General features: G+C 40.4%; 60 protein-coding genes (2 of these 60 running past the window's edge). 10 read left to right on the forward strand and 50 right to left on the reverse strand.

Features of this window, described 5'->3' with window-relative positions; all coding sequences use genetic code 11:
• Together GN303_RS06670 and GN303_RS06675 are read left to right on the forward strand one after the other, a co-directional pair.
• Positions 1-229, forward strand: the 3' end of a protein-coding gene (locus GN303_RS06670) for an efflux RND transporter permease subunit (RefSeq protein WP_110438378.1). 3,041 nt of this gene lie to the left of the window's left edge; only the last 229 of its 3,270 coding nucleotides appear in the window; its start codon lies beyond the left edge, outside the window; the stop codon is at positions 227-229.
• A complete protein-coding gene (locus GN303_RS06675) occupies positions 207-1,754 on the forward strand; it encodes an efflux transporter outer membrane subunit (RefSeq protein ID WP_110438379.1) in 1,548 nt (515 codons plus the stop codon). The genes GN303_RS06670 and GN303_RS06675 overlap by 23 nt, the downstream gene beginning before the upstream one ends.
• Before the next feature lie 344 nt (positions 1,755-2,098).
• On the opposite strand, the gene GN303_RS06680 is transcribed toward GN303_RS06675, so the two are convergent.
• The 43 genes from GN303_RS06680 to GN303_RS06890 form a co-directional block, all read right to left on the reverse strand.
• On the reverse strand, positions 2,099-2,278 hold the full coding sequence (locus GN303_RS06680) for a DUF1328 domain-containing protein (protein WP_110438380.1): 180 nt from the start codon (positions 2,276-2,278) through the stop codon (positions 2,099-2,101).
• A 163-nt stretch (positions 2,279-2,441) separates the two neighbouring features.
• A complete protein-coding gene (gene rplQ, locus GN303_RS06685) occupies positions 2,442-2,867 on the reverse strand; it encodes a 50S ribosomal protein L17 (RefSeq protein ID WP_110438381.1) in 426 nt (141 codons plus the stop codon).
• A 29-nt stretch (positions 2,868-2,896) separates the two neighbouring features.
• A complete protein-coding gene (locus GN303_RS06690; RefSeq protein WP_110438382.1) occupies positions 2,897-3,916 on the reverse strand; it encodes a DNA-directed RNA polymerase subunit alpha in 1,020 nt (339 codons plus the stop codon).
• Between the two features lie 121 nt (positions 3,917-4,037).
• Entirely contained in the window at positions 4,038-4,430 is a 393-nt protein-coding gene (rpsK, locus tag GN303_RS06695) for a 30S ribosomal protein S11 (protein WP_110438383.1), read from the reverse strand.
• A gap of 52 nt (positions 4,431-4,482) precedes the next feature.
• Complete coding sequence (gene rpsM, locus GN303_RS06700) at positions 4,483-4,860, reverse strand: 30S ribosomal protein S13 (RefSeq protein ID WP_110438384.1); 378 nt, start codon at positions 4,858-4,860, stop codon at positions 4,483-4,485.
• 194 nt (positions 4,861-5,054) lie between these two features.
• Positions 5,055-5,711: an adenylate kinase gene (locus GN303_RS06705; RefSeq protein ID WP_110438385.1), complete on the reverse strand. Its 657-nt coding sequence runs from the start codon at positions 5,709-5,711 to the stop codon at positions 5,055-5,057.
• A complete protein-coding gene (secY, locus tag GN303_RS06710; protein WP_110438386.1) occupies positions 5,708-7,057 on the reverse strand; it encodes a preprotein translocase subunit SecY in 1,350 nt (449 codons plus the stop codon). Before secY ends, GN303_RS06705 begins: the two co-directional genes overlap by 4 nt.
• Before the next feature lie 134 nt (positions 7,058-7,191).
• Positions 7,192-7,680 carry a 50S ribosomal protein L15 gene (gene rplO / locus GN303_RS06715; protein WP_110438387.1) on the reverse strand — a complete coding sequence of 163 codons (489 nt, stop codon included), beginning with the start codon at positions 7,678-7,680 and terminating at the stop codon, positions 7,192-7,194.
• Positions 7,681-7,863, reverse strand: coding sequence for a 50S ribosomal protein L30 (gene rpmD, locus GN303_RS06720; protein WP_110438388.1), 183 nt, complete (start codon positions 7,861-7,863; stop codon positions 7,681-7,683).
• The gene (gene rpsE / locus GN303_RS06725; RefSeq protein ID WP_110438389.1) at positions 7,856-8,434 is read right to left on the reverse strand and encodes a 30S ribosomal protein S5; all 579 of its coding nucleotides are present in this window, start codon (positions 8,432-8,434) and stop codon (positions 7,856-7,858) included. Before rpsE ends, rpmD begins: the two co-directional genes overlap by 8 nt.
• Positions 8,435-8,446: 12 nt before the next feature.
• Positions 8,447-8,809 (reverse strand): 50S ribosomal protein L18, encoded by a 363-nt coding sequence (gene rplR, locus GN303_RS06730; protein ID WP_110438390.1) that lies wholly within the window; start codon positions 8,807-8,809, stop codon positions 8,447-8,449.
• Positions 8,809-9,342: a 50S ribosomal protein L6 gene (gene rplF / locus GN303_RS06735; RefSeq protein WP_110438391.1), complete on the reverse strand. Its 534-nt coding sequence runs from the start codon at positions 9,340-9,342 to the stop codon at positions 8,809-8,811. The genes rplR and rplF overlap by 1 nt, the downstream gene beginning before the upstream one ends.
• Before the next feature lie 12 nt (positions 9,343-9,354).
• A complete protein-coding gene (gene rpsH / locus GN303_RS06740; RefSeq protein ID WP_110438392.1) occupies positions 9,355-9,753 on the reverse strand; it encodes a 30S ribosomal protein S8 in 399 nt (132 codons plus the stop codon).
• Between the two features lie 11 nt (positions 9,754-9,764).
• Positions 9,765-10,070, reverse strand: a complete 306-nt coding sequence (gene rpsN, locus GN303_RS06745; RefSeq protein ID WP_110438393.1) for a 30S ribosomal protein S14 — start codon at positions 10,068-10,070, stop codon at positions 9,765-9,767.
• A gap of 101 nt (positions 10,071-10,171) precedes the next feature.
• Positions 10,172-10,741: a 50S ribosomal protein L5 gene (gene rplE / locus GN303_RS06750; RefSeq protein WP_110438394.1), complete on the reverse strand. Its 570-nt coding sequence runs from the start codon at positions 10,739-10,741 to the stop codon at positions 10,172-10,174.
• Positions 10,742-10,752: 11 nt separating this feature from the next.
• Positions 10,753-11,073: a 50S ribosomal protein L24 gene (gene rplX / locus GN303_RS06755; RefSeq protein ID WP_110438395.1), complete on the reverse strand. Its 321-nt coding sequence runs from the start codon at positions 11,071-11,073 to the stop codon at positions 10,753-10,755.
• Positions 11,073-11,441, reverse strand: a complete 369-nt coding sequence (gene rplN, locus GN303_RS06760) for a 50S ribosomal protein L14 (RefSeq protein ID WP_110438396.1) — start codon at positions 11,439-11,441, stop codon at positions 11,073-11,075. Before rplN ends, rplX begins: the two co-directional genes overlap by 1 nt.
• 13 nt (positions 11,442-11,454) lie before the next feature.
• Entirely contained in the window at positions 11,455-11,733 is a 279-nt protein-coding gene (gene rpsQ / locus GN303_RS06765; protein ID WP_110438397.1) for a 30S ribosomal protein S17, read from the reverse strand.
• A 14-nt stretch (positions 11,734-11,747) separates the two neighbouring features.
• Entirely contained in the window at positions 11,748-11,984 is a 237-nt protein-coding gene (gene rpmC / locus GN303_RS06770) for a 50S ribosomal protein L29 (protein WP_110438398.1), read from the reverse strand.
• Between the two features lies 1 nt (position 11,985).
• Positions 11,986-12,402 carry a 50S ribosomal protein L16 gene (gene rplP / locus GN303_RS06775; RefSeq protein ID WP_110438399.1) on the reverse strand — a complete coding sequence of 139 codons (417 nt, stop codon included), beginning with the start codon at positions 12,400-12,402 and terminating at the stop codon, positions 11,986-11,988.
• Positions 12,403-12,464: 62 nt separating this feature from the next.
• Positions 12,465-13,142 (reverse strand): 30S ribosomal protein S3, encoded by a 678-nt coding sequence (gene rpsC, locus GN303_RS06780; protein WP_110438400.1) that lies wholly within the window; start codon positions 13,140-13,142, stop codon positions 12,465-12,467.
• Position 13,143: 1 nt separating this feature from the next.
• A complete protein-coding gene (gene rplV, locus GN303_RS06785) occupies positions 13,144-13,545 on the reverse strand; it encodes a 50S ribosomal protein L22 (RefSeq protein WP_110438401.1) in 402 nt (133 codons plus the stop codon).
• Between the two features lie 3 nt (positions 13,546-13,548).
• The gene (gene rpsS / locus GN303_RS06790) at positions 13,549-13,827 is read right to left on the reverse strand and encodes a 30S ribosomal protein S19 (protein WP_110438402.1); all 279 of its coding nucleotides are present in this window, start codon (positions 13,825-13,827) and stop codon (positions 13,549-13,551) included.
• 15 nt (positions 13,828-13,842) lie between these two features.
• Positions 13,843-14,673 carry a 50S ribosomal protein L2 gene (gene rplB, locus GN303_RS06795; protein ID WP_110438403.1) on the reverse strand — a complete coding sequence of 277 codons (831 nt, stop codon included), beginning with the start codon at positions 14,671-14,673 and terminating at the stop codon, positions 13,843-13,845.
• 17 nt (positions 14,674-14,690) lie between these two features.
• On the reverse strand, positions 14,691-14,987 hold the full coding sequence (locus GN303_RS06800) for a 50S ribosomal protein L23 (protein ID WP_197037492.1): 297 nt from the start codon (positions 14,985-14,987) through the stop codon (positions 14,691-14,693).
• 35 nt (positions 14,988-15,022) lie between these two features.
• A complete protein-coding gene (gene rplD / locus GN303_RS06805) occupies positions 15,023-15,637 on the reverse strand; it encodes a 50S ribosomal protein L4 (protein ID WP_110438405.1) in 615 nt (204 codons plus the stop codon).
• Between the two features lie 5 nt (positions 15,638-15,642).
• The gene (rplC, locus tag GN303_RS06810; protein WP_110438406.1) at positions 15,643-16,332 is read right to left on the reverse strand and encodes a 50S ribosomal protein L3; all 690 of its coding nucleotides are present in this window, start codon (positions 16,330-16,332) and stop codon (positions 15,643-15,645) included.
• Between the two features lie 10 nt (positions 16,333-16,342).
• A complete protein-coding gene (gene rpsJ / locus GN303_RS06815; protein ID WP_110438407.1) occupies positions 16,343-16,651 on the reverse strand; it encodes a 30S ribosomal protein S10 in 309 nt (102 codons plus the stop codon).
• Positions 16,652-16,747: 96 nt separating this feature from the next.
• A complete protein-coding gene (gene tuf / locus GN303_RS06820; protein ID WP_110438408.1) occupies positions 16,748-17,938 on the reverse strand; it encodes an elongation factor Tu in 1,191 nt (396 codons plus the stop codon).
• Between the two features lie 67 nt (positions 17,939-18,005).
• Positions 18,006-18,482 (reverse strand): 30S ribosomal protein S7, encoded by a 477-nt coding sequence (gene rpsG / locus GN303_RS06825; RefSeq protein WP_110438409.1) that lies wholly within the window; start codon positions 18,480-18,482, stop codon positions 18,006-18,008.
• 15 nt (positions 18,483-18,497) lie between these two features.
• Entirely contained in the window at positions 18,498-18,869 is a 372-nt protein-coding gene (gene rpsL, locus GN303_RS06830; RefSeq protein WP_003621118.1) for a 30S ribosomal protein S12, read from the reverse strand.
• Positions 18,870-19,238: 369 nt separating this feature from the next.
• On the reverse strand, positions 19,239-23,489 hold the full coding sequence (gene rpoC, locus GN303_RS06835) for a DNA-directed RNA polymerase subunit beta' (RefSeq protein ID WP_110438410.1): 4,251 nt from the start codon (positions 23,487-23,489) through the stop codon (positions 19,239-19,241).
• Positions 23,490-23,571: 82 nt separating this feature from the next.
• Positions 23,572-27,744, reverse strand: coding sequence for a DNA-directed RNA polymerase subunit beta (gene rpoB, locus GN303_RS06840; protein ID WP_110438411.1), 4,173 nt, complete (start codon positions 27,742-27,744; stop codon positions 23,572-23,574).
• A gap of 256 nt (positions 27,745-28,000) precedes the next feature.
• Positions 28,001-28,375, reverse strand: coding sequence for a 50S ribosomal protein L7/L12 (gene rplL, locus GN303_RS06845; RefSeq protein WP_110438412.1), 375 nt, complete (start codon positions 28,373-28,375; stop codon positions 28,001-28,003).
• A gap of 85 nt (positions 28,376-28,460) precedes the next feature.
• Complete coding sequence (rplJ, locus tag GN303_RS06850) at positions 28,461-28,985, reverse strand: 50S ribosomal protein L10 (RefSeq protein WP_110438413.1); 525 nt, start codon at positions 28,983-28,985, stop codon at positions 28,461-28,463.
• Positions 28,986-29,258: 273 nt separating this feature from the next.
• Positions 29,259-29,954, reverse strand: coding sequence for a 50S ribosomal protein L1 (gene rplA / locus GN303_RS06855; RefSeq protein WP_110438414.1), 696 nt, complete (start codon positions 29,952-29,954; stop codon positions 29,259-29,261).
• 3 nt (positions 29,955-29,957) lie between these two features.
• Positions 29,958-30,392, reverse strand: coding sequence for a 50S ribosomal protein L11 (gene rplK, locus GN303_RS06860; protein WP_110438415.1), 435 nt, complete (start codon positions 30,390-30,392; stop codon positions 29,958-29,960).
• A 229-nt stretch (positions 30,393-30,621) separates the two neighbouring features.
• Positions 30,622-32,217: a CDP-glycerol glycerophosphotransferase family protein gene (locus GN303_RS06865; RefSeq protein WP_110438416.1), complete on the reverse strand. Its 1,596-nt coding sequence runs from the start codon at positions 32,215-32,217 to the stop codon at positions 30,622-30,624.
• A gap of 96 nt (positions 32,218-32,313) precedes the next feature.
• Positions 32,314-33,852, reverse strand: coding sequence for an efflux transporter outer membrane subunit (locus tag GN303_RS06870; protein ID WP_231504013.1), 1,539 nt, complete (start codon positions 33,850-33,852; stop codon positions 32,314-32,316).
• Complete coding sequence (locus tag GN303_RS06875; protein WP_110438418.1) at positions 33,809-35,053, reverse strand: efflux RND transporter periplasmic adaptor subunit; 1,245 nt, start codon at positions 35,051-35,053, stop codon at positions 33,809-33,811. Before GN303_RS06875 ends, GN303_RS06870 begins: the two co-directional genes overlap by 44 nt.
• A 3-nt stretch (positions 35,054-35,056) precedes the next feature.
• Positions 35,057-38,206, reverse strand: coding sequence for an efflux RND transporter permease subunit (locus GN303_RS06880; RefSeq protein WP_110438419.1), 3,150 nt, complete (start codon positions 38,204-38,206; stop codon positions 35,057-35,059).
• A 123-nt stretch (positions 38,207-38,329) separates the two neighbouring features.
• Positions 38,330-39,547, reverse strand: a complete 1,218-nt coding sequence (locus tag GN303_RS06885) for a DNA recombination protein RmuC (protein ID WP_110438420.1) — start codon at positions 39,545-39,547, stop codon at positions 38,330-38,332.
• Between the two features lie 37 nt (positions 39,548-39,584).
• Positions 39,585-42,899 carry an AsmA-like C-terminal region-containing protein gene (locus GN303_RS06890; protein ID WP_158523858.1) on the reverse strand — a complete coding sequence of 1,105 codons (3,315 nt, stop codon included), beginning with the start codon at positions 42,897-42,899 and terminating at the stop codon, positions 39,585-39,587.
• Between the two features lie 54 nt (positions 42,900-42,953).
• Here GN303_RS06890 and GN303_RS06895 point away from each other — a divergent pair, with 54 nt between their 5' ends.
• Complete coding sequence (locus tag GN303_RS06895) at positions 42,954-45,959, forward strand: bifunctional [glutamine synthetase] adenylyltransferase/[glutamine synthetase]-adenylyl-L-tyrosine phosphorylase (RefSeq protein WP_110438422.1); 3,006 nt, start codon at positions 42,954-42,956, stop codon at positions 45,957-45,959.
• A gap of 66 nt (positions 45,960-46,025) precedes the next feature.
• Positions 46,026-46,499 (forward strand): thioredoxin-dependent thiol peroxidase, encoded by a 474-nt coding sequence (gene bcp, locus GN303_RS06900; RefSeq protein ID WP_110438423.1) that lies wholly within the window; start codon positions 46,026-46,028, stop codon positions 46,497-46,499.
• Positions 46,500-46,512: 13 nt separating this feature from the next.
• On the opposite strand, the gene GN303_RS06905 is transcribed toward bcp, so the two are convergent.
• Positions 46,513-47,736 (reverse strand): DUF4412 domain-containing protein, encoded by a 1,224-nt coding sequence (locus GN303_RS06905; RefSeq protein ID WP_110438424.1) that lies wholly within the window; start codon positions 47,734-47,736, stop codon positions 46,513-46,515.
• Positions 47,737-47,936: 200 nt separating this feature from the next.
• Positions 47,937-48,773, reverse strand: a complete 837-nt coding sequence (locus tag GN303_RS06910; protein ID WP_110438425.1) for an EcsC family protein — start codon at positions 48,771-48,773, stop codon at positions 47,937-47,939.
• Positions 48,774-48,965: 192 nt separating this feature from the next.
• Between GN303_RS06910 and GN303_RS06915 the strand changes: the two genes are divergently transcribed.
• Positions 48,966-49,409: a hypothetical protein gene (locus tag GN303_RS06915; RefSeq protein WP_146206652.1), complete on the forward strand. Its 444-nt coding sequence runs from the start codon at positions 48,966-48,968 to the stop codon at positions 49,407-49,409.
• Positions 49,410-49,413: 4 nt separating this feature from the next.
• Here the strand turns inward: GN303_RS06915 and rnhA are convergent, their stop codons facing one another.
• Genes rnhA through ispH form a run of 3 tightly spaced genes read right to left on the reverse strand, consistent with a single transcriptional unit; the run spans position 49,414 to position 51,838 of the window.
• Complete coding sequence (rnhA, locus tag GN303_RS06920) at positions 49,414-49,884, reverse strand: ribonuclease HI (RefSeq protein ID WP_110438427.1); 471 nt, start codon at positions 49,882-49,884, stop codon at positions 49,414-49,416.
• Positions 49,874-50,830 carry a homoserine kinase gene (locus GN303_RS06925; RefSeq protein ID WP_110438428.1) on the reverse strand — a complete coding sequence of 319 codons (957 nt, stop codon included), beginning with the start codon at positions 50,828-50,830 and terminating at the stop codon, positions 49,874-49,876. The genes rnhA and GN303_RS06925 overlap by 11 nt, the downstream gene beginning before the upstream one ends.
• A 24-nt stretch (positions 50,831-50,854) precedes the next feature.
• Entirely contained in the window at positions 50,855-51,838 is a 984-nt protein-coding gene (ispH, locus tag GN303_RS06930; RefSeq protein WP_110438429.1) for a 4-hydroxy-3-methylbut-2-enyl diphosphate reductase, read from the reverse strand.
• Between the two features lie 187 nt (positions 51,839-52,025).
• Between ispH and GN303_RS06935 the strand changes: the two genes are divergently transcribed.
• The gene (locus GN303_RS06935; RefSeq protein WP_110438430.1) at positions 52,026-52,643 is read left to right on the forward strand and encodes a hypothetical protein; all 618 of its coding nucleotides are present in this window, start codon (positions 52,026-52,028) and stop codon (positions 52,641-52,643) included.
• Positions 52,644-52,704: 61 nt separating this feature from the next.
• Here the strand turns inward: GN303_RS06935 and GN303_RS06940 are convergent, their stop codons facing one another.
• The gene (locus GN303_RS06940; RefSeq protein ID WP_110438431.1) at positions 52,705-54,216 is read right to left on the reverse strand and encodes an acetyl-CoA hydrolase/transferase family protein; all 1,512 of its coding nucleotides are present in this window, start codon (positions 54,214-54,216) and stop codon (positions 52,705-52,707) included.
• Between the two features lie 152 nt (positions 54,217-54,368).
• Between GN303_RS06940 and GN303_RS06945 the strand changes: the two genes are divergently transcribed.
• The 3 genes from GN303_RS06945 to gltA all read left to right on the forward strand — a co-directional run bounded on the left by GN303_RS06945 (position 54,369) and on the right by gltA (position 56,986).
• A complete protein-coding gene (locus GN303_RS06945) occupies positions 54,369-55,082 on the forward strand; it encodes a metallophosphoesterase (protein WP_197037448.1) in 714 nt (237 codons plus the stop codon).
• Between the two features lie 49 nt (positions 55,083-55,131).
• Complete coding sequence (locus GN303_RS06950) at positions 55,132-55,461, forward strand: chorismate mutase (RefSeq protein WP_110438433.1); 330 nt, start codon at positions 55,132-55,134, stop codon at positions 55,459-55,461.
• A gap of 229 nt (positions 55,462-55,690) precedes the next feature.
• Positions 55,691-56,986, forward strand: a complete 1,296-nt coding sequence (gene gltA, locus GN303_RS06955; protein ID WP_110438621.1) for a citrate synthase — start codon at positions 55,691-55,693, stop codon at positions 56,984-56,986.
• Positions 56,987-57,055: 69 nt separating this feature from the next.
• Here gltA and GN303_RS06960 read toward each other — a convergent pair whose 3' ends face one another.
• Positions 57,056-57,298, reverse strand: coding sequence for a hypothetical protein (locus tag GN303_RS06960; protein ID WP_110438434.1), 243 nt, complete (start codon positions 57,296-57,298; stop codon positions 57,056-57,058).
• Positions 57,299-57,503: 205 nt separating this feature from the next.
• Here GN303_RS06960 and GN303_RS06965 point away from each other — a divergent pair, with 205 nt between their 5' ends.
• Positions 57,504-57,671, forward strand: the 5' end (the start) of a protein-coding gene (locus GN303_RS06965; protein WP_110438435.1) for an orotate phosphoribosyltransferase. It continues 597 nt past the right edge of the window; 168 of the gene's 765 nt are visible here — the first part of the coding sequence; it begins with the start codon at positions 57,504-57,506; its stop codon lies beyond the right edge, outside the window.

The raw sequence follows: 57,671 nt of genomic DNA on the forward strand, positions 1-57,671 counted from the left end.
TCTCATGACTACCGTTGCAGCTGCATTTGGTGCAGTTCCTCTTATTCTTTCCAATGGATATGGTTGCGAGATCAGACGTCCACTTGGAATCGCGATTGTAGGGGGTTTAGTGGTCAGTCAGGCTCTGACCTTGTATACAACCCCAGTAATTTATATCTATATGGATCGATTACGACATAACCGTCTGTTAAAGAGACTATTTTTTCATGGGGGACAACAACGTGCATAATAGGGGCATCAACCTGTTCTCCTTACGATATGTGGGGATCACTTTCTTTTTTTTTCTAAGCGGCTGTATGGTTGGACCAAATTATCATCGCCCCGCTCCAGTCATTTCACATCGGTTCAAGGAATTGAAACCAGTTAACGGATGGCAGACAGCCAATCCCAGTGCCGCCGCCTTTCCTAAAGGTGAATGGTGGACTATCTATAATGATCCTGTTCTTAATCAGCTGGAAGAACAGGTTGATATTTCCAATCAGAATTTAAAACAGGCAGAAGCAAATTATCGTTATGCGCGTGCTTTGATTGACCAAACTAAGGCAGCTTTATACCCAACATTAAATCTTGGCACGAATTTTGACCGTCAAGGTAACGGAGGTGGTGCAAGAAGCATCGGTAATGGGGGCGGAAATATTAATTATTCATCCGGAATGACAAGAAATACTTATGCATTACAAACCTCTGCAAGCTGGGATCTCGATCTTTGGGGAAAAATACGACGTAACACGGAAAGCCAAGTAGCAGCTGCACAAGCCAGTGCCGCAGATCTTGCCAATGCAAGACTATCTTATCAAAGCCAGTTGGCCCAGACCTATTTTAACTTGAGATATCAAGATTCATTAATAGATTTATTGCAAAAAACCGTTAAAGCCTATGAGCAATCCTTAAAAGTAACCCAGGATCAACATAATGCCGGTGTTATTGAACCCACGGCATTATTACAGGCACAGACACAGCTTGAGCAAACAAAGGCACAATTGACTGCTGCAGGTATTTCTCGATCCCAATACGAACATGCTATTGCCACTCTAATTGGAAAGCCCCCAGCAAATTTATCAATTCCTCACGGTATTTTAAATGACAACATACCTCAAATTCCAGTAGGTGTTCCATCCATTTTATTACAAAGAAGGCCTGATATAGCTTCAGCCGAACGCCATATGCAAGAAAAAAATGCCCAGATAGGAGCTGCTATTGCAGCATTTTTCCCCGATGTAACCTTATCAGCCAATTTATCCTATAGTGGTAATCCGGTGGGCAGCCTTGTTCAAGTTGCCAACCGCATCTGGTCTTTGGGAGCATCCGCTTCAGAAAACTTGTTTGATGGCGGGGTAAGAAGTTCAATGGTCAAACAGGCAGAGGCACAATATGATGCTTCTGTGGCTCAATATAGGCAAACCATTCTTACAGCCTTGCAATCCGTTGAGGATCAACTATCTAACCTTAATATCCTGAACGATCAAAAAATCCAGCAACAAGCAGCGGTTGAATACGCTGACAAAACCCTTAAAGTAGCCCTGGCACAATATATGAGCGGCACTCACGATTATACCACTGTTGTAACTCAACAAGTCGCTTTATTAAATAATCAACAAACAGCTCTTGGAATACAGCAACAGCAAATGGTGGATAGCGTCTTGTTGATCGAAAACCTTGGAGGTGGCTGGAAGGATGATCGATTGCCAAGCAAATCCTCTTTAACCTCCAATATACCTTTTATACCTTCTGTATTACAGCAAAACAAAAACTAGCTCTATTATACAAAAAATGAAATTATTTTAATAAATAATAATTTGTTAGTGATTTCATTTTTTCAGAAACAAGGTTTTTTAATTTTGAACAATATCCAAAATCTTAAAATATTTGATTTAAAATCAAACGTAAAATATATTAAACTATCATAAAAAAAATTCACAAAATAAAATTGGTTTCTTATAAAAAGCCAATATTTAATACATTTTTAAATCAATGATATTTTAAGCTTAATACTGCGAACTCATTCCCTGTCTTTGTTTCATGTCCCTAAAAAATGACAAACAAATCAATTATTTTAACATATCACTAAAATTAATTTACAACTCAACATCTCAAGAAATTAATTATTAAGTAATTTTCTTCCAACCAAAAACGCAAGAATAAAAAATAAAAAAGCGAATAACAGTGCAATAAAAAATATAATCTTAGCAATACCTGCTGCTATAATTGCCACACTTGTAAAACCAAGAAGCCAAGCCAATAAAGCAATTAAAAGACAAATAAATGCAATTTTAAGCATATCCCGGCTCTCCTTTTCAATCTATCCCAAGATTCTTCCAAAAGCCTAACGCGTTAACATATATTTTTTTTACAACTTAATTATAATCCCAATTTTGTTCATTACAAACAAAAAAAGAGATAGAAACCTATCTCTTTTTAAAAATCAAAAGGGTATTTTAATATTATGCAGCTAACTCGTTTGAATCTTCATCAGTGGGCTTTGGTCCACTGTCAAGCCCTTTTGCATTTACATCACGTTCAATAAATTCGATAACTGCCATATCAGCAGCATCACCATAACGGACACCAGCTTTCAACACACGCAAATATCCACCTTGACGCGATTTGTAACGATCAGCAATAACAGAAAATAATTTAACAACAATAGTCTCGTCACGCAACATGGCATAAGCCTGTCTACGTGCATGCAAATCACCACGTTTTCCCAATGTCACAAGTTTCTCGACAACTGGACGTAATTCCTTAGCTTTTGGCAAAGTCGTTGTAATCTGTTCATGCTTAATTAATGCAACGGCCATATTTCTGAACATTGCAAGGCGATGCGATGAAGTCACACCCAATTTACGGCCGGATATACCGTGACGCATAATTTCAATCCTCTTCTATCATACTATGCTTAAAACAGCTCATCCAGCCGTTTAGCTAACTCTTCAATATTTTCTGGTGGCCAAGCAGGCACATTCATTCCCAATGACAATCCCATTGAAGAAAGAACTTCCTTGATTTCATTCAATGACTTGCGACCAAAATTAGGAGTGCGTAACATTTCTTGCTCTGTCCGCTGCACCAGATCGCCAATATACACAATGTTATCATTCTTGAGACAGTTGGCGCTACGAACTGACAATTCAAGCTCATCAACTTTGCGTAATAAATTACGATTGAATGGAAGCTCTTCCTTAGGCTCTTCCGTCACGACTGGTTTAGGCTCATCAAAATTGATAAAAAGCTGGAACTGATCTTGCAAAATACGCGCAGCCAAAGCTACGGCATTTTCAGGCGTTACAGAACCATCTGTTTCTAAAGTCAATAACAGCTTGTCATAATCTGTTACCTGCCCAACACGGGTTGGCTCAACTTTATAGGAAACGCGACGAACAGGGGAATATATCGCGTCAATTGGAATCATCCCAATTGGAGCATCCTCTTGACGGTTAGTAGAGGCAGGTACATAACCTTTACCCATTTCAACGGTAAATTCCATACCCAACTTTATTCCATCATCAAGTGTGCAAATCACAAGGTCAGGGTTCATGATTTCAATATCATGATCTGTCTGAATTTGTCCGGCTGTAACTTGGCCTGGACCTACCGCGGACAAAATCATCCGTTTTGGACCATCACTATGCATACGTATGGCCAGTTGCTTAACATTCAGGACAATATCCGTGACATCTTCCCGCACACCATTAACTGATGAAAATTCGTGAAGAACGCCATCAATACGAACAGCTGTAACAGCAGCCCCTTGAAGAGAAGATAAAAGTACTCGCCGAAGCGCATTACCGAGCGTCATGCCGAAGCCACGTTCAAGCGGCTCCGCCACCACGGTCGCCACATTTTGTGACGCCGAGCCCGGTTCGACTTCCAGCTTCTCCGGCTTAATAAGAGATTGCCAGTTTTTCTGGAGGACCAAGGTGGTGGCCTTTCAATTCAAATTATTACCAAAAAAGTAACAAAATCTTAACTTCAAAGTCAGCTTTTGTTACTTGGATATTATTTCCATTCATTATTGATTGAAAATAATATACGAACGATTAAACGCGACGACGTTTACGTGGACGACATCCGTTATGTGGCACTGGTGTGGTATCCCGGATTGAAGTAACCGTAAAACCTACCGCCTGTAAAGCACGCAGTGCGCTTTCACGTCCAGATCCCGGGCCAGACACTTCAATTTCAAGAGTTTCCATACCATGTTCACGAGCTTTACGTCCTGCATCCTCAGCAGCAACCTGTGCTGCATAAGGTGTAGATTTGCGTGAACCTTTAAATCCCTGAGCACCCGCTGAAGACCATGAAATTGCATTTCCTTGAACATCAGAGATAGTGATCATCGTATTATTAAACGTAGACAAAACATGCGCTACGCCAGAAGTAATGTTTTTGCGTTCTTTTTTTCTAAGACGCGGTGTGGCGGGTTTCGCCATGGCTTTTATTATCCTGTCCGTTTAGTTATAAAAAATTAAAACAAACCAAGGGTTAACGTGTTACTTTTTTCTTACCAGCAATAGCAACCGCCTTACCCTTACGTGTACGAGCATTTGTGTGAGTTCTCTGACCTCTTACAGGCAAACCACGACGATGACGCAATCCACGGTAACATCCCAAGTCCATCAAACGCTTGATATTCATTGAGATTTCACGACGAAGATCACCCTCAACCTGATACTCGCTATCAATTAACTCACGAATTTTCAGAACCTCATCGTCTGAAAGTTCGTTCACCCTACGTTCGTCAGGAATTGACAATTTATTACAAATTTCCTGCGCTTTTGTCGGCCCAATGCCGTATATATAACGCAGACCAATGGTTACCCGCTTATTCGTCGGGATGTTTACGCCGGCAATACGCGCCACGCCCAATACTCCTTAATTAGCCTTAATAATTTAGGTCTATTCTTAACAGCTAGCCACTAAAAAAGCAACAGTTACGAGATCAATAACTGTTTCATTAATAACTAACATGTTTGAAATACTTTTAAAAGCATCAATATAACTTTCATACTAACAGAGTCAATATAGTATGATAATTTTTTCACAAAAATATAAACTTACATTTTATTTTTTTTTAAAATTAAATCAATATCTTTTGTCACCTCATCCACATTTTTCATACCATCAATGGAATACAAACATTTTTTTTCTTCATAATATGGCAATAAGGGAGCGGTCTGTTCGCGATAGACTTTTAAACGTTCCAGAACGGTATCTTTATTATCATCATCTCTTGAGACAAATTCCGTTGAACCACATGCATCACAGACTCCGTCTTTTTTTGGTTTTTTAGAAAGTTTATTATAACTGGCACCACATTTTGCACAACTAAACCGGTTGGAAATTCGCTCTGCAAGTTTTTCTTCATCCACTTTTAATAATAATACAGCATCAAGTTTCAGATGTTCAGAGACAAACATTTTATCCAACGCTTTTGCTTGATCCACATTGCGAGGGAAACCATCAAGAATAAAACCGTTTTTACAATCATCCTTTTTAATTCTTTTTGCAATCATTTCAACCATCAGATCATCAGGAAACAATAACCCCTTATCCATAATATCCTTGGCTTTTTTCCCGATTTCTGACCCTGACCTCACCTCAGCCCTCAGCATATCTCCTGTGGAGATTTGCGCGATATGATATTTTTCTGACAAACGTTGAGCCTGCGTCCCTTTACCCGCCCCTGGTGGGCCCAAAAATATTAGCTTCACCGTTTTTTTCCTTTTCCAAACCTGGATTTGCGTAATAGACCCTGATATTGATGCGCAACCAAATGGGATTGAACCTGCGTTACCGTATCTATTGTCACAGAAACTATGATTATCAAACTGGTTCCACCAAAATAGAAGGGAACATTGTAATGATTGATTAAAAATTGTGGCAATAAACAGACAACAACAAGATATAGCGCTCCAATTGTTGTTAACCGTGTCAGGATATTATCAAAATAGGTTGCTGTATTTGCACCTGGACGAATACCGGGAATAAATCCACCCTGTTTTCGTAAATTATCTGCCGTTTCTTTGGGATTAAAGGATACAGCTGCATAAAAATATGAGAAGAAAATAATCATGGCAGCATAAAAGACCATATATAAAATATGACCCTGACCGAATTCCTGTCCTAGATATGCCAACCATCCAGGTGTCGATTCATTTGATAGAAATCCAGCTATTGTTACAGGTATCAATAAAACTGAAGACGCAAAAATAGGCGGTATAACCCCAGCGGTATTAACTTTTAATGGCATATGTGTTGAATCACCACCATACATGCGTTGCCCAACCTGCCGTTTGGGATATTGTATGACAACTCTTCTTTGCGCCTGTTCCATAAACACGATAAAGGCGATTGTAACCGCTGCCAATACAAGAAATGCAACGACAAAAAATGGAGACAAAGCGCCAGTGTAACCCAGTTGAAATAAACTTGCCAAAGCCGTTGGTAAATTAGCGACAATACCGGCAAAAATAATCAATGATATTCCATTACCGACCCCGCGTGCCGTGATTTGTTCCCCCAACCACATCAAAAACATCGTTCCCCCAACCAGCGTGATGACGCAGGTTAACAAGAAAAGCATTCCCGGATTAGTAACGGCAGAACCTGCGGGACTTTTCATACTTTCCAACCCAATGGCAATTCCATAAGCCTGGAATAAAGCAATGAAAACCGTCAGGTAACGTGTATATTGATTAAGCTTTTTACGTCCTTGCTCCCCTTCCTTTTTCAAGGCTTCAAGAGATGGCATCGCAGAGGACATCAACTGAATGATAATAGATGCACTAATATAGGGCATGATGTTTAGGGCAAAAATGGTCATACGACCCAAGGCGCCACCACTGAACATGTCAAACATACCAAGAATACCACCCTGGTGTTTAGCCAGCAATTGTGACATTACCGTAGCATCCACTCCCGGAACTGGGATATAGGTTCCTAGACGGTAAATAATTAACGCACCCAATGTAAACCAAATACGCTTTTTTAATTCAGTTGCTTTAGAAAACGCACTGACATTAATATTCGCCGCTAGTTGTTCGGCCATAGAGGCCATAATTTTATCCTTTCAAAAAAAACAGCGTCACCGTAACGAAACGGGACGCTGTAATTTTACCTTAAAATTAGAATGTAACATAATGTTTTGATCTAAAAATTGATCAAACTTAAATTATATTACCTCTTCATTTCCTAGGCATCTGCAGAAACATCCCCAGATGACGATAAAAGCTTTAGAGAACCACCAGCTTTTTTAACCGCTTCAACAGCTGCCGCTGATGCTCTTGACACTTCCAAGTTGATGGCCTGATTTAGATTTCCATTGGCAAGCAAACAAACGCCAGAGTATTTTTTTCCCTTAAATAAACCGGCCTCACGCAATGCTTTTTCATCAATTAAAGATGATGCATTCAATTTGCCCTGCTCAATAGCGGATGAAAGGGTCCGAAGATTAATTTCTACATAATTTTTGCGAAAAATATTCTTAAACCCTCTTTTTGGCATACGACGGTAAAGTGGAAGCTGTCCACCTTCAAAGCCATTGATTGCCACACCTGAACGTGCCAACTGACCTTTCACGCCTTTACCTGATGTTTTTCCTTTACCAGAACCAATACCTCGTCCAAGACGTTTTTTACGGTATCTCGCTCCAGCATTATCACGAAGTTCATTTAGATTCATTTATCCCTCCACCTTAACGAGGTGGCGAATCTTATTGATCATTCCCTGGACAGCTGGTGTATTTTCCAACTCACGGGTTGCACCAACACGATTCAAACCAAGACCAGTCAATGTTTGCTTTTGATCTTTCTTACGACCAATTGCAGATGCTATCTGAGTTACTTTTACCGTATCACTAGCCATTTACAGCCTCCGCATTTTGAGACGCATGGCCAGAATCACGGCGACCAAGAATTTCAGACACCTTCTTTCCACGTCTTGCTGCAACAACTCTTGGACTCGCACATCTACGCAATGCATCAAAAGTTGCCTTTACCATATTATGTGGATTACGTGAACCTGTTGATTTCGCAACAACATCATTAATTCCAAGGCTTTCAAAAACCGCACGCATTGGACCGCCAGCAATGATACCAGTTCCCGAATCGGCAGATCTTAACACGACCTTACCGGCGCCATAAAAACCTTGCACATCATGATGCAATGTTCTGCCTTCTTTCATGGGAACACGTATCATTGATTTTTTAGCCTGCTCAGTTGCCTTGCGGATTGCTTCAGGCACCTCTCTGGCTTTACCGGCACCATATCCTACACGTCCACGCTGATCACCAACGACGACTAATGCAGCAAAGGCAAAGCGTCGACCACCTTTTACAACTTTAGCAACACGATTAATCGATACCAATTTGTCGATCAAATCTTCATTTTCACGTTCACGTCCACCGCGACCGCCTTCTTTCACTTCACGTGCCATTCGCGACTCCTTTTAGAACGAGAGCCCGCCCTCACGGGCAGCCTCAGCAAGCGCTTTTACACGCCCATGATAAATATAGGAGCCACGATCAAATACGACCTGTTCCAATCCTGCTGCCTTTGCACGCTCAGCAATCAACTTGCCTACAACACGAGCAGCATTAATATCAGCTCCAGTTTTAATTTGTTCTTTAGCCGCTGCATCCAAAGTTGAAGCAGCAACTAAAGTCTTACCAGCCATATCGTCAATAACTTGAGCATAAATATTTTTGCTTGAACGGAAAACCGAAAGACGTGGACGCCCGTTTCCTTTCTGACGAAGCTGATAACGCAACCGTCTGCGACGGCGCGTTTGTAATTCACGTTGCATACCCATTATTTTTTCTTGCCTTCTTTGCGACGTATAATCTCATCTTCATAACGAACACCTTTACCTTTATAAGGTTCAGGTTTTCTAAAATTACGTATATCAAGTGCGATTTGACCAACACGTTGTTTATCATTACCTTCAACAACAATTGCCGTTGGACGTGGCGTTGTAATTTTAATATCAGATGGAATTGGATAAACAACATCGTGTGAATAACCAAGATTCATAACAAGATTTGAACCTTGAACAGCGGCACGAAACCCAGTTCCCGTGATTTCCAGGGCCTTGGTATAACCTTCGGAAACACCTTTGACCATATTCGCAATTAATGCTCTGGTAGTGCCCCACATTGTTCTTGCGGCAACACCATCATCTTTTGGCTTAACAGTAACCTGATTATCTTCAATAACAGTTTCAATATGTTCAGATACAGGCAGAGACAATTCGCCTCTTTTACCTTTGACAACAATTTTACCGTCTTTCAGAGAAACTTGTACCCCTTGCGGAATCTGCACGGGATTTTTGCCTACACGTGACATTGATCCCTCCTCTTAGAATACACGACAGAGCACTTCACCACCAACATTGGCGGCACGTGCTTCAATATCAGATAAAACACCCTGAGGTGTTGACAAAATGGATACCCCAAGGCCACCATAGACACGTGGTAATTCTTTAATTTTAGAATAAACGCGACGACCTGGTTTAGATACTCTCTGAATTTCTTTTATAACAGGAGCACCTTCAGAATACTTCAATTCAATGCGAAGCTGACTTATTCCCTTGCGAAGCTCTTCTTTTTTATATCCGCGAATATAACCTTCACGCTTTAATGCTTCCAAAACATTAACTCTCAAATTAGAAGCGGGAACCACACAAAATGAATGACGAGCTGATTGTGCATTACGTATACGGGTGAGCATATCACCCAATGGATCAGATAATGACATCTATATATCCCTTACCAGCTTGATTTAACCATACCAGGGATTTGCCCGGTAGATGCCAATTCACGCAATGCGATACGGCAAAGTTCAAATTTACGGTAATTCCCACGAGAGCGACCAGTTAGTTTACAACGCAAACGCACTCTTACTCGTGAACCATTACGAGGAAGTTTAGCCAATTTTAAAGATGCATCAAAACGATCTTCAACTGGTAAACTTCTATCCATTACAATATTTTTTAACGCAATGCGTTTTGCTTTATCACGTGCGGACATACGTGCACGCTTCGCATTACGATAAATGGCTGAAGTTTTTGCCATGTTTAATTTTACCCTCCGGAACCTGTCGACTATATCGACCGTTTTCCAAAAAAAACAAATTTGCAAGGTAATGTATCACCTTGCAGCGAAAGAACAATTTCCTATCCAATAAATGGAAGGGAAAATGCTTTTAACAAAGCCTTGGCTTCGTTATTGGTCTTGGCTGTTGTTACAAACACAATATCCATACCACGTACTTCGTCTACTTTATCGTAAACGATTTCAGGAAATACAATCTGTTCTTTCAAACCCATTGCAAAATTTCCACGACCATCAAATCCTTTGTTTGCTGGCAACCCTCTAAAATCACGAACACGTGGCAAAGCGATTGTAACCAAACGATCCAGAAATTCATACATACGGTTTTTACGTAATGTAACTTTACATCCAATGGGTAAACCAGCACGAATTTTAAATCCAGCAATCGCTTTCTTAGTAAGTGTTTTAACGGCTTTTTGACCGGCAATCAAGGTCATTTCTTCCGTGGCAGCATCCAGTTTCTTTTGATCGCCTGCCGCTTCTCCAACACCCATGTTTAAAACAATTTTTTCAAGACGCGGAATCTGCATTTCGTTTTTGTAATTGAATTGTTCACGTAACTTTTGACGCAATTCATTTTTGTAAAGCGTGTAAAGGCGCGCTTCAGAGCGAACTTGACTATTTTCTGACATATCCACCTCTCTTAACCTTCGATCACTTCACCGGTGGCTTTGGCAACACGAACCTTACGACCGTCTTCCAAAACTCTAAATCCAACACGAGTAGGTTTCCCTGATTTTGGATCTACCAATTTAAGATTTGACAAGTGAATAGCCTTTTCACGCTCAATAATGCCACCAGCATCACCCATGCGGGTTGGTTTCTTATGATGTTTGGCAACCGCCACACCACGAACCACTGCCTTATTTTCAACAGGAGAAATTGACAGGACTTCACCCTGCACACCTTTCTGAGGCCCTGTAATAACGATTACTTGATCGCCTTTTTTAATACGTGCAGCCATTATAAAACCTCCGGAGCTAAGGAGATAATTTTCATGAATTGACGTGCACGCAACTCCCTTACTACCGGGCCGAAAATACGTGTGCCAATTGGTTCGTTTTGTTTATTTATCAATACAGCAGCATTTTTATCAAAACGTATTGAGGTTCCATCAGGACGACGAACAGGATAGCTTGTTCTGACAATCACAGCTTGATGGACATCACCTTTTTTTACTTTGCCACGAGGAATAGCCTCTTTGACAGAAACGACGATCACGTCGCCGACCGAAGCGGTTTTCCGCTTTGAACCGCCCAGTACCTTAATGCACTGCACCTCTCTTGCACCTGAATTATCAGCCACAGTTAGGTTGGTCTCGGGATGGATCATAGTTAAGCCTCCCTTAAGCTTCTATGCTGGATACTTGCTCAGCCGCACCAAGAGGTGCACCGTTGCGAGAAATCACAGTCCATGTTTTCCTTTTTGAAATCGGAGGAGATTCAATGATACGAACCATATCTCCAATTTGACACTCATTTAATTCATCATGCGCCGCATATTTTTTCGAACGACGAATGAATTTTTTATAAAGCGGGTGCATAACGCGACGAACAACCAAAACAGAAACTGTTTTGTCCATTTTATCGCTTGTCACCCGACCGGTTAGAACGCGCCTTGGCATCGCCCATTAACTCCTCAGGACTTGCCGGCAGATGCGGCAGCACCTGCGGCGTTTTTGTTAACTTCAGTCATAATGGTCTTAATCCGTGCAATATCTCGACGGATTACCCCAATTCGACCCACACCCTCATTTTGACCAGTCGCACGTTGGAAACGTAAATTAAATTGTTCACGTCGCAAATCAATTAACAACGTCTTTAATTCGTCTACCGTTTTAGCGCGCAGATCAGCTGGCTTATTTGCCTTTGCCATTCTAGGCCTCTCCTATACGGGTTACAAATTTCGTTTTAATTGGCAGCTTCGCAGCACCGAGCGTTAACGCCTCTTTTGCAATTTCGGGACTTACACCTTCAATCTCAAATAGAATACGACCTGGTTTGATACGAGCAACCCAATATTCAGGAGACCCTTTTCCAGATCCCATACGAACTTCTGCTGGTTTACTAGAGACAGGAAGGTCTGGAAAAACTCTAATCCACACACGTCCCATACGTTTCATCGCACGTGTAATCGCACGACGAGACGCTTCAATTTGACGGGCTGTAATACGTTCTGGCTGCAGTGCTTTCAAACCATAGGTTCCAAAATTAAGCTCTGTCCCACCTTTAGCCATTCCGTGAATACGGCCTTTATGAGCTTTGCGGAATTTAGTCCGCCGCGGAGATAGCATTATTTAAAATCCTCATGCGTTGTAATAGCTTTATTAATAACTATTATGCTCCAATTAATCAATTACCTTTGTGGTGCCTGATCAGCAGCACGGCGATCCTGGGCCAATGGATCATGGGCCATGATTTCGCCCTTAAAGATCCAAACCTTTACACCACATTTCCCATAGGTTGTATGAGCTGCGGCAACACCATAATCAATATCTGCTCTTAAAGTATGCAAGGGAACACGTCCTTCACGATACCATTCGACGCGTGCAATTTCAGCACCGCCAAGACGACCACTGCAATTGATACGAATTCCCTGTGCACCTAAACGCATTGCTGACTGCACTGCTCTTTTCATCGCACGACGAAACGCCACACGTCTTTCCAGCTGCTGGGCAATATTTTCAGCAACAAGTGTCGCATCAATTTCTGGTTTACGTATTTCAACAATATTCAATGCAACCTCTGCACCGGCCATTGATGTTAATTCTTTACGTAAGCTATCAATATCCTGACCTTTTTTACCAATAACGATTCCGGGGCGCGCCGCATAAATCGTTACACGAGGCTTTTTAGCTGGTCGTTCAATAACAACCCTGGAAACACCCGCACCTGCAAGTTTCTTGCGTAAATGGTCACGAAGTTTGAAATCTTCAAATAATAATTTGGTATAATCATTATCTGCATACCAACGACTATCCCAAGTACGATTGATACCCAAACGCAACCCAATTGGATTAACTTTTTGACCCATATTATGCTGCCTTTCCTTCAGAAGAATCGTTTTCGTCACGCTCAGCAACGACAATCTTCAAATGACTAAAGAATTTCTGAATTTGCGCTGAACGTCCACGACCCCTCGCATGAAAACGACGCATAACCATCGCTTTACCCACCTCTGCCTTGGATACAATCAAACGGTCTACATCAAGTTGATGATTGTTTTCCGCATTTGCAATCGCGCTTTCCAGAATTGTTTTAACTTCTTTAGCAATTCTTCTTTTAGAAAAGGTTAATTTTGCCAAAGCAGTGGATGCAGGTTGATTACGAATCAATCCAGCAACAAGATTTAGTTTTCGTGGACTTACACGAATATTACGTCCAATTGCCTGTGCTTCGGTTTCAGCGAGTGCACGATCATGTTTTGGTTTACTCATATCCTAGCCCCGCTTAACTTTTTTGTCTGCTGCATGACCATTGAATGTACGGGTTGGCGAAAATTCACCGAATTTATGACCCACCATATTTTCACTGACCTGCACTGGTAAAAATTTATGGCCGTTGTAAACACCAAAAACCAAACCAACAAACTGCGGCAAAATGGTGGAACGGCGTGACCAAATTTTGATCACATCGTTACGACCTGAAGCGCGTGCGGTTTCAGCTTTCTTAAGTAAATACCCGTCTACAAACGGGCCTTTCCAGACGGATCTTGCCATCTCTATTTGCCCCTTTTATTTGCCTGTCTTACGGCGACGGATAATCAAGCTGTCCGTACGCTTATTGACTCTTGTTTTATAACCTTTAGTTGGTTTACCCCATGGTGTCACAGGATGACGACCACCAGAAGTACGACCTTCACCACCACCATGAGGATGATCAACCGGGTTCATGACAACACCACGGTTGTGTGGACGACGGCCTAACCAACGGCTACGTCCCGCCTTACCAAAATGCTGATTCATGTTATCTGGATTGGATACGGCACCAACTGTTGCCATACATTCACCACGTACCAAACGCAATTCATTCGACTGCAGTTTGATTTGTGCATATCCAGCATCCTTACCAACCAACTGAGCGTAAGTTCCAGCTGAACGAACCAGTTTTCCGCCGGCTCCTTCTTTTAATTCAATATTGTGAATAATGGTTCCTACAGGGATAGCTGCTAAAGGCATTGCATTTCCAGGTTTAACATCTACACGCTGACCTGCGATTACAACATCTCCAGCTTTTAATCTTTGAGGTGCCAGAATATAAGATAACTCACCGTCTTCATATTTGATCAACGCGATAAAAGCAGTTCGATTGGGATCATATTCTAACCGTTCAACAGTTGCAGGCATATCATATTTACGTCTTTTAAAATCGACATAACGGTATGACTGTTTATGCCCACCCCCAATAAAACGAGAGGTAATTCGACCATTATTATTACGTCCACCCGTCTTGTTCTTACCTTCGGTAAGCGTCTTGACAGGTTTACCTTTCCAAAGCTCCTTACGGTCAATTAGAACCGTGCCACGAAGACTTGGAGTAACTGGTTTAAAGTGCTTAAGTGCCATTAATTCCTACCTCACACTTATGACAACTTGGTTGTCAAATCAATTGACTGACCTTCAGCAAGTTGAACAAAAGCTTTTTTAACATCAGAACGACGCCCTAACCGACCTCGAAATCTTTTTGTCTTACCTTTTAAAATCAGCGTATTAACACCCAACACTTTCACACCGAACAAAGTTTCAATCGCAACTTTGATTTGAAGCTTAGTAGCGTTTGATGCAACTTTAAACGCAATTTGATTTTTTTCTGACAAAAAAGTTGCCTTTTCAGTAATCAAGGGCGCGCGAATAATGTTAAACATCGCTTCACGAGACATTTTTTCCGCCTTTTGGCGAATTGAAAGTATATTCGTCATACTAGGCGCTCCTTTAACCCATCAACTGCTGCGCGCGTAATAGCCAAAATGTCATGATTTAAAATGTCATAAACATTTGCACCAATTGTTGGAAGAATATCTACTGAAGCGATATTTCTTACTGCACGTCCAAAATTCTCATCAATATTTGCATCAATAATTAAAGTTGAATTCCAGCCCAACACTTTTAATTTTGCAGCTAATTCAGATGTTTTTGCAGTATTATTGGCTTCGTCAATAACGACCAACTTACCTTCTGCCAATTTCTGTGATAAAGCAGAAATAAGACCAAGACGCCTTACTTTCTTTGGCAAATCATACCCATGATCACGCACTACTGGACCATGAACAATGCCACCGGTACGAAACTGCGGTCCACGTAACGAACCTTGACGCGCATTACCTGTACCTTTTTGCCGATAAGGTTTTTTTGTTGTTCCAGAAACTTCACCACGCCCCTTAATCTTATGATTGCCAGAACGACGTTTGGCAAGCTGCCAATGCACAACTCTTGCCATAATATCTTGACGGGGTTCAATTCCGAAAATTTCATCTGGAAGCGTAATATTGCCAGCACTTCCATTATCGAAGGTTTTGATTTCTACATCCATAGTGTTCAACCTTCCTCAGCAACCGTTGCCAATGCTGCCGGAAATGGTGCATCAGCATGACGAGGCTTTTTGATCGCATCACGCAAGAGAACAAACCCGTTTTTCGCACCAGGCACTGCACCTTTAATCATGATCAAATTTTTCTCTACATCTACAGCAGCAACCTCAAGATTCTGCGTCGTTACACGCTCACTACCTAAATGGCCTGCCATCTTCTTATTTTTAAATGTTTTACCAGGGTCTTGTCTATTCCCTGTGGAACCATGCGAACGATGACTAATTGAAACACCATGAGTTGCTTCCAACCCCTTGAAATTCCAACGTTTCATTCCACCTGCAAATCCCTTACCTTTACTGGTCCCAGTTACGTCCACCTTTTGTCCTACAACAAAATGAGCGGCAGTCAATCTTGCCCCCGCCTCAACAACAGCGTCTTCCGTAACACGAAATTCTACAAGTTTCTGTTTTGGTTCAACTTTTACCCGTGCAAAATGACCACGATTAGGCTTGCTAACATTTTTTACCTTAGCTTTACCATACCCCAATTGAAGGGCTGTGTATCCATCACGTTCATTTGTACGAGCATCAACTACTTGTACTTCATCCAAGTACAATACAGTGACTGGCACATGAGTGCCGTCCTCTTTAAATAGCCGGGTCATTCCCAACTTTTTTGCGATCAATCCTGTACGCATCGTCTGGACCTTATAGCTTAATCTCGACATCAACGCCAGCGGCGAGGTCAAGTTTCATGAGAGCGTCCACGGTCTGCGGGTTGGGCTCAACAATATCTAACAAACGCCGGTGCGTTCTGATTTCGAACTGCTCACGACTCTTCTTATCAATATGGGGTGAGCGGTTAACTGTAAACCGCTCAATGTGCGTTGGCAACGGGATTGGTCCCCTTACCTGTGCCCCCGTACGCTTCGCTGTATTTACGATTTCACGAGTGCTATTATCCAACACACGATAATCGTAAGCTTTAAGGCGAATACGGATGTTTTGGCTTTCCATTTATTTCTGCCTACAAAAACGAATCCTTTTCGGATCCAAGAACAACAAGATTCCCAGCTGCAAAAACAGCTGGGAATCCAAACTAATTAGCCGAGACTATTCGGTAATTTTGGAAACTACACCAGCCCCAACAGTACGTCCACCTTCGCGAATAGCGAATCGCAGACCTTCATCCATGGCAATAGGAGCAATCAATTCAACATCCATTGCCGCATTATCACCAGGCATCACCATTTCCACACCTTCTGGAAGATGTACAACACCAGTTACATCAGTTGTACGGAAATAGAATTGTGGACGGTAATTGGTGAAGAATGGAGTATGACGCCCACCTTCTTCTTTTGTAAGAATATAAGCTTCCGCCTTAAATTTGTTATGTGGCTTAATGGTTCCTGGTTTAGCCAGAACTTGACCACGTTCAACATCTTCACGTTTTGTTCCACGAAGAAGCGCACCGATATTGTCACCCGCTTCACCACGGTCAAGTAACTTGCGGAACATTTCAACACCGGTAACTGTTGTTTTGGTTGTTGGATGAATACCAACAATTTCAACTTCTTCACCAACAGTGATTTCACCACGCTCCACACGTCCGGTGACAACCGTACCACGTCCAGAAATAGAGAAAACATCCTCAATTGGCATCAAGAATGGACGATCAATTGGACGTTCTGGCTGCGGGATATATTCATCAACAGCATTCATCAGGTCAAGAATACGGTTTTTACCCAATTCTGGATCACCATCTTCAAGAGCAACCAAAGCTGATCCTTTAATAATAGGAATATCATCTCCAGGAAATTCATACGAAGAAAGTAATTCGCGAATTTCCATTTCAACAAGCTCAAGAAGTTCAGGGTCATCAACTTGATCACATTTATTCATGAATACGACCAATGCTGGAACACCAACCTGACGAGCCAAAAGAATGTGTTCACGAGTCTGTGGCATAGGACCATCAGCAGCTGAAACAACCAGGATAGCACCATCCATCTGTGCCGCACCTGTGATCATATTTTTAACATAGTCAGCGTGACCAGGACAGTCAACATGAGCATAGTGACGTTTATCTGTTTCATACTCAACATGCGCCGTTGAAATAGTAATACCACGGGCACGTTCTTCAGGCGCCTTATCAATCATATCATAGGCAGTAAAATCCGCACCGCCTTTTTCTGCCAAAACTTTTGTTATAGCAGCTGTTAATGTTGTTTTACCATGATCAACGTGACCAATAGTTCCAATGTTACAGTGCGGTTTATTCCGCTCAAATTTAGCCTTTGCCATTGTCTCTCTCCGTTAACTCGGTTTTTACCAAGAAATTCGGTTAAAAAAATTAAGTTCAAACTTATACTTACCAGCGATAATGACTGAATGCCTTATTTGCTTCAGCCATACGGTGAGTATCCTCGCGCTTTTTAACAGCCGCTCCACGATTATTGATAGCGTCATGCAATTCGTTTGACAATCTTTCTTGCATAGTATTTTCGCCACGTTTACGGGAAGCGTCAATTAACCAGCGAATTGCTAATGCCTGACGACGGTCAGCACGAACTTCTACAGGCACCTGGTACGTTGCACCGCCTACACGGCGTGAACGAACTTCAACGGCTGGCTTAACATTATCCAAAGCTTCGTGAAACAGGTTTACAGGGTCCGCTAATTCACCGCCACGGGCACGTAGAGATTCCAATGCACCATAAACGATTTTTTCAGCAATAGATTTTTTACCATCATACATCAACGCATTCATGAAACGCGTGATGACCACATCACCAAACTTAGGATCGGGAAGTATCTCACGCTTTACTGCGCGGTGTCGGCGACTCATGCCTTTTAATTCCTCTTATTTTGGACGTTTAGCACCATACAAAGAACGACGTTGACGTCGCTTTGCAATTCCTTGTGTATCCAGAACACCACGTAAAATATGATAACGCACGCCTGGCAAATCCTTAACACGTCCACCACGTATTAAGACCACACTATGTTCTTGCAAGTTATGACCTTCACCAGGAATATAACTCACCACTTCATAACCGTTCGTCAGACGTACCTTTGCAACTTTACGCAATGCTGAGTTTGGCTTTTTAGGTGTTGTTGTATAAACACGAGTACATACCCCTCGTTTTTGCGGGCATCCCTGCAAAGCAGGAACCTTATTGCGCTTGGCAGCAGGTTCGCGGCCTTTAGCGATTAATTGGTTAATGGTCGGCATTCGCCTTTCCCGATCCTTACTATTTCTAGGTCAAGCAACGCAATATCGTTACTCGACGGTCATTACAACAATTAACATTTAATTAAATAAATGCCACTAAAGTTGGCATAAAAATAAAACCATATACCTTATAAACGATGTTTTATCTAATGTGCCATAAATTTATTCAACAGATAACGATGCTTTTTAACAAGACCCTTGTTAAATTGCAAGCTATTTTTAAAACAGCTTAAAATTGAACTAGGTAACCTTGCAAAAAAACATTTTATTTTTGCCAAAAGACAAAAATGACCCGTATTTTAACTTATTAAATGGGTAATAATACCCATTTAATAAAACTGAAAACGAATAAAGTTATATACCTATACCTTATTCAGTGACCTGAGTCACGTCCTTTATTTCATTATTTTCTGATGTAACAGAAGAAAGTTCAATTTCCGCTTCACCATTCATCTTATTTGCATCCAGAATTCGTTGTCTATCTCTTGAATAGGCCATGGCACGGAATCTGTTCATAACACTACCCGTTCCTGCAGGAACAAGACGTCCGACGATTACATTCTCCTTTAATCCCATCAAGGTATCAACCTTCCCCGCAGATGCGGCCTCTGTCAATACACGAGTTGTTTCCTGGAAGGAAGCCGCTGAAATAAAGGATTTGGTTTGTAACGCAGCTTTGGTGATACCCTGTAAAACTGGTGAACCAGTTGCCGGACGCTCGTTGGCGTTCATCCGTTTGATATTTTCTTGTTCAAATTCCAAGCGATCTACAGTTTCACCAATTAAATAAGTCGTATCACCTGGATCCGTCACCTCAATCTTCTGCAGCATTTGACGAACGATCACTTCAATATGTTTATCATTGATCTTCACACCCTGAAGACGATAAACACTCTGAATTTCATCAATCAGATAATCCGACAAGGCTTCAATTCCAAGAACCTTTAAAATATCATGAGGAACACGTGGTCCATCAACAAGAGGATCGCCCTTACGGACAAAATCACCTTCCTGTACAGAAATATGTTTTCCTTTAGGAATCAAATATTCTGTTTCTTCACCAGCATCCTCATTACGTACAACGATCCGACGTTTTGCCTTATAGTCTTTTCCGAATTCAACCACACCATCATTTTCGGCAATAATCGCATGATCTTTCGGACGACGTGCCTCGAAAAGTTCAGCCACCCGTGGAAGACCCCCGGTAATATCACGCGTCTTGGAACCTTCTCTTGGAATACGAGCCAAGACATCACCGGCATTAACCTGCGCCCCATTTTCCACAGAAAGCAGGGAATCTGGAGACAAGAAGTAACGTGCGTCGTTACCGTTCCCCAACTTCATGACTTCCCCATTTGAATCCTTTAACTGCAAGCGTGGTCTCAAATCACGAGATTTACTTGTTTGCTTATAGTCAACAACAACTTTTGAAGAAAGACCCGTGACTTCATCCATCCGTTCAACCAGTGTAATACCTTCAATCAGATCCTGATACTCAATTGTACCTGATTTTTCAGTAATAATAGGTAAAGTATATGGATCCCATTCTGCCATTTTCTGATGGCGCTTGACATTCGATCCATTTTTAACAAGCAAACGTGCACCATAGGGAATACGGTAATGAGCGCGTTCAATTCCATTATCATCCAACAAGATAATTTCACAGTTTCTGGACATGACAATGTCAAATCCCTGACTGTTTTGAACAACATTCAGATTTATAATCTTGACCTTGCCATCGCGGGAGGATTCAACCATAGATTGTTCTGCACCTTTTTGTGCTGCACCACCAATATGAAATGTACGCATTGTCAACTGAGTCCCAGGCTCACCAATTGATTGAGCAGCAATAACACCGACAGCCTCTCCTATATTAACAGGAGTTCCGCGAGCAAGATCACGACCATAACAATGAGCGCATACGCCAACCTGACTGTCACAGGTTAAAACAGAACGAATCATCACACTTTCAACATTGGCCTTTTCGATTGCCTCAACCTCGGCCTCCTCCAAAAGCGTGTTACGAGGATAAAGAATTTTACCAGTTGCTGGATCCGTTACATCTGCTGCCAATGTACGTCCAAGAATACGTTCTGCTAGTGAAGAAATAACCTCACCACCATCCATTACCGCACGAACAACCAATCCGCGTTCTGTTCCACAATCTGGCTCAACAATAATGCAATCCTGAGCAACGTCAACCAGACGACGAGTAAGATATCCAGAGTTTGCGGTTTTCAGGGCCGTATCAGCCAATCCTTTACGTGCACCATGAGTCGACGTAAAATAATCAAGAACAGAAAGACCTTCCTTGAAATTGGCAATAATAGGTTGTTCAATAATTTCACCTGACGGTTTCGCCATCAGACCACGCATACCGGCCAACTGCTTCATCTGGGCTGGGGACCCACGAGCTCCAGAATGACTCATCATCCAGACAGAATTGATGGGTTGGCCAGGCTCTACATGTGAAATCTTTTTCATCATCGCTGCCTGAACCTCATCCGTACAACGTGACCAGGCATCAACAACCTTGTTATAACGCTCTCCTGCTGTAATCAAACCGTCCTGATATTGCTGTTCAAACTCCTTAACCTCTTCGGTTGTCTTGGCGACCAGTTCCTTTTTCGCATCAGGAATGATCATATCATCCTTACCAAATGAAATACCAGCTTTAGCAGCGTAAGAGAATCCTAGTCCCATCATACGATCCGCAAAAATCACACATTCCTTCTGACCACAATGACGATAGACAATATCGATAATATCTGAAATTGTCTTTTTCGTTAATTGTTGATTGATCAATGAAAAATTGATTGCTGGATGTTTTGGAAGAATCTGTGAAATCAACATTCTACCTGCGGTTGTCACTACCTTTTGATAAACTAGCTCACCATCCGCATTCTTTGTTTGAAAACGACAACGAATTTTATCGTGAAGCTTCAAGGTTCTGGATGACAATGCATGTTCAATCTCACCAATATTCGCAAAAAGAGGTGCACCCTTTTTAATAAGATGACCTTCAGAATCATATTCGGATTGATCTGGAGTTAATTTAAATTCAGGAATTTCCAGACTCAGATAATACAGCCCCAATACAATATCCTGAGATGGAACAATAATAGGCTTACCACTAGCAGGACTAAGAATATTATTTGTGGACATCATCAAAACACGTGCCTCGAGCTGCGCTTCCAAACTCAATGGCACATGAACCGCCATCTGATCACCGTCAAAATCTGCATTGAAGGCAGTACATACCAATGGATGCAACTGAATCGCTTTACCCTCAATCAAAACAGGTTCGAAAGCTTGAATACCCAAGCGGTGTAAAGTTGGTGCACGGTTAAGCATGACAGGATGTTCACGAATAACCTCTTCAATAATATCCCAAACTTCTGGGCGTTCTTTCTCAACCATACGCTTAGCTGCCTTAATGGTCGTCGCATGCCCATATTTTTCAAGCTTGGAATATATAAATGGCTTGAACAATTCCAATGCCATTTTTTTAGGCAAACCGCATTGATGCAATTTCAGTTCAGGACCAACCACAATCACTGAACGTCCAGAATAATCCACACGTTTACCAAGCAAGTTTTGACGGAAACGTCCCTGTTTTCCTTTAAGCATATCCGCCAAGGATTTTAATGGTCGTTTATTCGCCCCTGTAATTGCCCGTCCTCTACGTCCATTATCAAACAACGCATCAACAGATTCCTGCAACATACGTTTTTCGTTACGAATGATAATATCCGGTGCACGCAATTCCATTAACCGTTTCAACCGGTTATTACGGTTGATGACACGACGGTACAAATCATTGAGATCTGATGTAGCAAAACGGCCCCCGTCCAATGGGACAAGCGGTCTTAATTCAGGTGGAATGACTGGTACAACACTCATGATCATCCATTCAGGACGACAACCACTTTCTGCAAAAGCTTCCACTAGTTTTAAACGTTTTACAAGCTTCTTACGTTTGACTTCAGAGGTCGTTTCTTTTAATTCGGCGCGTAATTCTACCTTTTCAACATCACAATCGATATTGACCAGAATTTTCTTAATCGCTTCCGCACCAATCCCTATTTCAATACCCTCATGCCCATATTCTTCCATAGCATCAAGATATTGATCCTCAGTCAGCAGGCTATATTGTTTTAATGGCGATGTCCCGGGTTCTAAAACAACATAATTTTCAAAATACAAAACCCTCTCGAGATCTTTCAAAGTCATATCGATCATTAATCCGATACGACTTGGAAGAGATTTCAAAAACCAAATATGTGCAACCGGGCTTGCAAGCTCAATATGCCCCATACGTTCACGACGCACTTTGGCAAGCGTAACTTCAACACCGCATTTTTCACATACTATGCCACGGAATTTCATCCGTTTATATTTACCACAAAGACATTCATAATCCTTGATCGGACCGAAAATGCGCGCACAAAACAATCCATCCCGTTCTGGTTTAAAAGTACGATAATTAATTGTCTCTGGCTTTTTCACTTCACCATAAGACCAAGACCGTATCTGTTCAGACGAGGCCAATTGAATTTTAATCTGATCAAACGTCATTGCTTGGCCAGTCTGACCAAGAATTTTCATAAGTTCATTCATTCGCCAAAAACCTTTTGGGGGGTTGAGATATACATAAACTGAATACCTCATTGATAATATTTAAAAAACCTAACAATCTACTTTATTCAGCACTTTGTTCAAGTTCAACATTTAAGCCAAGGGATTTTAATTCCTTCACTAGCACATTAAAGCTTTCAGGTATACCAGCCTCAAAATCGTCCTGATCTTTAACGATCGCTTCATAAACCTTAGTACGGCCTGAAACGTCATCTGATTTAACAGTAAGCATTTCCTGCAAGGTATAGGCAGCCCCATAAGCCTCCAAGGCCCATACTTCCATTTCCCCGAAACGCTGGCCACCAAATTGGGCTTTACCACCCAATGGTTGTTGCGTCACCAATGAGTAAGGACCAATAGAACGCGCATGGATTTTGTCATCAACCAGGTGATGCAACTTAAGCATGTAAATATAACCAACCGTCACTTGGCGCTCAAAAGGATCTCCCGTACGTCCATCAATCAATGTACTTTGCGCCGAAGGATTAAGCCCCGCCTCTTTCAACATGTTTTCGATATCAGGAATGCTTGCTCCATCAAACACCGGAGTCATAATCGAGACACCCTTACGAAGATCATTACAGAAATTAAGCAATTCAGCCTCTGAAAGATTGGCTATTTTTTCCTTAAACGTTTTTTCGCCATAAATCAATCTAAGGCGATCCAAAAGTTCCTGTTTCTTTTCACCAGTCTTCATATACTGATCAACAACTTGGCTGACTTGCCTACCCAGATTTGCACAGGCCCATCCCAAGTGGGTTTCAAGGATCTGACCGACATTCATACGGGAAGGCACACCCAACGGATTCAACACGATATCAACAGAGGTTCCATCCTCAAGAAATGGCATGTCCTCAACTGGCACAACACGGGAAACAACACCCTTATTTCCGTGACGACCGGCCATTTTATCCCCAGGCTGTAATTTTCTTTTAACAGCAATGAAAACCTTAACCATTTTCATAACACCAGGAGGAAGCTCGTCACCACGCTGGATCTTATCAACCTTGTTGTTGAAACGCGCCTGAATATTGGAAACCTCACGATCAAAGTCACGTTTAATCTGTTCAATATTAGCCATTACATCATCATCGGCAACAATGATATGACGCCATGTTCCACGGGGATGTTCGGCCAACACATCTTCCGTTAAATCCGTTCCTGATCTAATTCCCTTGAATCCTGCCCCAGCTTTCTGATTGAGAAGATTCTCTTTCAACCTGTTATAAAACGCACGTTCTTGAATGGCCAACTCATCATCACGATCCTTGCTTAACCGTTCAATTTCAGCACGTTCAATTGCCATTGCACGCTCATCTTTATCAATACCACGACGAGAGAAAACACGAACATCGACAACAGTCCCACTTGTTCCAGGCGGTAATTTCAATGATGTATCACGAACATCAGAAGCCTTTTCACCAAAAATAGAACGTAAAAGCTTTTCTTCAGGCGTCATCGGGCTTTCACCCTTGGGGGTGATTTTACCCACCAAGATATCACCAGGATTTACTTCAGCACCAATATATACGATACCAGCTTCATCCAGATTACGCAGCGCTTCCTCCCCGACATTGGGGATATCCCGAGTTATTTCCTCTTGGCCCAATTTTGTGTCGCGTGCCATCACCTCAAATTCTTCAATATGAATAGAAGTAAACACATCATCCCGCGCAATACGTTCTGAAATCAGTATTGAATCTTCGAAATTGTAACCGTTCCACGGCATGAAGGCAACAAGAACGTTACGGCCAAGTGCCAATTCACCAAGCTCTGTTGAAGGGCCATCAGCGATAATATCGCCAGCCTTAATATAATCGCCAACATAAACCAATGGACGCTGATTGATACAAGTTGACTGATTAGAACGCGTGTATTTCCGTAAACGGTAAATATCAACACCTTGCGTTGCACCATTTTCATCCGTTGCACGGACAACAATACGAGCTCCATCAATCTGATCAACAATACCACCGCGACGAGCCACAATCGTTGCTCCTGAATCTCTTGCAACTGCGACTTCCATTCCTGTTCCAACTAATGGCGCATCTGACCGAATTAATGGAACAGCTTGACGCTGCATGTTTGATCCCATCAAGGCACGGTTTGCATCATCGTTTTCAAGGAACGGAATCAAGGCAGCAGCAACAGAAACCAATTGCTTTGGCGAAACATCACAAGCAGTAACCTCTTCTGGTTTTACCAGTTGAAAATCGCCATTTTGTCTTACAGAAATAAGATCTCCTGTCAAATGTCCATGACTATCCTGTTTGGCATCTGCCTGTGCGACGATAAGCTTTTCCTCTTCCATGGCGGTAAGATATTTCCACCCATCTTGCAATTGACCATCCTTGACCAAACGATAAGGTGTTTCAATAAACCCGTATTTGTTTACTTTTGCATACGTTGCTAAAGAATTGATCAAACCAATATTTGGACCTTCGGGCGTTTCAATCGGACAAATACGTCCATAATGTGTCGGATGAACGTCCCGAACTTCAAATCCGGCACGTTCACGGGTCAGCCCGCCCGGTCCCAAAGCGGATAAACGACGTTTATGTGTAACTTCTGACAATGGGTTCGTTTGATCCATAAATTGCGATAACTGTGATGAACCAAAAAATTCACGAACGGCGGCAACAGCTGGTTTTGCATTAATAAGGTCATGCGGCATGACTGTATCAATATCAACAGAACTCATTCTTTCACGAATGGCACGTTCCATTCTTAACAAACCAAGACGATATTGATTTTCCATCAATTCACCCACAGAACGTACACGACGATTTCCAAGATTATCGATATCATCGACACTTCCTTGTCCATCTTTTAATTCGCACATGATTTTAATCGTCCGCAAAATATCAATTTTACGAAGTGTACGAATAGTGTCATCCCCTTCCACACCAAGACGCATATTCATTTTTACACGTCCAACAGCAGAAAGATCATAACGATCAGCATCAAAGAATAACCCGTGGAACAACGCCTCTGCCGTTTCAGCCGTTGGAGGTTCACCAGGGCGCATGACACGATAAATATCAACCAGCGCATCATCTCTGGACGTATTTTTATCAACAATCAATGTATTTCTGATCCAGGGACCGACATTATTGTCAATCGCCAGCGTTGGTATTTCTTTTAAACCAAGCTCTTCCAGCGCATCCAGTATAGCTTCGGTAATCTCTACACCAGCCTCGGCATAAATTTCACCGGTTTCTTCATTGACCAGATCATGAGCAAAATAACGTCCAAGCAAATCTTCCCGTTTAACAAGCACGTTTTTCGTTTTTTCAGCAATCTTGCGAATAAGCCTTGCAGTCAACTTGACATTTGCTTCAGCTACAATCTCACCAGTATCCGCATCAACCAAAGGAGACAGTAATTTTAAATTGCGAAAAGCATCTTGCTCAAAGGTGCGAGACCAACCATCAGCAACTTTTTTGAAAACTACTGTATTATAAAAATATGAAAGAATTTCATCATCATCCATTCCATGAACAAGAATGGAATCCACATCCCCACCCTCTTTAATTTTCGCCTCTCGCAAAGCGATCGAATTTTCACCCTCAAGAGCATACAAAAAGGTTGTGACAGGAATTTTTCTCTTTCGATCTATTCGGACGTAAATTAAATCTTTACTATCAAATTCAAAATCTAGCCATGAACCACGATAGGGAATTATTCTTGCCGTAAACAAAAATTTGCCTGATGAATGGGTTTTCCCGCCATCATGATCAAAAAACACCCCTGGACTGCGATGCATTTGAGATACGATAACACGTTCAGTACCGTTAATAATAAAGGTGCCATTTTCTGTCATCAAAGGCATATCACCCATATAGACAGGTTGTTCCTTAATATCACGAATAGAACGAGACCCCGTATCTTCGTCAATATCCCAAACGATCAAACGAAGAACAACCTTTAATGGTGCCGCATAAGTCAATCCCCGCTGAAGACATTCCTCAACATCATATTTAGGTTCTTCAAATTCATAATTTACAAATTCAAGACGACCATTACCTGCAAAATCGCTGATTGGAAAAATAGATCGAAAAACCTCTTCCAAACCAGTTAATGAACGGTTTTCCGGCTTTACATCTCGCTGTAAAAAAGCCTCATAACTTGCCCGTTGCACATCAATTAAATTTGGCATCGGAGCAATTTCAGGAATCCGCCCAAAATTTTTACGAATGCGCTTGCGCCCAGTGAACGATTTGCTTACCGCGTTCATCGTGTATTGTGCCCTATCGCCTGCTTCCGGATAAATTTGTCACACAAACCATCTGGATAATTATAAACTCATGATCCCAATAAGGGATCACACTCTCACTAATCCCTAATATATAAAGGGAATACTATTTTACAATCGTTAAATATTTTTCCTTTTAACGACCAAGCAGGCGGAAACCCCTACTCACGAGTTCCGCCTTACCTTATTTTAAAGTCTAACAGCAGAAAGAAAATTTTCTACCGTTTGCTTCATAGCCTTATTTAATTTCGACTGAAGCGCCTTGTTCTTCAAGGGTCTTTTTAATTTTTTCAGCTTCATCCTTACTTACGCCTTCTTTAAGCGTTTTAGGAGCCCCCTCAACCAAATCTTTAGCTTCTTTCAAACCAAGACCTGTGATGGTGCGCACTTCTTTAATAACATTGATCTTCTTATCACCAGATTTAGTAAGAATTACATCGAATTCAGTTTTTTCTTCAGCTGGAGCAGCACCACCAGCAGCTGGAGCAGCAGCAACAGCAACAGGAGCAGCAGCAGAAACACCCCATTTTTCTTCCAACATTTTAGAAAGCTCAGCAGCTTCTAATACGGTTAAAGCAGATAATTCATCAACAAGTTTAGCTAGATCAGCCATTTACATTCTTCCTATTCATATACTAATAAGTGATTTGAGATAAGTCCACTGATTATTCAGTAACTTTTTAAAGACTTAAATTTTATTAAGCCGCTTGCACATCACCTTTGTCCGCATAAGCACCAAAAACCCGTGCCAATTGACCAGCAGGAGCTTGTAATACACCAGCAATACGTGTGGCAGGTGTAGAAATAAGCCCAACCAGTTGTGCACGAAGCGCATCCAAGGATGGAAGCTCTGCAAGGGCCTTGACCTGATTCAAATCAAGTAATTGGCCACTTAACGCTCCACCAAGCACAACAAGTTTTTCATTGGTTTTGGCGAACTCGACGGCTACTTTCGCAACAGCAACTGGATCCTCTGCCCAAGCAAGAGCTGTAGGCCCAGTTAGCATTGGCGTAATGCCTTCGAATGGGGTACCTTTTGCGGCGAGGGTGACCAAGCGGTTTTTCCCAACTTTATAAGTTGCCCCAGCAGCACGCATACGACGACGCAAATCCGTAACATCAGCAACCGTTAATCCCGCATTGCGCGTAACAACGACCATTGAAGTGTTTGCGAAAACAGATGCCATGGAAGCAACAAAAGCTTGTTTTTCCGTGCGGTCCAAATCCCGTCTCCATTTTGATCAGTTAAATTTATAACTGTTCAGGTTACCATTTAGATCAATAAAATGAATTTTATTGATCCGGTTCGCCTGTCCTTAACGGAATCACTAGCATATAAATAATTTTTCAATCTATAATACCAGCCCCGTCTTCCATGCGCGGTTCTAAACCTTTAAAATCTTAAATTACGTACGGTCTTGGACAGGTTTGAGACATTTTAAAATGTCTCGACAATACTATCCCCTTATCAAAAAGGGATAATAAAACTTTTTTTATTAACCAGCGTTAACGCTAGCAATATCCACTTCAATGCCAGGACCCATTGTTGAAGAAAGATAAATCTTTTTCATATAGGTACCTTTAACCCCTGTTGGGCGTGCTTTTTGCACAGTATCAACAAAAGCTCGGATATTTTCAAGAAGATTTTCAGCACTAAATGATGCCTTACCCACACCAGCATGAATGACACCGCCCTTTTCGGCACGGTATTCAACCTGACCTGATTTTGCAGCTGTTACAGCAGACTTAACATCCATTGTAACCGTTCCCAATTTGGGATTAGGCATCAAACCACGTGGACCAAGAATTTTGCCAAGACGCCCAACCAGCGCCATCATGTCAGGGGTTGCGATACAACGGTCAAAATCAACCTGACCCGCCTGCACTTTTTCCGCAAGATCTTCATCACCAACAATATCTGCGCCAGCCGCTTTAGCCTCTTCGGCTCTTTCACCCCGTGCAAAAACAGCAACACGCAAAGTTTTTCCTGTTCCATGTGGCAGTGACATTAAGCCTCGAACCATCTGATCTGCATAACGAGGATCAACACCTAGATTAATGGCAATTTCAACTGTTTCGTCAAATTTAGCCTTCGCATTATCACGAATCAATGCAACAGCATCTTTCAATGCGTAAAGCTTATTTCTTTCAATTGAAGCATAAGCTGCAGCAATACGTTTATTCTTTGCCATCTCTTAAGCCTCCTCAACCTTCAAGCCCATGGAACGTGCAGATCCTATCAACATACGAACGGCACCATCAACGTCATTTGCATTCATATCTTTCATCTTTTGCTCAGCGATTTCACGCAATTGGCTGATTTTTACTGTACCAACAGTTGCACCCTTACCAATAACGGAGGCACCTTTGGAAATTTTTGCAGCTTTCAACAAAAAATAAGTATTAGGGGGTGTTTTAGTAATGAAGCTAAATGTACGATCTGCATAAGCTGTGATCACGACAGGAATAGGCATTCCTGGTTCCAGGCTTTGTGTTGCAGCATTAAACTCTTTACAAAATTGCATAATATTTAAGCCGCGCTGACCTAGGGCAGGCCCAACAGGTGGGGATGGATTCGCCTTTCCAGCTGGAATTTGCAATTTAATGTAGCCAACAATCTTTTTGGCCATATCCGGGTCTCCTTAACATTAATCTACCCAGACCGCGGTTCACACGAAAACCCAAAGAAAAATTATCTTTTCCTTGTTGCTAAAGTAATCTCCCGCGTTCTGATAAGAAGCTTTACCTTTTAATTTTTTTTAAAAAATTGTCAAGAAAATTATTAAATTTATAAACTATCAAATCCTAATTTTAACTACTTTACTAAAGTACCGATTTATTATTTAAATATCAATTCTGCTAATTTCTTAAATTAAAATAAGATTTTACGCTTTTAACAATTCTTTGAGCAGCCCCTTTTCTAAAAGGCATCAGCTGCTCTGCTACTTTTTTTCTTATTTCTCGATGTTTATTATCATAATCATTTTGATCTAATTTTTCAAGAAGTATTTGTATTTCTTGAATATTTTCAACGATATAAGTAGCTTTTTCCACTAATTTTCCAATTTCATTAAAAGGACTATGACTTGGGTTTCTTAAGAAAATCAAAGGTTTTTCCCAAAACATCAAATATTCTGCTAAAAAGCTAATTCCATCTGTTAACATAATATCCGAAGCTGCCATCAACGGCCCATAATCTCCCCCTTCGACAATAGTAGTATGAGGAAGACTATTCCATTCTTTAAGAAATTCATCTAATGCTTGCCGCGTCACAAGATCATGTTTTACTATATTACTAAATAAAGCGGGATGAGGCTTTAACACAATTTCTATGTCATCTTTTGACTTTGCTAAAGCAAGCATATCCATATATACTTCTTTAAAAAGACCAAATGATAACCAACCAGACCCCGTGAAACTGTGGTGTGGTGCCCAAATAATACGCTTTTTACGCTTAGTGTAAACATTAATAATAGGCCATTTTGGTTTATTACTACTATCAAGTAATTTTTCCAATTTTGGATGTCCTGTAACGATAAAATTATCACCACCTCGTATATTTTTTTTGGACATCATACGCTTAGTAATTTCTGATTCACAAAAAATCTGCGCACAATTATGATGAAAATGTGAATCCGCTTGAAAATCTCTTTCATTCGGATTAGCCGTAAAATTATCAACTAAATTAAATCCGTAATAAGGTACATAAAATATATTTGTAAAACTTAAGGAAGCAGTAGAATAAATCTCCGGTATATCAGTTTCCCACGGGGACTGACGAAAAATTGCATTCGGATTGATATATTTCAAAATTTGCAAATTCTCATACGCATTAGGACGCGAAAAACGAAGATGAGGAATTTTCCTTATTTCAAAAAAGTTATGATTTTCTTCTTCATGACCAAATTGTGTTTCACCAGGAAAACGACGAGGTATCGTAACAATCATAACTTTTATTTGATCATCTTTACACATCCTTTCATAAACACTTGCCAAACTATCCCAAGTCGCAATATTATGAACTAAAAAAACAACCTTAATTTTACGATTGGTTCTTTCCAAACGGGCAACTTGTCTTGATAAAGAAAATATATTATTATCAAGATCTGTAGATTTTAGATTTATTTTTTGTTCTATTTTTCTTAATGCAGAATGTAAACCAATTGTTTCTGTAATATTTTTTTCTAGTAATAAATGATGGACTTCGCGTGTCGGCTTATCACAATAACTGCCTAAAAAAATTAGTTTTCCTTCTAAATTGATTTTAATATGAAATTTTGTTGTTACCTGACCATTCAAATTTAAAAAAACTAAATTATTTTCTCTTATCTCCCACCGACTTTCATTAATACAATTAATACCTTTTATTGTATGATCATTTTGTAATATAACGTTATTTGCAATAATAACCCCATCAACTCTACAAAAGTAAAATATTTTTTTCTCAAAATTCATTATGTACCTTTAATTAAAAAATTGTAATAATATTTAAAAAATTGTAATAAACATTATATAAATATGAAAATTATTAATAACAATTAATTTTTTGTTTTATTTTAAATTCAAATGTTCATATTGAAAAACACCGAATGATGTTAAATTTTTTTCGGGAAGCCACTTCATATCCCATCCTCCTCCCAATGCAATAATTAGTTTTACAGATGCCTGCATCAATTTTATCTTGCTTCGGACTTCAGCCAATTGGGCGGCTAATGCGGCATTCTGGGCTGTAACAACGTCTAGATAAGTGGTTAATCCTCCTGTATATAATGACATTGCCATTCCCTGTGTCCGTAAGGCCGCTTCAGAGGCCTCCTTATTTTGTTCTAATTCCAGCCGCATCTTTTGCGTTAAGGTAAGATTATCCTCAACCTCGCGAAACGCATCCAAAACAGTGGAGCGATATTGATCCCGTGTTTGTCGGTAGACTGACCAGCCCTTTTGTAAACTTGCCCGACGTAATCCCCCCTGAAACAAGGGTAAAGCCCCCTGAATTGCCGCAGACCACATGCTGTTGGCCATATTTGCCAAGCCAAATCCCTTGTCCTGAAAACCACTTGCCGCGTTAATCGTGATATCAGGATAAAATGCAGCTTTTGATATGCCTATATGGCGATTGGCAGCGGCCATCTGTCGCTCAGCACTGGCTATATCAGGTCGACGTTGTAATAGAGATGATGGAAATTCCACCGGTATATTCGGTATATAATCATTTAGATTTGTTTTTACCGATTTTATATGAAAATCTGCGGGGAATTGATTAACCAAAACAGCGATCGCATGTTCGGTCAAATCCCGTCTGGCCTGTATCTCTGTTTGTTGTGCCTTTGTAATTGCCAATTGATTTTCGGCACGTGAAACGTCTATCCCAGCCGAAATGGCACCTGCCTGACGCATACGCGTGATATCAACCGCAGCTTCATAATATTGTATGGATTGGCTTAAAACCTCATTCTGAGCATCATACCCACGTAAAAGCATATAACTGCCTGCCAGATCCCCTTCCAGAGATAGTTTTGCAGATTCATAATCAGCAGCTTTCGCTTGAACCAGGTTTCTTTGCATCCTTATTTCATTTCTAATTTTACCCCATAAGTCTGCTTCCCATAAAACAGAAGCCTGATATTGAATATTTGTTTCTTCAATTGGAGCATGACTGGTTTTACTTCGGAATAACCGGTGATGGGATTGTTTATATCTTCCACCACCAGCTTCAAGATTTAATTGTGGGTACAAATTCGATCTAACCTCTCCAAGAACAGCGCGACTTTGCATATAGGTTTCTGCTGCCGCTTGCAAATCAGGATTATTTTTTTCCAGATCGCTTTCCAGTTGATTTAACACAGGATCATGGAATATCTCCCACCATGCACCTTTAGGAATCTGATCCTCAGGTTGAGCAATATGAAAAGGGGCTGTTCCATGCCAATTTTCAGGCAGAACATAATGAACAGGTTTGTAATGCGGGGCTAAATCACATCCATTCAGAAAAACAAGACATGCCATTAACAAATAACCATATGGTATATTGGCTTTATCTGCCTTCTTATTCCACATTGGATTCAGCCGCATTTTTCTTGAACGAATCATTATCATATTTTTTTGTTACAGATTCGCTATTTTGAAAATTATCGTTATATCCTGGTGTGCTATCTACAATTTTAACCTGTTGCCCATTTAATAACCCAGCTGATGGATTATTCACAATCCAATCCGTTTTTTTTATCCCTGCCAATACCTGAATTGATTTACCAAGATTATTTCCTAATTTTACCTTCTGCATCCGAACCCGATGATCATTCCCGACAACGGCAACTTGCATACCCTCACTACGAAAAATTAAAGCCTGTTCTGGAATGATCAAAATATCTGGATCTGCTGGGGTTATAAAATGAACCTGTACAAAAGTTCCGGGCCATAATATATGAGAGGCGTTTTCAACGGTCAATTCAGTTGTCACTGTACGGCTGGCCATATTAAACGCCCTTGCAGATGTCAAAAAATCCGCCTGAAAGGTTTTTCCTGGATATTGAATTGTTGTCAATTCAGCCTTTAACCCTTTTTTCAGGATTGATGCATAATCCTGCGGCACATCTACAAAAATACGGAGTTTATGAATATCAGAAACCGTAAACAACTCGGTAGCCTTACCTTGACGGCTTAAATCTCCATTATTATTCACAAAATCCCCTACATCCGTTAATCGCGATGTAACAACGCCACTAAAGGGAGACTTGATTTTTTTGAATGCCTGTAAAGCCTCATACCGGGCCACTTCATGGCCCGCTGCATCCACTTCAGCCTTTTGAACTTTAGCATTGGCGACCTGAACATCAACCTCCTGCTGAGATACCGCTCTGGTTCCTGACAAGGCCTGCCAACGTTTTGCCGTAACTGCCGCCAATTGGTAGCGTGTCTGGGCAACTTTCAAATTTGCTTTTGCAGCCTCATACTGCGCGTCCAGACCAGGAGTATCAATTGTTGCCAGTAATTCACCCGCTTTTACAGTCGCACCATAATCCTTATACCAATGTTGGACATATCCTGATACCTGTGCATAGATTGGCGCCTGATACCATGCCGATACATCTCCAGGCAAAGTAAGACTTCTTATCGCTGGACCTTTTTGTGGCTGGATACATTGAACAATGGGAAATGAATCTTTCCTGGCCTGTTCTGTCAGTTTGACAACATCGTGCTGTCGCTCAACAATTCCAAAAATTGCGTAAATACAAGCGCAAATTCCAATCATTAAAAAAATAGCCTTGGTTTTTTTTGAAAAGTTGGACATCCACTATTCCTTTATCCGGCCATGACGGTTATAAACCAATGCAAACACACATGGAACAAACAACAAGGTTGCAAATGTAGCCAGAGTTAGCCCCCCCATAACGGCTTTACCTAAAGGGGCATTTTGTGTGTTACTGAATGACATCGGTATCATGCCAATTATCATTGCCGAAGCCGTCATTAAAACAGGCCTGATACGACCATATCCGGCCTCAACTGCGGCTTTTACCGCATCTCCATGCTCAGCAAGCCGTTCCCGAGCGAAAGAAACAACAAGAATGGAATTAGCAGTGGCCGTTCCCATGCACATAATTGCCCCTGTCAACGCGGGAACAGACAATGCATTATGACTGATAAACAAACTCCAAGAAATCCCTGCCAGGGCACCCGGCAATGCAGTGATGATAATAAATGGATCTAGCCAGGATTGAAAATTGACAACGATAATCAGATAGACAAACAATATAGATAATGCCAATCCTCCCAGTAATTGCATATAAGCATTATACATTGTTGTAGCCTGCCCCCGAATGGCTATTGTAGAGCCACGGGGTATTGTCGCCTTTTCCCTTTTGATAACTTTTTTGATATCCCTGCTGACAGCCCCCAGATCTCGCCCTTCATTACTAGCATAAATCTCAAATACGGGCATGATATTGTAATGGGATATTTCACCACCTGATCCTGTATGATCAATACGGCTCAAGGATCCCAAAATCTGCGACTTGATTTTCTTTTCCCCTCTTTCGGAACCATTGACAGGAATGGTTTCCAGATCATTCATATTCTGTAAATCAGATTGTGGGGTTTGAATATTCACCAAATGAGACACCCCTGTCTTGATATCCAGCCAATAAGTGGGTGCGACCTGTCCGCTTCCCGATAAGGTTGCAAGAGCATTATTTGCAATATCCGCCTCAGTTAATCCTGTACTAAGAGCAAAATCACGACGGGTATTAATCATCAGGGTTGGTGTAGAAACCGTTTGTTGAACCCTTACATCCGCAATACCAGGAATACGCTTTAATTTTGCGGCAATATGTTTTGCATACTCATAGTTACCTGCCAAGTTTCGACCTATGATCTGCACATTGATCGGGGCAGGTAAACCAAAATTTAAAATTTTGGCGGTGATATCACCCGGCGTGAAGGCAAAGTCTGTTCCTGGAAATTTTTTTCTTAATCCATGTCTGAGAATCTGGCGATATGCTGCAACAGGAGATTCAGAATTCCTTAATGAGATTGTCATGTCACAATCCTGTGACCCTATTGTCGGAGTTGCAACATAAGCCTGGTTGATACTGCTAAAGGGCAAACCACAATTATTGACAATTTCATAAACTTGCCCAGGTAACAAATCACTGATTTCTGAATTGACTAGATAAGAAATTTTACCTGTTTCCTCAATTCTTGAACCCAGAGGAGCACGCATGTGTAAATCTAGTTCACCAGATTTAATTTCTGGAAAGAAATCCTGTCCGACAAAAAATAATAAACCTACAGACAAAAAAGAAAAACTTAAAAAAATTAGGATAAATTTTTTCTTAACAAAAAGAATTTTATGCAAAAAAATCCGATAGTATCTTCTAAATTTCTCAAATCCCTGATCAAAATCATGCTGGAATCGTGCGAAAAAAGTTTCTTTTTTTTTATTGACGCCATGATTTTCCACTTGTCCACGCAACAGATAATAAGCCATGGTGGGAACAAAAGTTCTGGATAAAATAAAGGATGCTATCATTGCAAAAATGATCGCTTCAGCCATAGGCATGAATAACCATCCTCCCACCCCGGTCAGTTGGAACAACGGAAACCAGACGACACAAATACAGAGCGTTGAAACAAAAGTTGGAATCACAATTTGATTGGCCGCATCCACAATTGCATCATACAAGGGTTTACCCATTTCAAGATGCGTGTCAATATTCTCAATCATGACGGTGGCATCATCCACCAAAATCCCGACAGCCAGAGCCAGACCTCCCAATGTCATGACATTGATTGTCTGATGCATTGCCTCTAGACCAATCAGGGCGGATAAAATCGCCAAGGGGATGGAGGTTGCTATAATCAGGGTTGATCGCCATGAACCCAGAAATAGAATTACCACAATACTGGTCAGAAATGCAGCCGTGACCATTTCCCTTACAACATCATGAACGGAATCCTTAACAAAAACTGAGGCATCTGATAGAATGCTAACATCAACCCCTGGTGGCAGTGTCTTTTGCACTTGTGGCAATAACCTTTTGATACCAGCCACTACCTGAAGGGTGGAAATATCCCCTGTTTTCATAACGACCATCAAAATTGCCTTGTGCCCCTTCACCAAGACAAGATTGGTTTGCGGCGGGCCACCTCGATGTACCCAGGCAACGTCCCTTAAAAAAACCGTTGCATTGCCGACTTTTTTAATTGGAATATTGTTAAATTCGTCAACAGCTCTGGGACTGGCATTGGTTTGAACCATAAAATCAATGGAACCGACTTTCTGGTCTCCAGCTGGCAAGACAATATTTTGCTTGCCAAGGGCATTACCTACATCCGTTGCCGTTAACCCGTAAGCCAGTAAGCGAGCTTGATTCAAATCAACTTGAACATAATTGGAAACACCTCCATAAGGTGAGGGTAATGCCGCCCCCGCAACAGAAATCAAGGCCGGTCGTATCAGATTAGATGCCATATCATAAAGCTGGGACCCGGTAATAGTTTTGGATGAGACCTTTAACATCATGACAGGGATGGATGAAGCACTGTATTTAATGACCAGGGGGGGCGTCGTACCTTTGGGCATCTGTTTTAAAACAGTTTGGGAAACCGAGGTAATTTGTGTCTGGGCCTCTGCAATATCAGTACCGGGTTGAAAAAAAATCTTCACAATTCCACGCCCATAGTAAGAATTGCTTTCAATATGCTCAATATTATCAACCGTGGATGTCAAGGCCCGTTCATAATAGTAAACAATCCGCCCCGACATATCCTCTGGCATCAAACCTGTATAATTCCAGACAACAGCTACCACTGGAATTTTAATATCAGGAAATATATCCGTTGGTGTCCGGAATATAGCCAACACCCCAAAAACAAGAATTAAAATAGCCAGAACAACAAATGTATATGGACGCTTTAATGCCGTAATTACAATTGCATTCACCTTATTAAGATCCCATCCGTCTTTCTTTAATTAACCATATGATTTGCTCGTTCCTTGATAAAATGCTATTAAACTATCTTAAAACATACCCATCTCTCGTTAAAATAATCTTATCCATTCTGGTTATTCAGTTTCCTTTTCCCCAATTTTTTCCAGCGATTGAATAAGTTTTTGGGTTTTACGACGGGCATCAGTGACGGAAGTGGCCGTATTTTCTATATAACGGGTCAATTTTTCAAAAATCATGTCAATTTTTATCATTTCTTGTCTGGTCTTGCCCAATAAACTTGAAACAAATTCCGTTTTCTCACTCAATGCCAATGAAACATAACCGAGATGAATAGTCCGTAATAAAGGCGGCATTAAGGCGGGGGACATAATTAAAATATGATAAACTCTGCCGATTTCGTCGATAAGACCGGGAATTCGAGCGATTTCCGTATAAAGTCCATCAGTTGGAACATATAAAACAGCGAATTCAACCGTTTTTGGCGGTACAATATATTTTGAAGCGATCTTTTTCGCCTCCTGCTTGACACAACTTTCCAGAGCTTTACGGGCAGCCTGTTCCGCGCCACTATTTCCTTCTTCAATAGCTTGTATTAATCGTTCATAAGCTTCCGTTGGGAATTTAGAATCAATGGCCATTAAAGGTTTATGGGAACCTTGTGCAGGCATATGAACGGCGAATTCGACAATTTCCATGCTGTTATCCTTTAAACGCACATTCCGTTCATAAGTTCCAGTTGGTAAAATATCATCTAATATTGATTGTAGCTGCGCCTCACCCCAGCCGCCACGCGTCTTAACATTTGTAAACAATCGCTTTAAATCGCTCATCTGCGCTGTTACAGAGTTAACCTCACCCATCAATTTTTGAATCTCGGAAAACTGTTCAACCACACGCTGAAAAGATGACTGCATTTGAGTTTCAACAGCCTTGTTCAGTCTTTCCGTTACAGATTGGCGCAACTCTGTTAAATTCTGTGAACTTTGCTCTGTTAAAAGCTGCATCGCCCTTGCCTGATCCAACCGTAACGTGGATTGTTCCTTCATCAAACTTTCGTTCATGACATGCAATCGCTCAGCCAGTTGGTTTTGACCATTCTGTAAACGGTCGAACAATTCCTTCTCAATTTTATCAAGATGCTGCTGCTGACGGTCTTGATTCTGTATTCGTGCGGAAGATTCCTTCTCGATTAAAAATGTTATTCTTTTTAAAATATCCTCCTGCCGATCATTTTTTTTTATTGATTGTTTCAATATAAAAACAGCAGCCAAACCAAAGCCAATCAATACAATAATGAAAATAAAAAAATATTCCGTATAATTACTTATCATTGATCTATCGTCTCAACTTCAATTGTCTATACAATTATTAAAATAGATTTCGTAAAAAGCCCGGAGTTAGCAACATTGAAGGATATACCTCCATATGAGGGTCTTTGAATTTTCCGTTAATGACAAAGGGAACGGCAATAAACCCACCCCCTTTTTCTGGAACAAATAATTTTCCCACCCCCGGGACATGACTAAATAGTTTATTCACCGCATAAATCGGCACTATTGTTCCCTGCAAATCCAAAACCGCTTTATCAAGATTGATATCGCCCTTCAAAGTCGCTCCAAGTTCATCATTGAAAACACGACCATTTTTTATTTTCAGAATCCCCTTATTCAAAAAGATATTTCCTTTGAGAGCATCAATATTCAACGCATCCGCCTTTTGCCTTTTGAACCAACCATAAACAGAAAGATTACTGATCCGTTTTAAGGCGGTGGGAACATGATCAACAACAAAAGGCTCGATTTGTATCTTGCCGGTAAACGGGGCCTCAGGATCATTGTCATCAAAATTACCACTCAGAACACAATGCCCTCCTGAAATTCTATTTGATATTCCAACAATATCCAATAAATTGCCAAGATTCTGAGCATCCAGATAAAATTGTCGATTTGAATCCTTGGGAAATAATGACGCAGTTACCAAAGTTGGTTGGCGCATTCCATAAGAAAGACGCATCAACCGTAATCCATTATATTCAATATAGGCTGTCACTTCGCCCAGATTCTTATTCTTATCATAAAAGATTTTCTTGGCCTGAAGGTTAAAGATCCAACGTCTTCCCTTAAGTCCTTTGTACTTTCCTGTAGCTGCAACAGGAATATTATAATTCTGTGATTTCTTGGAAACAGCATGTTTTTTCCTGGATGATCCAAGATAATCCTGAATAAATGGGGAAAGATCCAATGTATCTGCCTTGACAGAAATACGTACATCACCTTTTAAAGGGTTATGAAACGCTTCATCCGTCATTGGAAAATTAATGGTCGCTTTTCCTTCTGACCGTCCAGTTTTAAAATATTGAATATTTAATTGGGTTGGAATTCTATTTTCGATATTCATATTGGCATGCACCAACAAGTCACTTCCCTGAGCATGCAAGTCTTGAATACCGACCAGTTTGTTGTCATTCAATATTATCGTTCCCGAAGCCTTCGCGGGTTTTGCAATTAGCTTGTGCCAAATTGGGAGTTTCAATTCAGTTCTTGATAGATCCAAATTTAAATTGATTATCGCTTTTTTATCGTAAAATTTTGAATAGTTTAAATCTAGATAGGCTTGGCCCCCTATATCCTTAGCCATATCAAAACCTGTTTGTTTCAAGGTCTCTGACGTAATGGTCAAGCCAACTTTTGCTTTTTCAACAAGCGACCCAAGATATTGATGCGTAAAATTTTGTCTATACTCAATACGTGCAGGAAAATAAGATAAAAGACCATACCCATGTAAATCAAGTTGACGGGCATTCACGTCCACCACTAAATTCCCCTGTCTCAAATCCTGTCCTAACGCAATATCTTTTAGATAGACATTTTTAATCTCATTATGTCCCTGAATATCAATCTGTTCGATTTTCACCTTTTTCTTAAGGGGGATTTCCAAATGTAAATGCGTAGACAAATCCCCGGAAGGATTTTTAAAAGGGACAGGATGACGAGATAGCAAATGCAATCGTTGTTCAGATAATAAAGTTAATAAATCTTGCAACTTACCTTTTATCAAAAGCGTTATAATACCCAAATCCCGATGATTGCTTAATCCTGTAATCCACATATTTCCAGAAGGTATATTCAACTTGCGTAATTTCGAGGTGGTTCCATTTCCTGACCTGACAATTTGATAACCTCCTCGATATTTAATCAATATCCGATCAGGATCTACAAATAACATTTGTGCATTCATTTTCTGTAAAGGTGGGATGGGCCTTAACCAGTGAACCTCCAAATCTGTTGCCTGAGCAATTCCACCCTCCAAGTGAACCAGTCTCAAATGATGCCATCCCTCATGCCCCATAAGCCTTGCATGAATTGAAAAATCTCGCGCTTGCCCTCTTGTAATATTGCCCGTAACCCATTTATTGGCTCCTTTGGCTATGTGACGAGGCCAATATTCTTTTAATGTTGAAAAATCTAGCAACGGACTACCCGCGGAAAAATCTGCATCAACCACTTTTGGATTTAACAGTGAGGATAATTTCAACCAACCCTTGAAATGAAAAAAAGGCCCGCTTTTCGCATTTTCCAAATTTGACGGAGATCTCAATTGCAGACAAATGTCGGAAAAATCAATCTTTGCAGGATATTTGGCATCTTCACCAAAAAAAGCGCTTATACGAGCATTGAAAGAAGATGGGAAATATTCCATATTTCCAACCCTTACATTCCCCTGAGCTGAATTTATTTTAATATCTGCCATATAAGGTTGCATGAAAGCTTTATTCTGGATAGAAAAACCTATATTCGCCTCAGCTGAAATAGGCATATTAACAGATTGCAAATAACGCAATTCCGGTATCATTTCTGCAATATTAGCGGGATTGACCTGATAGATCTCCATATGCCATTGGAGCTTTCCCGTTTTTTGCAAATTAACAATATCTGATGAAGTTATGGACTGAACAGAGCTTTGACCTTTAATTTGAACCTTATGACCATTAATATCAAAATTGAAATAGACTTTTCCAATAATGGTCAATGTTTTGTCAGCATAAAAAGGATGCACATCAACATCAATCTGTCTTGATTGAATCAAATTATGATCAATGTCATCTTTAAAAGATAAAACGGTTTTCTCAATTTTGACATGATACAAACGATGAAAGTCGATATCCAGCCTGGATTGTCTCGACAAACCCAATCCTGACAAATCCAGATTAACATGATTGTCTTTATATCTTCTTAAATGTAATTGTGCACCTGACAACTTGATATACAAAGGAACAATTTTTTTATGTCGTAATGATGATGTATCCAACGTTAATTTTGCAAAGTCCAAATGATCCCTTACCTGATTATAGACATCCAGTAACTTTAATCCTTCCAGTTCGAAAGTGACTGGTGTATTAAAGCCTTTCTTTAGAACAGGCCATTTCATAACCAACTTGTCAAACGTCAGTCTTCCAGCAGGTTTATCCTTCTCCATACCTTCTATAACCGTTAAAGGAAGCCAATATCGGGCGATAAAGGTAAGGTTGGTAGGTGCGCTTAATATGAATAATATAAAAGCTGACACCATCACGACCAGCAATACAATTACCGAACAGCCTGCCAGTAAAAATTTACGCAACCAGTTTCGTCTGTGTTTTATTTTTGAATCTTTATGAAATTCTTGCTCTTTCTTTATGGGCATTTTCATCTTAATATTTGTAAACTGAAAAAAACCAAATAACAGAAATCATGTATCATGTCTCACAAAAACCTGTCTTCTATCCCTTGGTTTGATCAGAATTGGCCAAAAGCGGCGGATCAACGTTCAGCAGACCTTTTTTCAAATGCAGTTAAAGAAGCATGGGTTAAAAATAACAAGGATCCAGTATTAATTCAGCAACCCGGTATTGTCCGCCTTATCCATGCCATTGGTGGGAACAGCCCCTTTCTTGCTGATTTGATTATAAAAAACATTCATTTCTTTGAATACCTTATATTAAATGGACCTGATAAGGCCTGCAATAAAGCCTTTACTTGCCTACAAAATTCATCAATACAAGAATCCAGATCCAGTATCGCCAAAATATTACGGATTACCAAACAAAAAATTGCCATTGCCTGTGCAATTGCAGATGTTGGAAATGTATGGACTTTAAAAAAAATAACCCACACGCTCAGTTATCTTGCAGAAATCACCCTTCATTTTGCAATCAATTATCTTTTATTACAAGCACATCAAAATAAAAAAATTACACTTTCCCACCCAGAAAATCCTCAGGAAAACTCAGGATTTATTATTTTGGGAATGGGCAAACTTGGTGGTAGGGAACTTAATTACTCTTCTGATATTGATCTTATTATTCTTTATGATCCAGACAAATATCCGAATCATCCCGATCTTGCTACACTTTTTATCCGGATCACACGACAACTCGTATCCCTCATGGAGGATCGAGATGAAAATGGTTATGTTTTTCGTGTTGATCTGAGATTACGGCCTGATCCCTCTTCTTCCCCACTCGCCGTTTCGTTACCCGCCGCCATTTCATATTATGAAAGCTTGGGACAAACCTGGGAACGAAGTGCCATGAGTAAGGCACGACCTGTCGCGGGAGATCTTGCAGGAGGATATTCTTTCCTGGAGGCTGTTCAACCCTTTATATGGCGCAGGCATCTGGATTTTGCTGTTGTCGAGGACATTTATGCCATGAAAAACAGGATTGATTGTCATAAAAATTCAGGCAAACCCAACCCGCCAATACTCTTTGAAAAAAAAATTGGACAAGATGCCCTGCACTGGTTAATCGGTCAAAATGTGAAGTTAGGCTATGGTGGTATTCGTGAAATCGAATTTTTACCCCAAACCTTGCAATTGATCTGGGGAGGACGTTTTCCAAAACTGCGTACACCCCAAACAATCAAAGCCATACAGCAATTGACCAGAAAAGAGTTAATTTCCGATGAATCCGCAACAATCCTAATTAAAACCTACTATTTCCTTCGTAAAATAGAACACCGCCTGCAAATGCAATCCGATTATCAGACCCATTCCCTTCCCAATACACAACAGGCTTTTGATGCATTTTGCATTTTCATGGGATATGAATCAACAGACAAATTTGTTGAAGATTTATTCCCGCTTATGCAAAAGGTCCGACATATATTCGAGGGATTTTTTACGTCTCCGGATAATGAAGAAAATTTTATTCTTGATTTACCTAAAAATGAATTAATCAATTATCTGAATGAAAAAGGTTTCCCCGATGAAGCCGCATCTATTTTACAATCATGGAGCAATAGCGGCCCCCGTACTTTAAGAACCGCACGGGCCAGAATGATTCTAAAAAATATTTTACCTAATATTTTACAGGCTTTTGCAGAACAGAAAAACCCTCTTTTGATCCTACAGCGTTTTGACAGTTTGCTGGCACGACATCATGCGGGGATACAGCTTTTGTCCCTTTTCGAACGTAATCCCATTTTAATCGAAAAATTGGCGTCAATATTGGGTTCCTCACAATTCATGGCTGATTATATTACCAATAATCCTGCAGCACTTGATGCGTTAATTCATGTCGATATATTAAAAACAAAAACAAATCTGCTGCAAAAAACGATCCATGAGCATCTAAACAGCACCCAGTCTCTGGAAGAAATTCTGCCCATTCTTCATAACATTATTCAAAGCGAGGAATTCAGGCTTTCCGTTTCCTATATGGAAAACCGCCTTTCTCTAAATAAAAGTCAAATCCAGCGTACACGAATGGCAGATATCATTTTAAACGAACTTCTGGCAAGAGTAATCAAAGATCATGAACAAAAATATGGGATTATTCCGGATGGAGGCATATGCATCATTATCTTGGGGAAAGCCGGATCATGGGAAATGACGGTGGGTTCCGATCTTGATATGATGCTGGTCTATGACCATCCACCTGAAATTGCTGCCAGTGTCGCAGAAACAGGATTGGCCAATAAAGCATTCCGTTCGTTAGCCATCAATCCTTATTATATACGATTAACACAAAGTTTTATCACTGCCTTGACCAATACAAGCTATACAGGTCCATTATATGAAATTGACATGCGTTTACGTCCATCTGGCAGCAAAGGGCCCGTTGCCGTATCCCTGAACTCATTCCAGCGATATCATGAAAAAGAAGCCTGGACATGGGAACGGATGGCTTTAACGCGGGCTAGGGTTATAGGTGGACCTAAAATCTTGCAGGACCGGATCAATAATGCCATTAACAAGGCCTTGGATTTTTCCCCCTCTGGCGTGACCAATAAAATCATTTTACAAGACGCCGTTCACATGCGCAAAAGGCTGGAAAATGATATGCCCCCCACCACACAATGGGATGTCAAATATCTTAAAGGTGGACTTATAGAAGTGGAATTTATTGCTCAAACTCTGCAATTAATCTCGCATAATAATAAAGCAAGACATCCTTGCACAAGAATAGCGTTCAGAAAATTGGCTCAAAATGGCTATCTTTCTATTGAAGAGGCAAGATATTTGATTCAAGCTGATTATTTCTGGCGAAATTTGCAAAGTCTTTTAAGATTATTCTTCGGTAAATATCCTCCCGAACATTTGGAAATGGATGCAACTCCAATCATTATTGAAATCATGACCGAAAAACTTCTGGGAAAGATTTTTCACACAAAAGATTCATTTTCTCTGATTATGGAGAAAATACATCAAACCAGTGAACAGGTTCGTGATCTCTTTATAAAACTTCTTGGCCCTGTCACCTAATAACTATATTATTAACTTGAAAAAAACATTCAATTTTCATTATATCCATCTAGAAAAGTAAGTTATATGACCCAACTAAACGAAGGTTCCCTGGCACCCAATTTTGATCTTCCCACCCAACTTGAAAGTTCAATTTCCCTGACTGCATTAAAAGGAAAAAAATTTGTTCTTTATTTTTATCCAAAAGCCAATACATCTGGATGCACGAAAGAGGCCTGTGCTTTTGAAGAAAACCTGACCGCATTCAAAAAGCTCGATATCCCTGTTATTGGTGTATCCCGTGATCCAGTTAAAAAACTGAAGGATTTTGCCCAAAAACACAACCTCACCTTTCCATTGGCATCCGACGAAAAAGGTGAAATGACAGAAGCCTATGGCGTTTGGGTAGAAAAATCAATGTATGGCCGAAAATACATGGGGATTGAACGATCGACCTTTTTAATAGATGAAAAGGGTAGAATCCTTAAAATCTGGCATAAAGTCAAAGTTACCAACCATGTAAACGAAATTTTGAAAACTCTCAATGCATCTGATCGATAATCTTCTGTGAACCTTACGGATGTGCCGGTGCCAACATCTTCAGATCAGAAGGTATTTTATACAAACCGGCATCTTGATGTGCGTAAACAACTTTTAAGGCCACAACTAATGGAATGTTATTACGTACAACGCGTAACATAACTCCATCATTTGTATAACATACATCATTAATATTGCCCTCTGTATCTGCCACCTCCCATTCATTACAAAATTGTCCAGCAACCGTGGCCTCACCAACCTTGACATAATCTCCCTCCGCCCTTTTTCCCGCGCCCTGAATAGATGCACCCGGCGCGACAAGTTCGGTTTTTTTCTTTAACTGGGGGTTTAAAACGGTTAATCGCTGCGTGCGATAATCAGTTATCATGTATGTATCAATCCCCTGGGAATCAATTCTTTGTTTCCATTGTTCCACGGACCAGCGCATTCTCTGATGAAATGGAGGTAAACCAGGCATGGGACCAGCGATTGCATAAACCACATCAACATCCCTTTGAGGAGTAATAAAAGGATTTTGGCTGGCATCCACCTTATTCCCATTTTCCGATTTTTTAGCCTGGATAGGTGAAAGAGGCTGAGCGTTGGCATTGGGTGAAACCAAAGTGGGACTTTCCCCCTTTTGCTGGGGAAGTCTAACCTGCTGATATCCTACCGGAACTTGAAATGTGGAGGGAGACAAAGCATCAAATTGCACTGAAAGGGCTTCTGTTTTACCATCAATACCATCAATATCCATTCCTTCCTGCCGTAATAATATGCCTTCATCAGTTACACAAACATCAGAATGTCCTTTTGTTCCTTGAACTGACCAATGATGACACAAAATACCCAATATACGATCTGTTCCCTTTTTTCTGAAATGTAGACTTTCATCCAAAAAAAGACCACCCTTGCCCGATTTACTTGGAATCACCGTATAAACTCGCGACTTATTGGAAACAACCGTTGCCGTTTGCTTAGCTGAATCAATAAGGGTGAACCCAATATTGTTGGGACCATCAATTCGAAATAGAGTTCCATTTCCAGAAAAATATATCTTGCGTTTTTGGGCCAATGATGAATTTTCCGGCTGCACGGCATAAACAACCGTTACATCTCGTTTCGGCATAAATAAAGGATGCTTTTCTTGGGCATAAGCCGATAGGGCGACAAAAAAAGTGGTACCAATAAGAATTGATCCCGTATAACTCTTTTTTTTATAAAAAGAAGAGCATAGCGCCCTAAAATTATACAACATCACTTTATCCTTAATATATTGACTTTACAAATACCGAATTATAAACGGAATCAATTCCGTTTCAATCCCCCTAAAACTAAACTTAATTGATATCTCGTTAACTAAAAATCTATAATGCCTTAATCTTGAATAAACTTTGCACGTCCAATTCTATTGTAATGATTAAATCATGATAACATGAACATGATCTGATCATGTCATTAAAAAAAATTATCGGAATTTATATGATTTTTACAAATATACTCAATTGTTTCCCGAGCTAACATTCCATGTTCACGTTCCAATCGACGTATAACAAAATGTAGTCTTGCCAAAGAACGATAATGATTTAAAAAGGCCATATTTAATGAGGCACCACATAATGCGCTAACAACAGGCATCATCTGCATACTCAGTTTTTGGGAAAGACTCAATCCATATTGGTAAGAAACGTCAGCCATGAGCAAAATCATCGGACGGCCACGCAACATTAATCTGGCTGAAAAAAAACCCAGCTGATTATCTTTATCTATACCCAAATTAGCAAAAGACCGTAATGCAAATACCTCTAGACAGGCGCGTTTAGTATCTTCATTTTGAAGGTTTTCCCCTTCCTCTTGCGCAACATGAGCAATTTCACGCATAAGGGCAAGGGTAGTCAGACTGATATCAGGCAACATACCACCCAATCCAGTGAACCCTCCAACTGCACCTGACGTAACAACCATGGCTTTCATTATTCGATCACGCCAGACAGCTTTTGATAAATCTGAATCCGTTTTCTCTGTTTTTCTGTTCAATCCTAAAATGGCAATTTCAAAAGCGCGCTGAATGGAAACATTGGTGAATTTCTCTATTTTTTTCTGTATCCTTGGTGAAAGACTCAGTCCTCTTTCACCTAATTTTATGGCTTGTCCTACAGCTCCTCCCATAATATCAGCCAATCGCAATAACACGCCGCGTCCTGCTTCCAGCTGTTCCAGCGCAACTGTAAGATCCTGAACCTCTTGGTCATTTAAAGAATAAGGAACAATCGTCTGATTATTTTCTGTATTCATTTGTCAATACCTATTCCAATGATGATAAATTGGTTATAATTTGATATCATTAACCATAATTCCTTTTAAGGGAAATAATATGACAAAAAAGTCATCTTTTTTAGAAAAGAAAAAGTTGCCAATTGATTACTTTTAAAAATAGATTATTTTTATATATGTAAGTAAGATTTAAAAATAATGGCATATAACAAAATGAAATCTGTTTCTCATTTTCGAACCGGTCTGATTTTAACCATTTGTTTATTGACAGGCATCATTCCTATGGTTGTTCAGGCTCAAATTTCTGGTGCAGTTTCAAATAATACGAAAAACCAGGATCCAAATCCATTACCTCCGCCCCCTTCAAGACCTGGCATGTCAGAATATAAACCTGTCAGCTATGATAATTCAATGACAACCACACAGTCAGATTCAATAACTTCTCAAAAAGGTGAGGGATTGCCAGGGTCCACTCCAAGCCAATCGCCTGTCAGACCCTATAACGGTCCTTCAGTCAATATTCCCGGGACAGGAATTCGGGCGTATTTTAACGCACCTGTACAACCTCCCTATAATGCAAGTGCATCCTATGATACATTTGCCGGGCAACCAGGAGGCAATCGCAGTGCAATTTTACAACAAAACAAAGTGCGCTAGCTAGTTAACCTGTTTCTGTTATTTTTTTTCTGGCTGACGTGGCCAACTGATCAACCCGTTCATTTTCAGGACATCCATTATGTCCTTTTACCCAATGCCATTGAATTTGATGCCTGGCAGCAGCACTTTCCAATCGCTGCCATAAATCAGTATTCGCAACCGGTTTTTTCCCCGCTGTTTTCCAACCGTTTTTTTTCCAGCCTTCAAACCATTCAGTAATTCCACGGCGGACATATTGACTATCCGTATACAAATCCACATGGCAAGAACGGGTCAATGTCTCCAAAGCCACAGCCGCGGCAGTCAGTTCCATACGATTATTTGTCGTTTCCATTTCCCCACCACTTAACTCACGTTCAATTCCCTTGAAGCGTAATAACACTCCCCATCCGCCAGGACCTGGATTGGGACTGCATCCTCCATCTGTCCAGATTTCAACAAAACCTTTTTGAAAATTGCTTCGATCAAAATTCATATGTTTCAACTTTGTTAAGTTGATGATATCTTAGCCTGTATAAATAAGGCTGCGGATCTTTAGGAGTAACCAAAGCTGTTGAAGGCGTATAAACCAGATCATGTAGGCGCGTCAGTAAAAAGCGCAATGCCGCCCCCATTTTAAAAATGGGTAACAACAATCTTTCTTTCTCAGTCAGAATACGAACAGACTGATAACCTGCAACCAAAGCCCTTGCCCGTTTGACAAGATACTCACCCGTTTCTTTAAAACACCATGCATTTAAAGCAATTGCAAGATCATAAGCAAGAAAATCAGTACAAGCAAAATAAAAATCTATAAATCCACTTAGATAATTATCTTGAAAAAAAACATTATCAGGAAATAAATCTGCATGTATCTGACCCACTGGCAAACCCTCTTGTCGAGTAGGCCAGGATTGAATGATTTTTCTTAGGACAGGATCGATTTCCCTTATTAAATCATCATGCCCGTGATTAACCGATTTTTCAAGTAACGCATTCCAGCTGTCCGGCCCCACATGATTTTTTTTATTCTGCTTGAATTCCAGACCAACCAGATGCATCCGAGCCATCGAGACGCCCAAGGCAAAACAGTGTTCCGGCAAAATTTCCGAAACTTCTTTTCCATCCAAAAAAGTAAAAATTGCTGCCGGACGTTCATTCAGCTCAATCAGGCATTCACCCTCTTTTGTTCTGACAGGTAAGGGGCAACGGATATGATGTTGCGCAAAAAACTGCATCAAATCCATATACCATGGAAGTTCTTCTCTTTTTATACGTTTTTCATAAAGGGTAAGAATATATTTCCCCTGGGTGGTATCAAGAAGAAAATTGCTATTCTCGACCCCCTGGGCAATACCCTTTAACCGAACAAGTTGACCGATAGGATAATTTTGAAGACAAGATGATACTTGTTGTTCAGAAACATTTGTATAAACAGCCATGTATTAACTCTATGTTTCTCTATTTTATCCTAGGGGAGCTGGCAGACTGAATGTAACATGTTCCTCTTTGACAATCCGTTCTTCGATATCGAGCGTAAAATGTTTGGACAAGGCTTCAAGTATTTCTTGCACAAGGGATTCAGGTGCAGAGGCTCCTGCCGTGATCCCCAATACATTCACGCCTTCCAGATCTTTCCAATCCATGTTTTCCAGTTTCGGTATCAAAATTGCCCGTGGCGCTCCCGAACGTTCAGCAACCTCACGCAACCGTTGTGAATTGGAAGAGTTTGGGGAACCGATCACGAACATCAAATCACACTCTGCCGCAATTCTTTTTACGGCTTCCTGTCTATTTGTAGTTGCATAACATATATCCTCACGCTTTGGCCCCTCGATCTTGGGAAATCGTTGCCTTAAAATGGCAACAATTTCTGCGGTATCATCCACAGAAAGCGTAGTTTGTGTTATAAATGCCAAACGATCTGGATTTTCAGGTTGTACAGTACGGGCTTCCTCTGCATCCTTAATAAGGGTTACCGCACCTGGTGGCAATTGCCCCATCGTTCCAACAACTTCGGGATGACCTGCATGACCAATCATCAAGATATGACGGCTTTCTTCACCGCCATTGGCAAAATGCCGTTCCGCCTCTCTGTGAACCTTGGAAACCAAGGGACATGTAGCATCAAGATATAACAGGTTACGTCTTTGGGCTTCTAGGGGCACAGTTTTAGGAACACCATGCGCTGAAAAAACCACATGTGCATCTGCTGGAACCTCATCCAGTTCCTCCACAAAAATAGCCCCCTTTTTTTCTAAATTTTCAACAACTGTCCGATTATGAACGATTTCGTGACGAACGTATACCGGTGCCCCGTACCGTCGCAAAGCTTCTTCTACAACACGAATAGCTCGATCAACCCCGGCACAAAACCCACGAGGGCCAGCCAATAATACTTTTAACGCACGAGTTTGATTTTCTGAATTCTTTAAATGTTGGTCAGACATAATTTTTCCAAGTTATTAAAAATCTATAAACTTTATATTTGGATTTTATCAGGTAAACAAGCTGTTATTAAACATCAGAACTTAAAATTAATTATAAAGAATATATTTCACATTAAAACAATTTGTTTTATGGTATATATTTTATTATTTATTAACAACCTCTTCTCTAATAAATGGCAGGAAAGCGATGATCCTTTCAAGTGTTTTGACAAAAAAGACGATAAAAACACCCCTCGCCTTTTTACCCTTCACATTTTTTCTGTGGGGATGTGCAGAAAAAGTAACATATGATTTTCCTCCTGCCTGTCCCAAAGTTAGTATTCTTCCTGCAGCATCAGATTATTTTGTTTTTGAAAATAATCAGGATAGTCTCCCTCATCTTATAACTAAAGCCAGCATCATAGAAATATCAGGCAATTGTACTGATGATCCAAAAAATGAAAAAAATAAAGAACGAAGAAAGAGAAATTTAAGCTATCAAGACTACATTGATACACAACTGAGTGTGACCCTTCAGATTCAGCGAGGACCAGCAGCCCAAACTCATTCTTTCAAAATCCCATATTTCATTGCAACCATTCATAATGGAAAAGTCGTTGATAAACAGGAAATGATTGCGGAAGTTAGTTTCCCCAATAATATTGATCAAGTAAAGCTTGAATCCAAAAAATTGATGTTCAAAGTTCCCGCCACAACTGCCCGTACCCCTGATGGATATGAACTTACTGTTGGCTTTCAACTATCTCCAAACCAGCTTGAATATAATCGTCACCATTTTGGATCTGTTCAATATAATTCCTATTAAACTATCCATTATAATTTGCTTAAAAAATCTAATTTAAGCAAATTAACAATTGTATGAAAAATCAGGGGATCATTGTACCTGTATCGATGTACCGTTCATGCCATGACAGGGCTTCCTTAAGCAAAATAGGAGTATGAGCCATATTATTTTTTAGGGCCATTTGATAATATTCCCTCAATAGAGGTCTAAAAGTGGGATGCGTACAATTTTCAATAACAAGTTTTGCTCTTTGACGCGGTGACAGTCCCCGTAAATCTGCCAATCCCTGCTCGGTTACAATAACCTGAACATCCTGATAAATATGATCCACATGAGACACCATCGGAACAATTGAGGAAATCTTTCCTCCTTTGGCCAAGGATGGAGTCATGAAAATCGATACATAGGCGTTTCTTGCATAATCCCCAGAACCACCAATTCCATTCATCATTCTTGAACCCATAATATGGGTGGAATTGACATTGCCGAAAATATCCGCTTCGATGGCGCCGTTCATGGAAATGCATCCTAACCGGCGAATAACACCAACATGATTACTGATTTCAGAAGGCCTTAAAATGATTTTGTCACGGAAAAAATCAGTGTTATCGTTAAAATACTCTGCTTTTTCAGGACTTAGAGAAAAGGATGTCGCCGAAGCAACCTTCATTTTCCCAGTTTCAAGCATATTCAACATACCGTCCTGAATCACCTCCGTAAATGCGGTCAGATTGTCAAAATCCCCTTCGCCCAAAGCCTCCATAACCGCATTGGCAACATTGCCAACCCCGGATTGTAACGGAAAAAGTTGAGGCGGCACTTTACCTCTTTTCACTTCATATCTGAAAAATTCCATTAAATGTCCAGCAATCAATTTTGCGTTTTCATCACTGGGACTAAAAGGGGCATTTCGATCTGGAGCGTTCGTTTCCACAACAGCCACCACTTTATTCAGATCAACAGTCATATATGGTTGACCTATACGATCACAAGGGGAGGACAATGGAATAATTTGATGTGGAAAAGAGGTTGAAACCTCCCATGCATCATGCATACCCTCCAGACCTGCACTTTGCCATTGATTGACTTCAAGGATAATTTTTTTTGCACTATTCAACCAAAGCTGATTGTTGGCCAAAGCCGAAGAGGCAACCAACCGACCATCTTCGCAAATACGTACGACCTCGATAATGGCGACATCCATTTCACCCAAAACACCTGTACGATATAAGGGGGCAACCTGTCCCAAATGCATATCAAGATAATCAGTATCCCCACTATTGATCCGTTTACGCATAATTGGATCAGTATTAAACGCGGAACGGTAAGAAACTCCGTTAACCTCCGCCAATGCACCGTCAAGTTCTGGTCCTGTTGACGCTCCAGTTATCAATTTGACTTTAAATTCCTTACCTAACGCATGAGCTTCCTTAATTCTATTAGCCAAAGCCTGAGGAACTGCCTTCGGATATCCTGACCCCGTAAATCCACTTGTACCTATCAAATCACCCGCATGAATAAATTGCGCGGCCTCTTCAGCCGAGCAGACTTTTCGTTTTAATCCCTGATGTTGAATACGATTATTTTGAGACATGACTAATCCTTTAAAATCTTAACTTAAATAAAACTATATATTTTTTTTTCTTTTAATTAAGATCATAAAATTCAATTCTCCCAACAAAAAAAAGTGAGATATTCAATAAAAAAAACATTTTTGCAATATATAGATGCAAAATAAAAAACTTTATGGTTTATACTATAGCAATGTTTGCCACATTATCCACTCGTTTCAAAAATTTCAGAATTATCGGGGATGTCCATGGTGATATTAACGGTTTTCGACATGCTGTTGAAACAGATCACTTCATCATTCAACTGGGGGACTTGGTCGATTACGGACCGGATAGTGGTGCTGTAATGGCGTTAATGTTACAGGTTCAGGATGAAAAAAGAGGAATTTTCTTGATTGGCAATCATGACCGAAAACTGGGATTGTTTCTCAAGGGATTCAGGGTAAGAAAAGATAATATCCTGACCAGAACCCTTGATCAAATCAACCAACATCCTGATAAAAAACTAACTGATAAAATCTTGCAAGCTTTGGAAAAAGCTCCTGCCTGGTTAATTTTTAAGAATTTTATTTTTGTTCATGGCGGATTTCATACCAGAATGCTGGTTGAACCCCCGCCAGCCAATCCATTGACACCGATTAACGCCTTGTTATCCCGCACATTGTATGGGGAAACAACCAATAAAACCCTTGCAAATGGTTATCCGATCCGCAGACTAAACTGGGTTAATCATATTCCATCAGGTTATACCCTATATTGCGGACATGATTGCAGATCCACGGACGGACGTCCCTGGATCCGCAAGGGGTATGCCGGAGGGACAGCCGTTTTTATGGATACTGGAGCGGGTAAAGGCGGTCATTTATCGTGGATCGATATTCCAATTTAATTCAAACAACAAAATTATTATCCAAAATTTATATAAGAAGGTAGATTGTATGATTAAACAACCACCACTTTCCCCAGAAAAAGCTAAACAAGAATTATTAAAGTTGCGCCAAAGCATTGATAATATTGATAATGCGTTAATCCATATTCTGGCTGAACGATTTTGTTTGACCCAAAAAGTGGGTGTATTGAAAGCAACCTATCAATTACCCCCCTCTGATCCTCAAAGAGAATCTGAACAAATTGCACGATTGAGAGAAATGGCCAAATCCGCCCATCTGGATCCCAATTTCGCCGAAAAATTTCTTCATTTCATCATTACGGAAGTTATTCAACATCATAAAGCAATTGCCAAACAAAAAATTGATAAGAAAAATTAAATCATCTCTTATTTTTTATTTTTGATTGTGCATGCAATTCTTTATATTAAGACTTAGCAAAACAATTTTAAATATAATTTATTTAAATGCCAAGCTCTCAGAGACGTGAAAAAACTTCTCTGTGTATTCTGGTATGGTGAAGATTGAGCATTTTTATGCATTAAATTTAAAGACATTGTTAAATCACAATAAGGTTGAATATAGTATGAAACAGTCAGACACGGAAGCTATGTCTTTCTCACCTCCTCAAGATGACGGAACCGTTTCCATTACTTTTCAGGGGAAAACAGCTACATTACCAGTTCTATCAGGGGCAAGTGGAAATAGTGTCGTTGATATTCGCAGTTTGACCAAAGAATTGGGCTTATTTACCTTTGATCCTGGATTGGGCAGTACTGCCGCTTGTGAAAGCAAGATCACATTCATTGATGGTGAAAAAGGTATCCTTTTATATCGCGGGTATCCAATCGAACAGCTTGCTGCAAAATCAAGTTTCGCAGAGGTGGCATATCTTCTTTTGTACGGAGAACTTCCATCCAAAGAAGAGCACGAGGATTTTAAAGAACGGTTACTTAATCATTCTCTTCTTCATGAGCAAATTCGAAATTTCTTTAACGGCTATCGTCGCGATGCACATCCAATGGCCATGTTATGTGGAACAGTTGGTGGGTTATCAGCCTTCTATCCCGAAGGCATTGACATATCTAATGAAGAAAGTCGTGATCTTTCCGCTGTTCGTCTGATTGCAAAAATGCCCACTCTTGCGGCATGGGCTTACAAATATTCCCGAGGCGAACCTTTTGTTTATCCAAGAGCGGATTATTCATATTCAGAAAATTTTATTAACATGCTGTTTGCCCGTGCGGATAGACCCTATAAGGTCAATCCAATCCTCAGCAATGCATTGGACCGTATTTTGATTTTACATGCTGATCATGAACAAAATGCCTCAACATCCACAGTACGATTGACAGGATCAACAGGATCACATCCGTTTGCCTGTGTTGCCGCAGGTATTGCCGCTCTTTGGGGACCCGCGCATGGTGGTGCAAATGAAGCGGTTTTACAAATGCTTGGAAAAATAGGCTCAAAAGAAAATATCCCTGATTTTATTGCAAAGGTGAAGGATAAAAACAGTAATGTCAGGTTAATGGGATTTGGGCATCGCGTTTACAAAAATTTCGATCCACGGGCAAAAATCATGCAACAGACCTGTTATGAAGTCCTTGAGGAATTGGGTATTAAACACGATCCATTACTGGAACTCGCTATTGAACTAGAAAAATATGCACTGAATGACGATTATTTCGTTCAACGTAAACTTTATCCAAATGTAGATTTCTACTCTGGAATCATTTTCAAGGCAATGGGAATACCCAAATCAATGTTTACCGCGTTTTTTGCTGTTGCACGCACCGTAGGATGGGTAAGTCAATGGAAAGAGGCCTTTAATGATCCATTACGAAGAATTTATCGTCCTCGTCAGCTATATACAGGCCATCAGCGTAGAGACTTAAATAAATAAACTAATTTAGATAAGAAAACTTTTCAGGTAAGGAAATTCAAATAACAATTTCCTTACCTGGTTTTTCCTCTAATTGCAATCGCATCCAGTGGTTTTGCCATTCTGTTTTTTATCATAAATATGATAGTCAATCCATTCAGACACGAGAAGACGAGCCTCATTTACTGAAGATTCCGGATGATAAATTTGATATAAAAGAACGCAGCTCTGAAAAATTTGCATTTCCCCTACACCAACAGCTTTTAACTCTTGATAGGCAGTAATAACCGATTTTTCACACCGACGATGAATGTGGTCTAATTGAATAGCCATACTTTTTCTACTTAATACCAACGATTTACTTTGACTTTGGTAGTATATCCCAAAATCAGTATCTATTGATAGAAATATATTATTAATTTAGTTTTTATCAATTTTTTTTATAAAAAAATTTAATTACTGCACTTTTTTTCTAAAAAGTATATAAGAAAACCTTATTTACCTGCTTTCTCTACTTTACGAATAAGGCAATCACTCTATGTCACAAACTCATACTTCACTTTTTAATAAAAAACAACCACGCTCACCTCGTGTAACTGAATGGGATCGTGACGCCGCTCTTATTACCGCTCGGCTTCTTTTGGAAATCCAGGCTGTAAATTTTCGTCCTGATGATCCGTATCTACTTACCGCCGGTTGGAAATCC

Source organism: Commensalibacter melissae (assembly GCF_009734185.1).
GTDB lineage: Bacteria > Pseudomonadota > Alphaproteobacteria > Acetobacterales > Acetobacteraceae > Commensalibacter > Commensalibacter melissae.

Coding starts and splice junctions, on each gene's coding strand:
- rpsK (WP_110438383.1), bottom strand. CDS start 4,430: ATGGCGAAACCCGCCACACCGCGTCTTAGAAAAAAAGAACGCAAAAAC.
- rplK (WP_110438415.1), bottom strand. CDS start 30,392: ATGGCCAAAAAGATTGTTGGCTACATTAAATTGCAAATTCCAGCTGGA.
- GN303_RS06875 (WP_110438418.1), bottom strand. CDS start 35,053: ATGTCCAACTTTTCAAAAAAAACCAAGGCTATTTTTTTAATGATTGGA.
- rpoB (WP_110438411.1), bottom strand. CDS start 27,744: ATGAACGCGGTAAGCAAATCGTTCACTGGGCGCAAGCGCATTCGTAAA.
- rnhA (WP_110438427.1), bottom strand. CDS start 49,884: ATGAATTTTGATCGAAGCAATTTTCAAAAAGGTTTTGTTGAAATCTGG.
- rplV (WP_110438401.1), bottom strand. CDS start 13,545: ATGAGTAAACCAAAACATGATCGTGCACTCGCTGAAACCGAAGCACAG.
- rplO (WP_110438387.1), bottom strand. CDS start 7,680: ATGAATCTAAATGAACTTCGTGATAATGCTGGAGCGAGATACCGTAAA.
- GN303_RS06865 (WP_110438416.1), bottom strand. CDS start 32,217: ATGAATTTTGAGAAAAAAATATTTTACTTTTGTAGAGTTGATGGGGTT.
- rpsC (WP_110438400.1), bottom strand. CDS start 13,142: ATGGGTCAAAAAGTTAATCCAATTGGGTTGCGTTTGGGTATCAATCGT.
- GN303_RS06680 (WP_110438380.1), bottom strand. CDS start 2,278: ATGCTTAAAATTGCATTTATTTGTCTTTTAATTGCTTTATTGGCTTGG.
- rpsS (WP_110438402.1), bottom strand. CDS start 13,827: ATGGCAAGATCCGTCTGGAAAGGCCCGTTTGTAGACGGGTATTTACTT.
- rpsN (WP_110438393.1), bottom strand. CDS start 10,070: ATGGCAAAAACTTCAGCCATTTATCGTAATGCGAAGCGTGCACGTATG.
- rplE (WP_110438394.1), bottom strand. CDS start 10,741: ATGTCAGAAAATAGTCAAGTTCGCTCTGAAGCGCGCCTTTACACGCTT.
- rpmD (WP_110438388.1), bottom strand. CDS start 7,863: ATGGCTAGTGATACGGTAAAAGTAACTCAGATAGCATCTGCAATTGGT.
- GN303_RS06945 (WP_197037448.1), top strand. CDS start 54,369: ATGGTTTATACTATAGCAATGTTTGCCACATTATCCACTCGTTTCAAA.
- tuf (WP_110438408.1), bottom strand. CDS start 17,938: ATGGCAAAGGCTAAATTTGAGCGGAATAAACCGCACTGTAACATTGGA.
- GN303_RS06800 (WP_197037492.1), bottom strand. CDS start 14,987: ATGTCTCGTGAAGCGATGTTTAACATTATTCGCGCGCCCTTGATTACT.
- GN303_RS06870 (WP_231504013.1), bottom strand. CDS start 33,852: ATGATTCGTTCAAGAAAAATGCGGCTGAATCCAATGTGGAATAAGAAG.
- GN303_RS06905 (WP_110438424.1), bottom strand. CDS start 47,736: ATGTTGTATAATTTTAGGGCGCTATGCTCTTCTTTTTATAAAAAAAAG.
- rplP (WP_110438399.1), bottom strand. CDS start 12,402: ATGCTATCTCCGCGGCGGACTAAATTCCGCAAAGCTCATAAAGGCCGT.
- GN303_RS06885 (WP_110438420.1), bottom strand. CDS start 39,547: ATGATAAGTAATTATACGGAATATTTTTTTATTTTCATTATTGTATTG.
- rplN (WP_110438396.1), bottom strand. CDS start 11,441: ATGATCCATCCCGAGACCAACCTAACTGTGGCTGATAATTCAGGTGCA.
- GN303_RS06940 (WP_110438431.1), bottom strand. CDS start 54,216: ATGTCTCAAAATAATCGTATTCAACATCAGGGATTAAAACGAAAAGTC.
- GN303_RS06950 (WP_110438433.1), top strand. CDS start 55,132: ATGATTAAACAACCACCACTTTCCCCAGAAAAAGCTAAACAAGAATTA.
- rpmC (WP_110438398.1), bottom strand. CDS start 11,984: ATGGCAAAGGCAAATAAGCCAGCTGATCTGCGCGCTAAAACGGTAGAC.
- rpsL (WP_003621118.1), bottom strand. CDS start 18,869: ATGCCGACCATTAACCAATTAATCGCTAAAGGCCGCGAACCTGCTGCC.
- rplR (WP_110438390.1), bottom strand. CDS start 8,809: ATGGGTATGCAACGTGAATTACAAACGCGCCGTCGCAGACGGTTGCGT.
- ispH (WP_110438429.1), bottom strand. CDS start 51,838: ATGTCTGACCAACATTTAAAGAATTCAGAAAATCAAACTCGTGCGTTA.
- rpsH (WP_110438392.1), bottom strand. CDS start 9,753: ATGTCATTATCTGATCCATTGGGTGATATGCTCACCCGTATACGTAAT.
- GN303_RS06935 (WP_110438430.1), top strand. CDS start 52,026: ATGATCCTTTCAAGTGTTTTGACAAAAAAGACGATAAAAACACCCCTC.
- rplQ (WP_110438381.1), bottom strand. CDS start 2,867: ATGCGTCACGGTATATCCGGCCGTAAATTGGGTGTGACTTCATCGCAT.
- GN303_RS06890 (WP_158523858.1), bottom strand. CDS start 42,899: ATGCCCATAAAGAAAGAGCAAGAATTTCATAAAGATTCAAAAATAAAA.
- gltA (WP_110438621.1), top strand. CDS start 55,691: ATGTCTTTCTCACCTCCTCAAGATGACGGAACCGTTTCCATTACTTTT.
- rplB (WP_110438403.1), bottom strand. CDS start 14,673: ATGGCACTTAAGCACTTTAAACCAGTTACTCCAAGTCTTCGTGGCACG.
- rplA (WP_110438414.1), bottom strand. CDS start 29,954: ATGGCAAAGAATAAACGTATTGCTGCAGCTTATGCTTCAATTGAAAGA.
- rplC (WP_110438406.1), bottom strand. CDS start 16,332: ATGCGTACAGGATTGATCGCAAAAAAGTTGGGAATGACCCGGCTATTT.
- bcp (WP_110438423.1), top strand. CDS start 46,026: ATGACCCAACTAAACGAAGGTTCCCTGGCACCCAATTTTGATCTTCCC.
- GN303_RS06910 (WP_110438425.1), bottom strand. CDS start 48,773: ATGAATACAGAAAATAATCAGACGATTGTTCCTTATTCTTTAAATGAC.
- rpsJ (WP_110438407.1), bottom strand. CDS start 16,651: ATGGAAAGCCAAAACATCCGTATTCGCCTTAAAGCTTACGATTATCGT.
- GN303_RS06675 (WP_110438379.1), top strand. CDS start 207: ATGGGGGACAACAACGTGCATAATAGGGGCATCAACCTGTTCTCCTTA.
- rpsG (WP_110438409.1), bottom strand. CDS start 18,482: ATGAGTCGCCGACACCGCGCAGTAAAGCGTGAGATACTTCCCGATCCT.
- rpoC (WP_110438410.1), bottom strand. CDS start 23,489: ATGAATGAACTTATGAAAATTCTTGGTCAGACTGGCCAAGCAATGACG.
- GN303_RS06895 (WP_110438422.1), top strand. CDS start 42,954: ATGTCTCACAAAAACCTGTCTTCTATCCCTTGGTTTGATCAGAATTGG.
- rpsQ (WP_110438397.1), bottom strand. CDS start 11,733: ATGCCAAGGCGCGTTCTAACCGGTCGGGTGACAAGCGATAAAATGGAC.
- secY (WP_110438386.1), bottom strand. CDS start 7,057: ATGGCCTCTATGGCCGAACAACTAGCGGCGAATATTAATGTCAGTGCG.
- rplF (WP_110438391.1), bottom strand. CDS start 9,342: ATGTCACGTGTAGGCAAAAATCCCGTGCAGATTCCGCAAGGGGTACAA.
- rplL (WP_110438412.1), bottom strand. CDS start 28,375: ATGGCTGATCTAGCTAAACTTGTTGATGAATTATCTGCTTTAACCGTA.
- GN303_RS06960 (WP_110438434.1), bottom strand. CDS start 57,298: ATGGCTATTCAATTAGACCACATTCATCGTCGGTGTGAAAAATCGGTT.
- rplX (WP_110438395.1), bottom strand. CDS start 11,073: ATGGCTGCACGTATTAAAAAAGGCGATCAAGTAATCGTTATTACAGGG.
- rpsE (WP_110438389.1), bottom strand. CDS start 8,434: ATGGCACGTGAAGTGAAAGAAGGCGGTCGCGGTGGACGTGAACGTGAA.
- GN303_RS06925 (WP_110438428.1), bottom strand. CDS start 50,830: ATGGCTGTTTATACAAATGTTTCTGAACAACAAGTATCATCTTGTCTT.
- GN303_RS06915 (WP_146206652.1), top strand. CDS start 48,966: ATGAAATCTGTTTCTCATTTTCGAACCGGTCTGATTTTAACCATTTGT.
- rplD (WP_110438405.1), bottom strand. CDS start 15,637: ATGGATGTAGAAATCAAAACCTTCGATAATGGAAGTGCTGGCAATATT.